45 protein-coding genes and 1 tRNA gene (1 of these 46 running past the window's edge) are annotated in these 57,671 nt (G+C 41.9%); 13 read left to right on the forward strand and 33 right to left on the reverse strand.

The features are described from left to right. The 13 genes from H5162_RS14815 to H5162_RS14875 all read right to left on the reverse strand — a co-directional run. The coding region (locus H5162_RS14815; RefSeq protein WP_246175643.1) for a GTP-binding protein at positions 1–161 on the reverse strand (161 nt) is incomplete at its 3' end. A 63-nt stretch (positions 162–224) separates the two neighbouring features. Beyond that, complete coding sequence (gene fusA / locus H5162_RS14820) at positions 225–2,339, reverse strand: elongation factor G (protein ID WP_145238305.1); 2,115 nt, start codon at positions 2,337–2,339, stop codon at positions 225–227. A gap of 27 nt (positions 2,340–2,366) precedes the next feature. Beyond that, on the reverse strand, positions 2,367–2,837 hold the full coding sequence (gene rpsG / locus H5162_RS14825) for a 30S ribosomal protein S7 (RefSeq protein WP_054206871.1): 471 nt from the start codon (positions 2,835–2,837) through the stop codon (positions 2,367–2,369). Positions 2,838–2,934: 97 nt separating this feature from the next. Next, on the reverse strand, positions 2,935–3,309 hold the full coding sequence (gene rpsL, locus H5162_RS14830) for a 30S ribosomal protein S12 (protein WP_002958885.1): 375 nt from the start codon (positions 3,307–3,309) through the stop codon (positions 2,935–2,937). 194 nt (positions 3,310–3,503) lie between these two features. Then, positions 3,504–7,679: a DNA-directed RNA polymerase subunit beta' gene (gene rpoC, locus H5162_RS14835; RefSeq protein WP_145238302.1), complete on the reverse strand. Its 4,176-nt coding sequence runs from the start codon at positions 7,677–7,679 to the stop codon at positions 3,504–3,506. A gap of 103 nt (positions 7,680–7,782) precedes the next feature. Then, entirely contained in the window at positions 7,783–11,808 is a 4,026-nt protein-coding gene (rpoB, locus tag H5162_RS14840) for a DNA-directed RNA polymerase subunit beta (protein WP_145238299.1), read from the reverse strand. Between the two features lie 271 nt (positions 11,809–12,079). Then, a complete protein-coding gene (gene rplL / locus H5162_RS14845) occupies positions 12,080–12,442 on the reverse strand; it encodes a 50S ribosomal protein L7/L12 (RefSeq protein ID WP_064668694.1) in 363 nt (120 codons plus the stop codon). A 76-nt stretch (positions 12,443–12,518) separates the two neighbouring features. Next, positions 12,519–13,013 carry a 50S ribosomal protein L10 gene (rplJ, locus tag H5162_RS14850; RefSeq protein WP_145238296.1) on the reverse strand — a complete coding sequence of 165 codons (495 nt, stop codon included), beginning with the start codon at positions 13,011–13,013 and terminating at the stop codon, positions 12,519–12,521. Positions 13,014–13,335: 322 nt separating this feature from the next. After that, complete coding sequence (rplA, locus tag H5162_RS14855) at positions 13,336–14,040, reverse strand: 50S ribosomal protein L1 (protein WP_145238292.1); 705 nt, start codon at positions 14,038–14,040, stop codon at positions 13,336–13,338. A gap of 4 nt (positions 14,041–14,044) precedes the next feature. Beyond that, a complete protein-coding gene (rplK, locus tag H5162_RS14860; RefSeq protein ID WP_008108462.1) occupies positions 14,045–14,473 on the reverse strand; it encodes a 50S ribosomal protein L11 in 429 nt (142 codons plus the stop codon). Positions 14,474–14,689: 216 nt separating this feature from the next. Continuing rightward, on the reverse strand, positions 14,690–15,247 hold the full coding sequence (nusG, locus tag H5162_RS14865) for a transcription termination/antitermination protein NusG (protein ID WP_145238289.1): 558 nt from the start codon (positions 15,245–15,247) through the stop codon (positions 14,690–14,692). Positions 15,248–15,251: 4 nt separating this feature from the next. After that, the gene (gene secE, locus H5162_RS14870; RefSeq protein ID WP_182732022.1) at positions 15,252–15,629 is read right to left on the reverse strand and encodes a preprotein translocase subunit SecE; all 378 of its coding nucleotides are present in this window, start codon (positions 15,627–15,629) and stop codon (positions 15,252–15,254) included. 132 nt (positions 15,630–15,761) lie between these two features. Next, positions 15,762–15,838 (reverse strand) — tRNA-Trp (locus H5162_RS14875). A 165-nt stretch (positions 15,839–16,003) separates the two neighbouring features. On the opposite strand from H5162_RS14875, the gene H5162_RS14880 reads away from it, so the two are divergent. Beyond that, a complete protein-coding gene (locus tag H5162_RS14880) occupies positions 16,004–19,993 on the forward strand; it encodes a two-component regulator propeller domain-containing protein (RefSeq protein WP_310736434.1) in 3,990 nt (1,329 codons plus the stop codon). Positions 19,994–20,113: 120 nt separating this feature from the next. After that, on the forward strand, positions 20,114–21,250 hold the full coding sequence (locus H5162_RS14885; protein ID WP_182778878.1) for a CsgG/HfaB family protein: 1,137 nt from the start codon (positions 20,114–20,116) through the stop codon (positions 21,248–21,250). 57 nt (positions 21,251–21,307) lie between these two features. On the opposite strand, the gene H5162_RS14890 is transcribed toward H5162_RS14885, so the two are convergent. Beyond that, positions 21,308–21,808, reverse strand: a complete 501-nt coding sequence (locus tag H5162_RS14890; protein ID WP_145238280.1) for a hypothetical protein — start codon at positions 21,806–21,808, stop codon at positions 21,308–21,310. After that, on the reverse strand, positions 21,795–22,544 hold the full coding sequence (gene deoC / locus H5162_RS14895) for a deoxyribose-phosphate aldolase (protein ID WP_182778880.1): 750 nt from the start codon (positions 22,542–22,544) through the stop codon (positions 21,795–21,797). The genes H5162_RS14890 and deoC overlap by 14 nt, the downstream gene beginning before the upstream one ends. Positions 22,545–22,820: 276 nt before the next feature. Between deoC and cysG the strand changes: the two genes are divergently transcribed. The 6 genes from cysG to cysQ are packed head-to-tail and all read left to right on the forward strand — an operon-like array spanning position 22,821 to position 29,792. Further along, the gene (gene cysG, locus H5162_RS14900) at positions 22,821–24,242 is read left to right on the forward strand and encodes a siroheme synthase CysG (protein WP_182732018.1); all 1,422 of its coding nucleotides are present in this window, start codon (positions 22,821–22,823) and stop codon (positions 24,240–24,242) included. A gap of 52 nt (positions 24,243–24,294) precedes the next feature. Continuing rightward, on the forward strand, positions 24,295–25,194 hold the full coding sequence (gene cysD / locus H5162_RS14905; RefSeq protein WP_145238271.1) for a sulfate adenylyltransferase subunit CysD: 900 nt from the start codon (positions 24,295–24,297) through the stop codon (positions 25,192–25,194). Further along, positions 25,194–26,621: a sulfate adenylyltransferase subunit CysN gene (gene cysN, locus H5162_RS14910; RefSeq protein WP_182732017.1), complete on the forward strand. Its 1,428-nt coding sequence runs from the start codon at positions 25,194–25,196 to the stop codon at positions 26,619–26,621. Before cysD ends, cysN begins: the two co-directional genes overlap by 1 nt. A 30-nt stretch (positions 26,622–26,651) precedes the next feature. Next, positions 26,652–28,376: an SLC13 family permease gene (locus tag H5162_RS14915; protein ID WP_182719264.1), complete on the forward strand. Its 1,725-nt coding sequence runs from the start codon at positions 26,652–26,654 to the stop codon at positions 28,374–28,376. A gap of 30 nt (positions 28,377–28,406) precedes the next feature. Next, entirely contained in the window at positions 28,407–29,006 is a 600-nt protein-coding gene (gene cysC, locus H5162_RS14920; protein ID WP_145238262.1) for an adenylyl-sulfate kinase, read from the forward strand. 3 nt (positions 29,007–29,009) lie between these two features. Further along, a complete protein-coding gene (gene cysQ / locus H5162_RS14925) occupies positions 29,010–29,792 on the forward strand; it encodes a 3'(2'),5'-bisphosphate nucleotidase CysQ (protein WP_182778882.1) in 783 nt (260 codons plus the stop codon). A gap of 1,647 nt (positions 29,793–31,439) precedes the next feature. On the opposite strand, the gene secF is transcribed toward cysQ, so the two are convergent. The 5 genes from secF to queA form a co-directional block, all read right to left on the reverse strand. Next, the gene (secF, locus tag H5162_RS14930; RefSeq protein WP_145238256.1) at positions 31,440–32,387 is read right to left on the reverse strand and encodes a protein translocase subunit SecF; all 948 of its coding nucleotides are present in this window, start codon (positions 32,385–32,387) and stop codon (positions 31,440–31,442) included. Positions 32,388–32,396: 9 nt separating this feature from the next. Next, on the reverse strand, positions 32,397–34,256 hold the full coding sequence (gene secD / locus H5162_RS14935; protein ID WP_145238253.1) for a protein translocase subunit SecD: 1,860 nt from the start codon (positions 34,254–34,256) through the stop codon (positions 32,397–32,399). 19 nt (positions 34,257–34,275) lie between these two features. Next, the gene (gene yajC / locus H5162_RS14940; RefSeq protein WP_182732013.1) at positions 34,276–34,614 is read right to left on the reverse strand and encodes a preprotein translocase subunit YajC; all 339 of its coding nucleotides are present in this window, start codon (positions 34,612–34,614) and stop codon (positions 34,276–34,278) included. Between the two features lie 25 nt (positions 34,615–34,639). Beyond that, positions 34,640–35,767 (reverse strand): tRNA guanosine(34) transglycosylase Tgt, encoded by a 1,128-nt coding sequence (gene tgt / locus H5162_RS14945; RefSeq protein ID WP_182778884.1) that lies wholly within the window; start codon positions 35,765–35,767, stop codon positions 34,640–34,642. 174 nt (positions 35,768–35,941) lie between these two features. Beyond that, positions 35,942–36,973 (reverse strand): tRNA preQ1(34) S-adenosylmethionine ribosyltransferase-isomerase QueA, encoded by a 1,032-nt coding sequence (gene queA / locus H5162_RS14950; protein ID WP_145238247.1) that lies wholly within the window; start codon positions 36,971–36,973, stop codon positions 35,942–35,944. A 168-nt stretch (positions 36,974–37,141) separates the two neighbouring features. On the opposite strand from queA, the gene H5162_RS14955 reads away from it, so the two are divergent. Next, positions 37,142–39,667 (forward strand): EAL domain-containing protein, encoded by a 2,526-nt coding sequence (locus H5162_RS14955; protein WP_145238244.1) that lies wholly within the window; start codon positions 37,142–37,144, stop codon positions 39,665–39,667. Positions 39,668–39,870: 203 nt separating this feature from the next. Beyond that, positions 39,871–40,095, forward strand: a complete 225-nt coding sequence (locus tag H5162_RS14960; RefSeq protein WP_145238241.1) for a hypothetical protein — start codon at positions 39,871–39,873, stop codon at positions 40,093–40,095. A gap of 63 nt (positions 40,096–40,158) precedes the next feature. Here H5162_RS14960 and H5162_RS14965 read toward each other — a convergent pair whose 3' ends face one another. From H5162_RS14965 to H5162_RS15010, 10 genes are all read right to left on the reverse strand, one after another. Further along, positions 40,159–41,070, reverse strand: coding sequence for a hypothetical protein (locus tag H5162_RS14965; protein WP_182732011.1), 912 nt, complete (start codon positions 41,068–41,070; stop codon positions 40,159–40,161). An 11-nt stretch (positions 41,071–41,081) separates the two neighbouring features. Next, positions 41,082–41,672 (reverse strand): hypothetical protein, encoded by a 591-nt coding sequence (locus tag H5162_RS14970; RefSeq protein ID WP_145238235.1) that lies wholly within the window; start codon positions 41,670–41,672, stop codon positions 41,082–41,084. Further along, the gene (locus tag H5162_RS14975; protein ID WP_182719203.1) at positions 41,665–42,207 is read right to left on the reverse strand and encodes an RNA polymerase sigma factor; all 543 of its coding nucleotides are present in this window, start codon (positions 42,205–42,207) and stop codon (positions 41,665–41,667) included. Before H5162_RS14975 ends, H5162_RS14970 begins: the two co-directional genes overlap by 8 nt. Before the next feature lie 265 nt (positions 42,208–42,472). Beyond that, positions 42,473–43,402: a hydrogen peroxide-inducible genes activator gene (locus H5162_RS14980; RefSeq protein WP_145238228.1), complete on the reverse strand. Its 930-nt coding sequence runs from the start codon at positions 43,400–43,402 to the stop codon at positions 42,473–42,475. Positions 43,403–43,494: 92 nt separating this feature from the next. Further along, positions 43,495–44,763, reverse strand: coding sequence for an inorganic phosphate transporter (locus tag H5162_RS14985; protein ID WP_145238225.1), 1,269 nt, complete (start codon positions 44,761–44,763; stop codon positions 43,495–43,497). 39 nt (positions 44,764–44,802) lie between these two features. Further along, positions 44,803–45,480, reverse strand: a complete 678-nt coding sequence (locus H5162_RS14990) for a TIGR00153 family protein (protein ID WP_145238222.1) — start codon at positions 45,478–45,480, stop codon at positions 44,803–44,805. A gap of 171 nt (positions 45,481–45,651) precedes the next feature. Then, positions 45,652–46,353, reverse strand: a complete 702-nt coding sequence (phoU, locus tag H5162_RS14995; RefSeq protein ID WP_064668157.1) for a phosphate signaling complex protein PhoU — start codon at positions 46,351–46,353, stop codon at positions 45,652–45,654. 54 nt (positions 46,354–46,407) lie between these two features. Next, positions 46,408–47,235 (reverse strand): phosphate ABC transporter ATP-binding protein PstB, encoded by an 828-nt coding sequence (gene pstB / locus H5162_RS15000; protein WP_145238219.1) that lies wholly within the window; start codon positions 47,233–47,235, stop codon positions 46,408–46,410. 27 nt (positions 47,236–47,262) lie between these two features. Beyond that, complete coding sequence (pstA, locus tag H5162_RS15005; RefSeq protein ID WP_145238216.1) at positions 47,263–48,912, reverse strand: phosphate ABC transporter permease PstA; 1,650 nt, start codon at positions 48,910–48,912, stop codon at positions 47,263–47,265. Positions 48,913–48,926: 14 nt separating this feature from the next. Then, entirely contained in the window at positions 48,927–51,161 is a 2,235-nt protein-coding gene (locus H5162_RS15010; protein ID WP_145238213.1) for an ABC transporter permease subunit, read from the reverse strand. A gap of 359 nt (positions 51,162–51,520) precedes the next feature. Between H5162_RS15010 and H5162_RS15015 the strand changes: the two genes are divergently transcribed. From H5162_RS15015 to H5162_RS15025, 3 genes are all read left to right on the forward strand, one after another. Next, positions 51,521–52,027, forward strand: coding sequence for a glycine cleavage system protein R (locus tag H5162_RS15015; RefSeq protein WP_145238210.1), 507 nt, complete (start codon positions 51,521–51,523; stop codon positions 52,025–52,027). A gap of 120 nt (positions 52,028–52,147) precedes the next feature. Then, entirely contained in the window at positions 52,148–54,235 is a 2,088-nt protein-coding gene (gene ppk1 / locus H5162_RS15020) for a polyphosphate kinase 1 (RefSeq protein ID WP_145238207.1), read from the forward strand. After that, positions 54,228–55,715, forward strand: a complete 1,488-nt coding sequence (locus tag H5162_RS15025) for an exopolyphosphatase (protein WP_182778885.1) — start codon at positions 54,228–54,230, stop codon at positions 55,713–55,715. The genes ppk1 and H5162_RS15025 overlap by 8 nt, the downstream gene beginning before the upstream one ends. 54 nt (positions 55,716–55,769) lie before the next feature. Here the strand turns inward: H5162_RS15025 and H5162_RS15030 are convergent, their stop codons facing one another. The 3 genes from H5162_RS15030 to H5162_RS15040 all read right to left on the reverse strand — a co-directional run. Then, positions 55,770–56,225 carry a hypothetical protein gene (locus tag H5162_RS15030; RefSeq protein WP_145238201.1) on the reverse strand — a complete coding sequence of 152 codons (456 nt, stop codon included), beginning with the start codon at positions 56,223–56,225 and terminating at the stop codon, positions 55,770–55,772. Positions 56,226–56,579: 354 nt separating this feature from the next. Next, positions 56,580–57,437, reverse strand: coding sequence for an immunity 49 family protein (locus H5162_RS15035; RefSeq protein ID WP_182760305.1), 858 nt, complete (start codon positions 57,435–57,437; stop codon positions 56,580–56,582). Then, positions 57,434–57,671 carry the 3' portion of a hypothetical protein gene (locus H5162_RS15040; RefSeq protein WP_182778887.1) on the reverse strand. The gene runs 74 nt beyond the window's last position, so 238 of the gene's 312 nt are visible here — the last part of the coding sequence; its start codon lies off the right edge, out of view; the stop codon is at positions 57,434–57,436. Before H5162_RS15040 ends, H5162_RS15035 begins: the two co-directional genes overlap by 4 nt.

A 57,671-nucleotide genomic window follows, 5' to 3' on the forward strand; every position in this document is an offset into this window, starting at 1 on the left:
GGAGCGTTATCGATTGATGCGAAATCTTTAGCAACACCGCCGTATACTTTTGCAAGTACGTTAGTGATTGCTGCAGTTAGGGTAGTTTTACCGTGGTCAACGTGGCCGATTGTACCTACGTTTACATGCGGTTTTACGCGTTCAAACTTTGCTTTTGCCATCTTAAAAAATTCCTATAAAGAAATTAAAGGTTCAGTCCACTGTGGACCAAACCGAGCTAAAAATTACTTAACAGCGCGAGCTGTAATTATTGTGTCCGCAACATGTTTCGAGGCTTCTGCGTACTTCAAAAACTCCATAGAGTATGAGGCACGGCCTTGTGTTGCAGATCGTAGATCAGTAGCATAACCAAACATTTCAGAAAGCGGAACCTGGGCGTTAATTAATTTAAGTCCACCTAGCGCATCTTCCATGCCTTCGATCATGCCGCGGCGACGGTTTAAGTCACCAACTACATCACCCATGTTTGCTTCAGGAGTGAGTACTTCAACCTTCATCATTGGCTCTAATAGTACAGGGTCTGCTTGTAGCGCACCTTGTTTCATTGCCAGTGAACCCGCTATTTTAAATGCCATTTCATTCGAATCTACATCATGGAATGAACCATCATATAAAGTCGCTTTCACACCAAGTAATGGGTAGCCTGCCAGCACACCTTGAGACATTTGCTCTTGGATGCCTTTGTCTACCGCAGGGATGTATTCTTTTGGAACGGAGCCACCTACGGTTTCGTTAACGAACTCGTAAATTGGGGCTTCATCATCCGAAATATCCATCGGTTCAAGTTTAAGCCAGACATGACCATATTGACCACGTCCACCTGATTGACGTATGAATTTACCCTCAACTTTAACAGTTGAACGAATAGCTTCACGGTAAGAAACCTGCGGCTTACCAACGTTACATTCAACACTGAATTCACGTTTCATACGGTCGACAATGATATCAAGGTGAAGTTCACCCATACCAGAAATAATAGTCTGGCCTGATTCTTCGTCAGTTTGTACGCGAAAAGACGGATCTTCTGCCGCTAGTTTACCTAGCGCGATACCCATCTTATCTTGGTCAGCGATTGTGCGAGGCTCAACCGCAACAGAGATAACTGGTTCAGGGAATTCCATACGCTCAAGCGTAATAATAGAATTCGGATCACACAGTGTTTCACCTGTTGTTACGTCTTTGAGACCAATAGCCGCCGCAATATCACCTGCGTAGACTTCTTTGATCTCTTCACGTGAGTTTGAATGCATCTGAACGATACGGCCAAGACGCTCACGCTTACATTTTACTGGGTTGTATACCGCGTCACCCTGTTTAACAGTACCAGAGTAAACACGGAAGAAAGTTAAAGTACCAACGAACGGGTCTGTTGCAATTTTAAAAGCAAGTGCAGCAAACGGTGCGTTGTCATTAGCTGGACGTTCTTCCTCAGTACCATCTTCAAGGATACCTTGAATTTGTTTCACTTGTGTTGGTGCAGGCATATATTCAATAACGCCATCAAGCACAGCTTGAACGCCTTTATTTTTAAATGCACTACCACATGTAACTGGGACGATTTCGTTAGCCAATGTACGCTGACGCAAAGCATTTTTAATTTCTGCTTCGCTCAGGTCTTCACCTTCCAAATACTTATCCATTAGTTCTTCAGATGCTTCAGCGGCGCTTTCAACTAAGTTCGAGCGCCATTCTTCAGCTAAATCTTGAAGTTCTGCCGGTATTGCCTCATAGGTGAAAGTCATTCCCTGGTCTTCATCATTCCAGTTAATCATTTTCATTTTTATGAGGTCAATAACACCTTTAAAGTCGTCTTCAGCGCCTACTGGTAGCTGAATTGGAACAGGCGTTGCTCCAAGACGAGATTTCACCTGGCCAACAACCGTTAAGAAGTCAGCGCCCGTGCGATCCATTTTATTTACGAAGATCATTCTCGGAACTTCGTATTTGTTCGCTTGACGCCAAACTGTCTCAGTTTGCGGCTGTACACCAGATGAAGCACAAAGCACAACTACCGCACCATCAAGTACACGTAAAGAACGTTCTACTTCAATAGTGAAATCCACGTGCCCTGGAGTATCAATTATATTGATACGATGAGCGTCAAATTGCGCGTCCATCCCTTTCCAGAAACACGTTGTTGCAGCAGAAGTGATTGTGATACCACGCTCTTGTTCCTGCTCCATCCAGTCCATAGTTGCGGCGCCATCATGTACTTCACCGATCTTATGAGAAAGACCTGTGTAGAACAGAACACGTTCTGTTGTGGTGGTTTTGCCTGCATCTACGTGAGCAACAATACCGATATTGCGGTAGCGCTCAAGTGGAGTTGTACGTGCCATAAAATCCTCTTAAAGGTTAAGGACAGATTACCAACGGTAATGTGCGAATGCTTTATTCGCTTCAGCCATACGGTGAACGTCTTCACGTTTCTTAACCGCAGTGCCTTTGTTGTCAGAAGCGTCAACAAGTTCTTGAGCTAAACGTAAGCCCATAGATTTCTCGCCACGCTTACGTGCAGCGTCTACTAACCAACGCATACCTAATGCGTTGCGACGTACTGGACGTACTTCTACTGGTACTTGATACGTTGAACCACCAACACGGCGAGATTTAACCTCAACCTGTGGACGGATGTTTTCAAGTGCAGTTTCAAAGATTTCAAGGTGCGATTTGCCTGATTTCTCAGCAGCCACATCTAGCGCACCGTAAACGATTTTTTCAGCAGTAGATTTCTTGCCGTCTAACATTACGATGTTAACGAATTTTGCAAGAAGTTCCGATCCGAACTTAGGATCTGGAAGAATTTTACGTTGACCTATTACGCGTCTTCTAGGCATTTTGTATCTCCGGTTTATTCAGGTTTGCTCTTTCGAGTCAATCACCCAAAACAATAATTAAAAATATTTAGTGCTTGGCCTTACTAACGGAATACAATTAGCCTTTAGGGCGTTTTGCACCGTATTTAGAACGAGCTTGACGACGGTCGCTAACGCCTGCACAGTCAAGTGCACCACGAACAGTGTGAAAACGCACACCTGGTAAATCTTTAACACGACCACCACGGATTAGGATTACACTATGCTCTTGAAGGTTATGACCTTCACCACCAATGTATGAAGTTACTTCGAAACCGTTAGTTAAACGTACACGAGCTACTTTACGTAACGCCGAGTTTGGTTTCTTAGGTGTAGTTGTATATACGCGAGTACATACACCGCGCTTTTGCGGACACGCTTTAAGCGCAGCTGAGTTACTTTTCGTAACCTTGCTACGACGTGGCTTACGCACTAGCTGGTTAATAGTTGCCATTTAAATAGCTCCTGAAATTAAAATTACTACTGAAAAAATAAAAAAATCCGCCCTTTATTTACAAGCTCGTACCAAACGTGCAGGTAAATGGGTGGCGGAATTTTAATGAGCAAAGATTGAGCTGTCAACCTAAACCGTTAGCAAGGCAGTAGATAACTGCCTTGCAAAAACCTAATCTATTGATTAAGTTAGATTTATTGATTTCCAGATAAATCCGCGTTTAAAGCATCAGTTAGCGCTTGAGTTGCCTCTTCTGCACTTACTGTTTGCTCTTCAACTACAACTTTGCTCTGCTTACGACGAGCCATACGTTCTTGATGATACGCAAAACCGGTACCGGCTGGGATCAAACGACCCACAATTACGTTTTCTTTCAGACCGCGAAGTTCATCGCTCTTACCATTTACAGCGGCTTCAGTTAGGACACGAGTTGTCTCCTGGAATGAGGCTGCCGAGATGAAAGATTCTGTGGCTAGTGATGCTTTAGTGATACCCATTAATTGGATTTCATATTTAGCAGGTAACTTGCCTTGAGCTTCTAAGTCGCGGTTTGCGATATTGACGCGTGCCACTTCAATTTGCTCACCGGCTAAGAATTCACTATGGCCGCCGTCAAGGATCGTACACTTACGGATCATTTGACGGATAATTGTTTCAATGTGCTTGTCATTGATCTTAACGCCTTGCAAACGGTAAACCTCTTGCACTTCGTTAACGATATAGTTAGCAACATGAGTCACACCACGTAGGCGTAAGATGTCATGTGGTGATTCAGGACCATCGGCGATAACTTCACCTTTAGACACTTGCTCACCCTCAAACACGTTAAGTTGACGCCACTTAGGGATCATTTCTTCGTAATGATCGCCTTCAGCTGGAGTAATAACTAAACGCTTCTTACCTTTAGTCTCTTTACCGAAGCTAATCGTACCGGTGATCTCAGCTAAGATAGCTGGCTCTTTCGGTTTACGCGCTTCAAATAAGTCGGCTACGCGTGGTAGACCACCCGTGATATCACGAGTTTTCGAACCTTCCTGCGGAATACGTGCTAACACGTCACCTGGGTTTGCCGTTACACCGTCTGTTACTTCAATCGTAGTGTATGAAGGAAGACGAGTTTCTTGCAGACCGCGCTCTTCACTTTCGATGATAAGCTTCGGCTCTTTCGCATTTATCTTAGCAAGATCTTTAACAACTACACGGGTTAAACCAGTTAGTTCATCTGTCTGTGCTTCAGTGTTTGAGTCATCGATATCGCTGAACGATACTTTTGACTTATGCTCAAGAACGATTGGGTGACTATGCGGGTCCCAAGTAGCAACGATGTCGTTACCTTGAACTTCCGTATTGTCTTGTACTGTTAATACCGCACCGTAAGGTACTTTATAACGCTCTTTCTCACGACCATGGCTATCGATGATAGTGATTTCAGTAGAACGAGAGGTAATAACAATCTTACCGTCAGTGTTTAATACATATTTTGCGTTATGAAGCTTCAATGTACCGTTAGTTTTAACTTGTACATTGTTTTCAGCAGACGCTCTTGATGCTGCACCACCGATGTGGAAAGTACGCATCGTAAGCTGTGTACCCGGCTCACCGATTGATTGCGCCGCGATAACACCTACTGATTCACCCGCGTTGATGATATGACCACGTGCAAGGTCACGACCGTAACACTTAGCACATACACCAAAGTCGTTATCACAGGTGATAACTGAACGTACGCGAACTTCATCTACTGAGTGCTCTTCTAAAAGATCACACAGTTTTTCGTCAAGCATGATATTACGCTCTACTAGTACTGTATTAGTACCAGGGATCACAATATCTTCAGCAACAACACGACCAAGTACACGTTCGCGAAGTGCTTCTACAACGTCACCACCTTCAATAAGCGGTTTCATTGTTAAGCCATCTTCTGTGCCACAATCGTCTTCGTTGATTACCAAATCTTGTGCAACGTCTACTAGACGACGCGTTAGGTAACCCGAGTTCGCTGTTTTCAGTGCTGTATCGGCAAGACCTTTACGCGCACCATGCGTTGAGATGAAGTACTGAAGTACGTTTAGACCTTCACGGAAGTTAGCGGTGATTGGCGTCTCGATGATTGAACCATCTGGACGTGCCATTAGACCACGCATACCTGCTAGCTGACGGATCTGAGCGGCACTACCACGAGCACCAGAGTCGGCCATCATAAACACTGAGTTAAATGACGGTTGCTCTTCTTCTTCACCTTGGGCATTGATAACCGTGTCTTTTGACAAGTTGGCCATCATTTCACGTGATAAGTTTTCATTTACACGTGACCAGATATCGATAACTTTATTGTACTTTTCACCAGCCGTTACAAGACCTGATTGGAATTGTTGGTTGATTTCAGTTACTTCAGCTTCAGCTGCTTCGATAATTGATGCTTTGATCGGTGGGATAACTAAGTCATCGATACCGATTGAAACACCTGACTTCATTGCGTAGTGGAAACCGGTATACATAACTTGGTCAGCAAAGATAACTGTATCTTTAAGACCAAGACGACGGTAACACTCGTTTAATAAGCCAGAAATTTGTTTCTTACCTAGGGCCTGATTGATTGACGAAAACGGCATGCCTTTTGGTAAAATAAGAGACAAAATTGCACGACCAACAGTTGTATCGATAACAGTTACAGTGTCTTCTACTACACCATTTTCGTTTTTAACTGATTCGCTAATACGTACTTTCACGCGAGCGTGAAGGTCTGCATTACCGCTGCGGTATGCTTTTTCTGCTTCTTTTGGATCTTTTAAGATCGCGCCTTCGCCTTTCGCGTTGATGCGGTCACGGGTCATATAATATAGACCCAATACAACGTCCTGTGATGGAACGATGATTGGCTCACCATTCGCAGGAGATAGGATGTTGTTTGTTGACATCATCAATGCACGAGCTTCAAGCTGCGCTTCAATCGTTAGCGGTACGTGTACCGCCATTTGGTCACCATCGAAGTCGGCGTTGTAGGCCGCACATACTAATGGATGCAAATGGATTGCTTTACCTTCGATAAGCACAGGTTCAAACGCTTGGATACCCAAACGGTGAAGTGTTGGTGCACGGTTAAGTAATACTGGATGTTCACGAATTACTTCGTCTAATACATCCCATACTTCCGGAACTTCACGCTCTACCATTTTCTTAGCAGCTTTGATTGTCGTAGCCATGCCGCGACGCTCTAGTTTGCCATAGATAAATGGTTTGAATAGCTCAAGTGCCATCTTCTTAGGAAGACCACATTGGTGAAGCTTAAGTGTAGGACCAACTGTGATTACAGAACGGCCTGAATAATCTACACGCTTACCAAGTAAGTTCTGACGGAAACGACCTTGCTTACCCTTGATCATATCAGCAAGAGATTTAAGCGGACGCTTGTTAGAACCTGTAATTGCACGACCACGACGACCGTTATCAAGTAGCGCATCAACCGCTTCTTGTAACATACGTTTTTCGTTGCGTACGATAATATCCGGTGCAGCTAAATCTAGTAGACGTTTAAGACGGTTATTACGGTTAATAACACGACGGTAAAGGTCATTTAGATCAGAAGTCGCAAAACGGCCACCATCAAGTGGTACTAATGGACGTAGATCAGGTGGCAATACTGGAAGTACTGTCATGATCATCCACTCAGGGTTATTACCTGACTGGTGGAACGATTCCATTAATTTAAGACGTTTAGTGATCTTCTTACGCTTAGTTTCAGAGTTAATTGTTGGTAACTCTTCACGCATTTCAGCAATTAATTGCGCAAGATCGAGTTCACGAAGCAAGTCTAATACTGCTTCAGCACCCATCTTCGCTTCAAACTCATCACCGTGCTCTTCTAGTGCATCTAGGTATTCTTCTTCACCTAATAGCTGACTACGCTCAAGCGTCGTCATGCCAGGCTCAGTTACTACGAATGATTCGAAGTAAAGAACACGTTCAATATCACGAAGAGTCATATCAAGCATTAAGCCGATACGTGACGGTAATGATTTTAAAAACCATATATGTGCAACTGGGCTCGCAAGGTCGATGTGACCCATACGATCGCGACGCACTTTAGTGAGTGTTACTTCAACGCCACACTTTTCACAGATCACACCACGGTGTTTAAGACGCTTATATTTACCACATAAGCATTCATAATCTTTCACTGGACCGAAAATACGGGCACAGAATAAGCCATCGCGCTCAGGCTTGAAAGTACGGTAGTTAATAGTCTCAGGTTTCTTTACTTCACCGTATGACCATGAACGAACCATGTCTGGTGAAGCAAGACCAATGCGAATTGCATCGAATTCTTCGGTCTTATTTTGTTGCTTCAGAAACTTAAGTAAGTCTTTCACCTTAGCTCTCCTGTCGGAGTTAATCTTGAGGACGGATGATTTCGTCCCTACATTCTATTCGGCCGTAACAGATGCTGCAGGCTAGCTGCAGCATCTAATTGGCTTAATTTTCTTCCAACTCGATGTTGATACCCAGTGAGCGGATTTCTTTCAACAATACGTTGAACGATTCTGGCATACCTGGTTCCATTTTATGGTTACCATCAACGATGTTTTTATACATCTTAGTACGACCGTTCACGTCATCCGATTTCACTGTTAACATTTCTTGTAGAGTGTAAGCGGCACCGTATGCTTCTAGTGCCCATACTTCCATCTCACCGAAACGCTGGCCACCGAACTGTGCTTTACCACCCAGCGGCTGCTGAGTAACAAGGCTATAAGAACCAGTAGAACGCGCATGCATTTTGTCATCAACTAAGTGATTAAGTTTCAGCATGTACATGTAACCAACAGTTACTTGACGTTCAAACTGATCGCCAGTACGGCCATCATAAAGTGTAACCTGACCACTACGAGGGTAGCCAGCTAGCTCAAGCATGTCTTTGATTTCGCTTTCTTTCGCGCCATCAAATGCAGGAGTAGCGATTGGTAAACCACCTTTTAAGTTTTCAGCCAAACGACGAATTTCGTCATCTGTGAAGCTAGCAATGTCTACGAACTGGCGAGATTCACCAATTTCGTATGCTTGCTTGATGAAGTCACGTAGCTCATGAAGCTCACGTTGTTCTTTCATCATTTCTTCAATACGCTCACCAATACCACGAGCAGCTAGACCCATATGTGTTTCAAGGATCTGACCGATGTTCATACGTGATGGTACACCCAGCGGGTTAAGTACGATATCAACAGTACGACCTTTATCATCGTATGGCATATCTTCTACTGGTACGATAGTCGAGATAACACCTTTGTTACCGTGACGACCCGCCATTTTATCACCTGGTTGGATACGACGTTTAACAGCTAGGTATACTTTAACAATCTTAAGTACGCCTGGTGCTAAGTCATCACCTTGGGTAATTTTACGACGTTTGTTTTCAAACTTTTTATCGTATTCAGCTTTTAGCTCATCGTACTGGGCTGCTAGTTGCTCAAGTTCAGCTTGCTTATCTTCTTCAGCAAGACTTTGAGTTAGTAGCTTCTCAGCATTCAATGACGCTAATCTATCTTCATCTTGACCGGCTGCGATAAGTAACTTACGAGCACGATCTAACACGCCTGCTTCAAGAATACGGAATTCTTCGTTAAAGTCTTTTTTCGCGTCACGAAGTTGCATTTCTTCAACTTCTAGCGCGCGCTTGTCTTTTTCAACACCATCACGGGTGAAGACTTGCACGTCAATTACAGTACCTGTTACAGAGTTTGGTACACGTAATGAGCTGTCTTTAACGTCAGACGCTTTCTCACCAAAGATAGCTCGTAGTAGCTTCTCTTCAGGAGTTAATTGCGTTTCGCCTTTCGGAGTCACTTTACCTACTAGGATATCGCCGCCTTTAACTTCAGCACCGATATATACAACACCTGATTCATCAAGCTTGCCTAGTGCAGATTCACCCACATTCGGGATATCTGCAGTGATCTCTTCAGGACCTAACTTAGTATCACGGGCAACACACTGTAGTTCTTGAATATGGATAGTCGTTAGACGATCTTCTTCAACTACGCGCTCTGATAGTAAGATTGAATCCTCGAAGTTATAACCGTTCCATGGCATGAATGCCACGCGCAAGTTTTGACCAAGGGCTAAGTCACCTAAGTCAGTCGAAGGACCATCTGCTAACACGTCACCACGAGTAACCGGTTCGCCAACCATACAAGTTGGTTTTTGGTTAATACATGTGTTTTGGTTAGAACGTGTGTATTTGGTTAAGTTGTAGATGTCGATGCCCGCTTCACCAGGGATGCGTTCTTCTTCATGTACATTAACAACGATGCGACTTGCGTCAGCATACATTACTTCACCACCACGTTTAGCAACAATCGTTACACCAGAATCTTTCGCTAGTGTTAACTCAATACCAGTACCTACTAACGGTTTGTCCGCTTTCAATGTTGGTACTGCTTGACGTTGCATGTTTGAACCCATCAATGCACGGTTAGCATCATCGTGTTCTAGGAACGGGATAAGTGCTGCCGCTACAGAGATCACCTGTTGTGGTGATACATCCATATATTGCTGGTCCATGCGACCCATAAAGGTAGATTCACCTTTGTGACGACATGGGATTAATTCATCAACAAACTCATTGGTTTCAGTTAAGTTTGAGTTCGCCTGTGCGATAACAAACTGACCTTCTTCAATGGCTGATAAGTAATCAACTTCATCAGTTACTACACCGTCTACCACTTTGCGGTAAGGTGTTTCTAAGAAACCATAGTCATTGGTACGTGCGTACGTAGACAATGAGTTAATTAGACCGATGTTTGGACCCTCAGGAGTCTCGATTGGACATACGCGACCATAGTGAGTTACGTGAACGTCACGTACTTCAAAGCCAGCGCGTTCACGTGTAAGACCGCCCGGCCCTAATGCAGAAATACGACGTTTGTGCGTCACTTCTGATAGCGGGTTATTTTGGTCCATAAACTGTGATAACTGAGACGAACCAAAGAACTCTTTAACTGCTGCCGAAATAGGCTTAGCGTTAATAAGATCTTGTGGCATGATCGCATCTAGGTCACCTAAGCTTAAACGCTCACGTACCGCACGCTCTACACGTACTAAACCTACACGGAACTGATTCTCAGCCATTTCGCCAACACTACGAATACGACGGTTGCCTAAGTGGTCGATATCATCAACATCGCCTTGACCGTTACGAATAGAAATTAATACTTTCATAACAGACACGATGTCTTCTTTGCTTAATGTGCCTGGGCCTGTGTCAGTGTCATAACCAACACGGCTATTGAACTTCATACGACCTACAGTAGATAAGTCATAACGTTCTTCAGAGAAGAACAAGTTCTCAAATAAGGCTTCAGCCGCGTCTTTCGTCGGTGGCTCGCCTGGGCGCATCATGCGATAAATTTCTACTAGTGCTTCTAAGCGGTTAGTGCTTGAATCAATACGTAACGTATCAGAAATATATGCACCGCTGTCCACTTCATTGATATATAGAGTATCAATTTTAGTGTGACCTGCTTTAACCAATTCAGCCATTAACTCTAAAGTTAATTCATCATTCGCGTTTGCAATCACTTCACCCGTTGACTCATCAACGTAGTTTCTAGCAATTACACGGCCAATGATATACTCATGGGGTACTTCTAAATGGCTAATGCCTTTTTTCTCAATGCTCTTGATATGACGCGCTGTTACACGACGGCCAGACTCAACGAACACTTCACCGTCTTCACTTTTTATATCAAAGGCAGCGGTTTCACCACGTAAACGTGATGGCACAAGTTCCATAAGAACTTTACCGTCAGTTACTTCAAACGCAGTGGTTTCGAAGAAGATGTTTAAGATCTCTTCTGTCGTGTACTCAAGTGCACGCAACATGATTGACGCCGGTAATTTACGACGACGGTCAATACGTACATATAAGTTATCTTTTGCATCAAACTCAAAATCTAACCATGAACCACGGTATGGGATAACACGTGCGTTATAAAGCACTTTACCTGATGAGTGAGTTTTACCGCGGTCGTTATCAAAGAATACACCAGGGCTACGGTGTAGCTGAGAAACGATAACACGCTCTGTACCATTGATTACAAAAGTACCGGTATCGGTCATGAGCGGAATTTCGCCCATGTAAACTTCTTGCTCTTTAATGTCTTTAACTGTGCCTGGCGCTTCTTTATCCATCACCACAAGGCGTAGTTTTACGCGAAGTGGAGCAGAATAAGTCACACCGCGAATTTGACATTCTTTTACATCGAAAACTGGCTCACCAATACGATAACTTACGTATTGAAGCTCAGAATTTCCCGAGTAGCTTTTGATTGGGAACACAGAACGGAAGGCAGCTTCCAAACCATGATCGCCATCAGCGTCCGGCACTAAGAATTTTTTAAACGATTCTAACTGCGTTGACAGTAAGAAAGGTATATCCAAAACTTGTGGACGTTTACCAAAATCCTTACGGATACGTTTCTTTTCAGAATAAGAGTAAGCCATGGGGTTCCTCAGCTTGCTGATCTTTGACCCGACCTGTTCTTGTAAGAACAGACTTAACTGGCATCTAAGCCAAGATTGTACAACATTTAATTGTTGTTCCAATTAGCTCCCACTTTAACACTAGCAAACTATAAAGCGTTGAAAGTAAAGAGAAAATTAGATTTTATTTGAGCTATAGGAATACATCGCTCTATAGCGCAAAAAGGCCGGTGATTAAATAATCACCAGCCCTTGCCTGATTTCTCAGACAGCGAACTTAGCAAAAGCTAAATTACTTAACCTCAACTTCAGCACCAGCTTCAGTAAGGTCTTTAGCAAGAGCTTCAGCTTCTTCTTTAGATACACCTTCTTTAACAGGTGTAGGAGCAGCTTCAACAAGAGCTTTCGCTTCTTTAAGGCCTAGGCCAGTTGCGCTACGAACAGCTTTGATTGCCGCAACTTTATTAGCGCCAGCGCCAGTAAGGATTACGTCAAATTCTGTTTTCTCTTCAGCAGCTTCAGCAGCAGGACCTGCTACCATAGCAGCTGCAGCAGTTACGCCGAATTTTTCTTCCATTGCTTCAACAAGAGCAACAACGTCCATTACTGACATTTCAGCAATTGCGTCAAGGATTTGGTCTTTAGTTACAGACATTACAAATTTCCTAATAATTAACGGACTCTAGGTCCAAAAAAATTTTACACCGAAAGATTGATTAAACAGCTTAAAATTAAGCAGCTTGCTCTTCTTTCTGTACACGTACTGCTTCAATTGTTTTACACAATTTGCCAGCAGACGCTTCTTTCATAGCGCTCATTAAGCGTGCAACAGCTTCGTCGTATGTAGGTAATGTAGCAAGCATTGCTGCATCAACAACATTTCCTTCAAAAGCGGCCGTTTTAAGCTCAAATTTCTCGTTCTTCTTTGCAAAAGCAGAAAAGATACGCGCAGCAGCACCTGGGTGCTCTGATGAGAAAGCGATTAAGCTTGGACCAACAAATGAATCAGAAAGGCACTCAAACTGTGTTCCTTCAAGAGCACGTTTTGCTAAAGTGTTACGGACAACTTTCATCCAAACACCATTTGCACGAGCTTCTTTACGAAGGGCAGTGATTGCGCCAACTGTTACACCACGAGAATCTGCAACAACTGCAGATAGAGCACCATTGGCTGCTTCGTTGACTTCAGCAACAATTGCTTTTTTGCCTTGAAGATTTAAAGCCATGGGTGTTACTCCTGGTTTAATGGGTTACCGTACATCGGCTTCCCTGTTCTACTCTTCCCTACCAAACAAGATAGAGATGCTTTTTACGGCGAGAGCCAGAAGATTAGGAAAAATCTATCTGGGGATTCACACCGTCTACGTAGGTGAATATTAAGGCCGAAGCCACCTACGGTCTTGGACGGAAGCCCAATTTATCGTTTTGCCCGAAGGCGCACCGAAATTATGGACTTCAACCCGAATTCTTTACTTGTTGAGAAAACAAAATTTCTCAACAAAATGGCGCAAAATTATAGTATAAATTTCACGCCATGTAAACACTCAATTAAACAACAGTTGTTGTTAAAGTGCTTTGGTCAACAGAAACACCTGCGCCCATTGTTGTAGAGATGGTTACTTTCTTAACGTAAACACCTTTTGCTTGTGAAGGCTTAGCCTTCTTAAGCGCAACAATTAGCGACTCAAGGTTTTGTTGAAGTTGCTCAACTGTGAAATCAACCTTACCAATAGTAGTATGGATGATACCATTTTTGTCATTGCGGTAACGCACTTGACCAGCTTTAGCATTTTTAACTGCTTCTGCAACGTTAGGTGTTACAGTACCAGTTTTAGGGTTTGGCATTAGACCACGTGGGCCTAAGATTTGACCTAGTTGACCAACAACACGCATAGCGTCTGGTGATGCAACAACAACGTCAAAGTTCATCTCGCCTTTCTTAACTAGCTCAGCAAGATCTTCCATACCTACTAGTTCAGCACCAGCTTCTTTCGCAGCTTCTGCGTTAGCGCCTTGTGTGAACACTGCAACGCGAACGTCACGACCAGTACCGTTAGGTAGTACAGTTGCACCACGAACGTTTTGGTCAGATTTACGAGCATCGATACCAAGGTTAACAGCAACGTCAACACTTTCTACGAATTTAGCTGTCGCTAACTCTTTTAAAAGAGCAACTGCTTCGGTGATTTCGTAATCTTTAGTCGCTTCCACTTTTTCGCGGATAGTACGCATACGTTTAGTTAATTTAGCCATTATCTTAGTCCTCTACGTTCAAGCCCATCGCACGCGCAGAACCTGCGATAGTGCGAACCGCAGCTTCTAAATCAGAAGCTGTAAGGTCAGGTTTCTTTGTCTCAACGATTTCTTCAAGTTGAGCACGAGTTACTGTGCCTACTTTTTCAGTGTTAGGACGGCCTGAACCAGATTTGATACCTGCAGCTTTCTTAAGTAAGTAAGCAGCCGGTGGCGTTTTCATGTCGAACGTAAATGAACGGTCGCCGTAAACAGAGATCACTACAGGAACTGGAGCGCCTTTTTCGATAGATTCTGTACGTGCGTTGAACGCTTTACAGAATTCCATGATGTTTACACCGTGTTGACCTAGTGCTGGACCTACTGGAGGACTAGGGTTAGCCATACCAGCAGCAACTTGTAGCTTGATTAGAGCTTCAACTTTCTTAGCCATTATAAATACCTCATTAGGTGGGTCTTAGCCTTGTGCGCGCGAGGACGCGTACTCTAGCGGCTTCCCAGTTTAAAAATTGGTTTCTCACTTTTCTGTATACAAACCAAGAAATGCTTACTTTGAATACAAAAAGGCCGCTGATTATAAGTTAATCAGCGGCCTTTTTCAAGCTTTATACCAAACAATATATTTTTTGGTATAAATCAGTTAATTTGTTTATCTATCTTGCTCAACTTGACCAAATTCAAGTTCAACAGGAGTAGAACGACCAAAGATAAGTACCGATACTTTTACGCGGCTCTTTTCATAGTCAACAGCTTCAACCACACCACTGAAATCAGCAAATGGGCCGTCAACAACACGTACCACTTCACCTGGTTCAAATAACGTTGCAGGCTTAGGCGCTTCAGCGTTTTCTTGTAAGCGGTTAAGAATGCGATCAGCTTCTTTAGCGCTAATTGGTGCTGGACGATCAGACGTACCACCGATAAAGCCCATAACACGCGCGGTGCTATTTACTAAATGCCAGCTTTTATCGTTCATATCCATTTGGATAAGTACATAACCTGGGAAGAATTTGCGCTCAGATTTACGCTTTTGACCAGCGCGCATCTCAACCACTTCTTCAGTAGGTACTAATACTTCACCAAAGCTATCTTCCAAACCTTCGATCTTGATATGCTCAAGAATAGTTTGTGCAACACGCTTCTCATAACCTGAGAAAGCCTGTACTACGTACCAACGTAGTTTCTTTTCGTTGTTCTCATCCGACATGGGATCAGATCTCCAATCCAGTTAAAAAGCCTACTGCGCGGAATAAAATGCCATCTAATCCCCAAAGGATAAGTGCCATAATCGCAGTTGCAACCATTACAATAAATGTCGTATGGGTAGTTTCTTGGCGCGTAGGCCACACTACTTTACGTACTTCGATGCGTGCTTCTTTTGCAAAAGCAAGGAAGGTACGCCCTTTTTCAGTTTGTGATGCAATCCCCAAACCAGCGGCAACAGCAACAACAACACTAATAGCACGTAATAACACAGACTGATCTGCGTACATATAATTACCAACTACTGCGCCTGCAAGTAGCGCAATTGCCACAAGCCACTTTACTGAATCCATCGCACTTGATGGAGTTTCTACATTCGTGCTCATAATATTATTACCTTAACTACAGACACAACAACCCTACACTATGGCAGGGTTAATCCATTAAAATCCAAACTTAAAAACAGACTTATTTAAACCGATTTTTAACCTCAGACTTTACCCACAAACAGGATAAAATGGCAGGGGCGGAGAGACTCGAACTCCCAACCATCGGTTTTGGAGACCGCTGTTCTACCAATTGGAACTACGCCCCTGCAAAGTGGATGCCTATTATACTTACGCAATTCATTAACACAAGTGTAAAAGATGCCCATAAGTCAAAATCTCATCACTAGATTGAAAAATCCATCTTAACATTGATTAAAAAGCAGTTTATGATTGTTTCAATTCAAGGGATATTACTACGCACGAGGAAGCACGTGCTAACAATAAAAACAACTATCTATACGGCCATTATTGGTTTTTTATGGCTATTTCATAACGGCGCGCTGGCACTGTCTTTACATTTAGACTCCTTCTCTAATGAACAGGGTTTAACGCAAAACTCTGTCACTTGCAGCATAACTGATCGCCGTGGTTTTCATTGGTTCGCCACCCAAGGTGGGCTCAACCGTTTTGATGGTTATGAATTTAAACGCTTTAAGTCTCATCCAACCCAGCCAAGTCTATCGAGTAATTGGATCACCGACTGTGTTACCACTGACAATAATCTGCTGTGGTTTTCTACAGCTACACAAGGGCTAAACGCCCTAAATACAGACACCGGTACATTCACTCATTTTAACCGTAGCAGTCCATTAGCGATTAAAGATAACCGCATTTGGTCAATGCTTACTGATCAACACAATAATTTATGGTTAGGCCATGAAGATGGTAACTTAACTCGCCTAAATGTAGCCGAGCATGAAACTGCCTACTTTACCTACTCGCCAAACACCCAAGGTAGTATTATTTTTCAGGATATGGTGATTGATGCTAAGCAAAATTTATGGCTGGCCAGTAATGAAGGATTAATAAAATTTGATACAAAGACAGCTAAATTTAGCCACTTTTCAGCAAGTAAAAAGCAACTATGGCGCCTAAAACTCACGCCACAAGGGCAGCTACTGATTGCCAGTAAAACAGGGCTTAGTGTCTTTGATTTAGAAAGTGAACAGTTTAATGATATAAAACAACTAGATGGTATATGGATAAGCGATATTTTAATCGATAATAACGAGCATCTTTGGCTTAGCAGCTACGGCCAAGGCTTATATTATAATCCCAACTATCAAACAACTCTGACAAGCTTTAGCCAATTTAAACACCTTCCACAGCAACGTCATGGGCTTGTTAATGATTACTTACTGTCTTTGTATCAAGACCAGCAAGGTATTCTGTGGATAGGCACTGATGGTTATGGGTTACAACGCTACGATATGCGCCAAAATCAATTTAATCATCAACAACACAGCGATGACCCTAACAGTATTAGCCATGATTTTATCCGGGCCTTACTTAAAGATTCGCAAGGGCAATTATGGGTCGGTACCCGCAACGGGTTAAATAGACAAACAAAAGACGGCTTTGTGCGCTATCACGTCGATACCAGCAACCTTACCAACAACAATATATTCAGCCTTCATGAAGATAGCCAACAGCGTATTTGGATTGGCACCTATGGTGGCGGTTTATTGCGTTATAACCGCGAAAGCGATGACTTTACATCATTCACAGTGCAAAGCCATCAGCTCAGCAGCAATAACATTTATGCGATCACCAGTGATCGGAACGGCAACTTATGGTTGGGAAGCAATCAAGGTTTAAGTCTGTTTAACCCAGATAACTTGACCATTGAGCATTTTAAGCACTCGGAACAACACAATAGTATATCGAACAACACCGTATTTAGCCTCGTTTACGATAACGTTGCTAATGCAATTTGGGCTGGTACTCGAGTTGGCTTAAATAAACTCACCCTCAACAACAATGAATTTAGCCATTATCAAGCCGATCAAACAAACCCAAATAGCTTAAGTCATAACATGGTTACCGCCCTTCATCTGCAAGATGACAATACACTGTGGGTGGGTACTTTTGGAGGCTTAAATAAACTGAATAAAACAACGGCAGAGATAACCCGAATCACCGAGCATGATGGCCTGCTAAACGATAATATTTTTGCCATTAAACAGGATGCCAAAGGTTACCTGTGGCTGGCAAGCAACCAAGGTTTAACACGTTATCAGCCCAGCTCTGAAAATATGCAGCATTTTTTACCCCGTGATGGCGTGCAACATAATTCATTTATTCTCGGCGCGGCTTATCAAGCGCAGAACGGTGAACTATTTTTTGGCGGGATCAACGGCTTTAATCAATTTGATCCGCTTAAGCTAAAGCTGGCAGCTACAACTCCAGAGCCTGTGTTAACCGAATTACTAATTAACAATCAAGCGATAGCCACTGCCCCATACACTAAGCACGAGACTCAAGCTGCGAAATTAATTAGCTATATACAAACACTCTCCTTTAACAAAGGTGTCGGCGTGATCGGCTTTAAGTTCTCAGCATTAAATAGCCCGTCGGCACCTCAACAATATCAATATGCATACAAACTCGCTGGTTTTGATAAGCAATTTCTATATACCAACGCACAACAACGACAAATAAACTACCCGCAACTGCCCGCAGGCGACTATCAGCTGCAACTAAAAGTAAAAGATCAGTATGGCCAGTGGAGTAATGCTAAAGCTATGCTCGATTTCACGGTGGTGCCGCCGTGGTGGCAAAGTCGCCTTGCCTATGCCGGTTATGTTCTTCTCACTGGGGTTATTATTTGGCTTGTTGCGGCCTCGCTATACCGCGCTAAGCTGGCCGAACAAACAAGTAATCAAGCCCGTGAACTGAATCGCTTAAAAAGTCAATTTTTAGATAATATTAGCCATGAATTAAAAACGCCTCTGAGTTTAATACTCGCGCCACTTGAAAGCTTGCAGCTAAACCATAAAGATCAAGCTAGCCAAAAACAATTATCGATGATCAAACGCAATAGCCTACGTTTGCTGACCTTAATAAATCAACTATTACAGCTAAGCCAACGCCCCAGCTGCGCTATACATTACGTTTCGCCCTATCCTTTAGCACCATTTATAAAGCAGCTGGTTGCTGACTTCACGGTGCTGTTTGAACAAAAAGGTATTCACGTAACAATGACAGATCTCAGCCAAGGCTCTTGCTGCATAGCCCTTGAGCCAGAACATGCAACGTCAATTATTACCAACTTAGTTAGTAATGCCCTCAAATATACCCACTCAGGCGGTCAAGTTGAGATTAGCTTATCAGTGCATAATAACATGGCTCATATCGCGATTGTTGACACCGGTATTGGCATCGAAAAACACCAACAAGGCATTATTTTTGAACGCTTTACGCGTGTTGCAGCACAAAATCAAAACGGCAGTGGAATTGGCCTTGCTTTAGTTAAACAATTGCTAGAGCAATACGGCGGGCAGATTTCACTAACAAGTGAAGTAGGTAAAGGCAGTTGTTTTACTGTATCTCTGCCTTTGACTGAAGCAGAGCATGGCGCAACTTCGCTAGCAGCACCAGTAAATGAAGCAACCCGCCTCAGCAATTCGCAAAAGCTACTGATTGTTGAAGATAACGACGAAATGCGCGAACTACTGCTGACTTTGTTTGCTACTGAGTACCACTGCTTAAGTGCTATTAACGGCGAACAAGGCTTAGCCATCTGCCAAACAGAAATGCCAGATCTAGTGATCAGCGATGTGATGATGCCTTGCATGGACGGTTATCAATTACTTAATGCGCTACGCACAAATAACATTACCAGCCATATACCAGTGTTATTATTGTCAGCAAAAGCCGATACACAAAGCAGACTAAAAGGCCTTGATTTACTAGCAGATGATTTTTTAAGTAAACCATTTGAGCCGCAATTACTGCTCAGTAGAGTACAAGGGTTACTGAGTATTCGTGCAGTCCTTAATCGGCACTTAGCAAAGCAGCTTGCGGCTCATGCTCCGCCGCTGGTACTCGATCAGCAGCTTACACAAAGTAAAGATTACCAATTTACCGAGCGCCTGAAAAACATCATCCGTGATAACTATCACAACGAAGCGTTTAGTATTGAAGAATTCGCTGCAGGATTATATTTAAGCCCACGTGCCTTACAACTGAAAATGAAAGCACTCTACAATTTAACTCCCAGTGATTATATTCGTAATACTCGTTTAGAGTATGCTGAAAAGTTACTTAGCGACAGCGATCTGAGCATAGGTTTAATTGCTGAAAAAGTCGGCTTTAGCTCACAAAGTTACTTTGCTCGCTGCTTTAAGGCAAAGCATAACGTTTCGCCCAAGCAGTTTAGGGAAAATACCAACCTGAATACAAAAACTTCGTCTGTGTGACCAAAGTGTTCGCCTCAGTACTATTTTTAACCTTATGATTTCTTTAAATTAACTTTAAAACAATTTGTAGAATAAAAACCTTCACTGTTTCTATTTGGCACATTAATTAAGGAAAATCATATGCTCACAACAACTAAAAAAGTACTGTTGGCAACCCTCGTTGCTAGCAGTCTTAGCGCTTGCCAAAGTACCTCGACCAAGGTCACTTCAAACCAAGATTCACCAAACATTAATGAAGTCGCCCAACAACAATATAATGGTCCAAAAGCGCGTATTGCCGTGGCACGCTTTACCGATAAATCGAATGACTCTCATTGGTGGCGAAAAGAAATAGGTGAAGGCATGGCCGACCAACTCACCACAGCTTTGGTAGGCACCAATCGCTTTATCGTACTTGAACGCCAAGCGTTAGATGCAGTGTTATCTGAGCAAGATCTAGCGGCTTCAGGTCGTGTTAGCGCAGCATCAGGGGCAGCTTACGGTGAAATTGAAGGAGCCGAAATAGTTGTGGTAGCAGCAGTAACTGAATTTGATGACGACAGCTCAGGTGCCAGTGTTGGTACTGGCGGTTTTATAGGTGATGTGTTTAGCTCAGTATCGGCAGGTTTTTCAGGCTCGCATATGGCGATTGATTTACGCCTTATCGATACTCGCACCTCACGTATTTTAGCAGCCACCAGCGTCGAAGGAGGTAGCAAAGATTTTGATTTTACCAGTGCGGCAACTAATTTTGGCGGTGCATTAGTCGGTGGTAATTTAAGTGGCTGGTCAAACACCCCTAAAGAAAAAGCGCTCCGCGAAGTGATAATCAAAGCCGTTGAGTTTTTACAAACTAAAGTCCCAGCCACTTACTATCGCTATAACAGCAATAATACCTTAGCATCAGGATACACAGCACCACCACCACTTACTACCACGGCAGCCAAGTCAAAAGCCGTTGCTCCAGTAGCAAAAGTCGATGTTCCTACGCATAGAATGCCGCATTATGAAAAGATGGATTTAGCCATGTCTCGCATGAATCTAGTCTGTTTAGGTTATTTAAAAAACCAACCCGATTATGAAGAATTTGAAACTGAAGATGTTAAGTACGATCGCCAAACAGTTATCGCACTGCGCGAATACCAACAAGAGAAACAATTAAAAGTGTCGGGACTTGCAGACGAAGCAACCAAAAAGTCACTCGATGAAAGTCAATGTATTGCCAAAACCAATAAGTCAGGGCTTGAGAGCTTAGGTAGTATGTTTAAAATTAACTAACCAAAGATCAGGTTATTTAGCAGCCAGTTTATTCTGGCTGCTATACCATCTATATACTTAGAACAGCTGTAACAGCTCGCCCTGATAAAAATCACAAAGCAACCAAATTTGTTGAAAAGGATGGGTAAGCGGTATCGTTATATTCTGTAACTCAGCGTCAAAATCCGCTTTATGCCAAATGGTGCTGGCGTTACGAATAAGCAGCCAAGTTTGCTCTGATTGATAGTGCTTTTTTCCTTTTTGTTCTAATAACCGCTGCAGTGCACAGTGCAGCCGCTGCTCACTTGGTTGCATTGCCATATCAGCAAGATCTCGTTGCATGCTTATAGATAAAGGCCTGCCGAGTACTGCCATGGCTTCGGTTTCGCTGGCATATAAATGTGCTATTTCAATATCAAGCTTCTGTTCATTACGATAGCAACTGATATCTGGTTTACTCGGCTGATTATGCCAAATATGGCGCATTGGAATACCAAAGCGATGTTCATAGCAACGCAAGAACAACTTGCCTGCATCATGCTCAAGTTGTAATTTTTCTTGCTCACTATGACGCGTCATTAAGTACCGCATATACATCAGCTAACAGGCTTGATGCACCAAATCTAAATGTTGACGGATTCAAATAACTTTCTCCCATAATATCAGTCGCTAGCTGTAAGTAATTACTTGCATCCATAACCGTTTTCACGCCACCTGCAGCTTTAAAACCGACTACACGCGACGACTTTTTAATCGTACTTAACATCACATCGGTTGCTTCAAGAGTGGCATTTGTAGCTACTTTGCCGGTGCTGGTTTTAACAAAGTCAGCACCACCGGCAATTGCTATTTCTGTCGCCAGTGTTATCAACTGCGCTGTTTTTAGTGCGCCGGATTCTATAATTACTTTTAATTGTACGTGTTCAGGACAGCACTCTTTACTGGCACGCACATATTCTAGCGCTGTGGCTTCGTCCCCCGCGATTAAGGCTTGATACGGTAACACCAAATCAATTTCATCTGCGCCACGCTCTATTGCGATTAATGTTTCATTAATTACTTCACTTAGCTCACTGTTGCCTGAGGGAAAGTTAGTTACTGTGGCGACTTTTACATAACTAAGCTCGCGCTCAGCTAAAGCAAGCTTGGCGTCATCAACAAACTCACTATAAACACACACTGCAGCCGGAATACCTAGGTTGGGCTTAATACTAGCCACCAAGGCCTCTATTGTTGCCGCGCTATCATTACTATTTAAACTGGTTAAATCCATTAATTGCACGGCCAATGCCGCATCAGTTAGTTGCGTTGTCATAAATCCACCAAGTAAGTTCATGTATTAGCAATAGTACCAAATTTAACTATTCTCGCTATAGCTAATAACCAAACACTATAAGCTAGATATACACTCACTATTGCCCTTGCAACTCGGCGCAATCCCCTGTTAACTAAGGCTTAAGCCAAATCGAACAACCCTATATAACTTTTAGTTATATTAACTGGGTTTTAATTATTTTTTACTTAGCTTACGCCACTATATTCTGAGTTCCTGAAAAGCATCTTTGCTGTAATTTTTTCCAAGGGTCTACACATGCAATATTTACCTATCTTTACCAAGCTCGACAATAAACCAGTATTGGTTGTTGGCGGTGGAGAGGTTGCGTTACGTAAGTGCCGTGCATTTTTGAAAGCTCGCGCTGATGTCACTTTAGTAGCACCTTGGTTTTGTGATGAATTAAAAGAGCATGCACAAAATAATGATGTCACTCTAATTGATGCTTTTTTTGATGAATCACACCTTGATGGCAAAATGCTGGTCATTGCCGCAACTGACAATGACGGCGTAAATAACAGCGTATTTGAACTCGCAAATGCACGAAATGTATTCGTTAACGTAGTGGATGACCAACCTAAATGCACCTTTATTTTTCCTTCAATTGTTGATCGTGACCCGATCACTATTGCAATTTCAAGTGCTGGAACAGCGCCGGTATTAGCACGGCGCTTACGCGAGAAGTTAGAAACGCTTATTCCACAACACATCGGCCCGCTTGCAAGTTTAGTTGGCAGCTTTCGCGACAAAGTAAAACAGCGCTTTACGAGTTTTGCTGATCGTCGCCAATTTTGGGAAGGCGTATTTGATTCATCTGTCGTCAGCAAAGTACAAACGGGTGATACAGCTGCCGCAAGCGTACAGCTTGAACAATTACTCGATAGCAAACTGGATCCTGAAGGTGAAGTATACGTAATTGGCGCAGGTCCAGGAGATCCAGAGCTATTAACACTGAAAGCACTGCAACTAATGCAACAAGCTGATGTGGTGGTGTATGACTTTCTAGTCTCTGACGAAATTATGGAGCTAGTACGCCGCGATGCTGATTTAATTTGTGTGGGTAAACGCTTAGGCGATCACAGTGTCGTGCAAGAAGATACTAACCAAATGCTAGTTGACCTTGCCAAGCAAGGTAAAAAAGTGTGCCGCATTAAAGGTGGCGACCCGTTTATTTATGGCCGTGGTGGTGAAGAAGTTCAAGTACTGGCAGCTAATAACGTAAATTACCAAATCGTCCCTGGCATAACTGCTGCCGCAGGTTGTAGCGCTTATGCGGGTATTCCGCTAACGCACCGTGACCATGCACAAGCCATACAGTTTGTAACTGGTCACTGTAAAAAAGACGGTCAAGAACTAGATTGGCAATCACTGGCAAAACCAAACCAAACTCTGGCTATTTATATGGGTGTAATTAAGTCTCCCCATATTCAAGCACAATTATTAAAACATGGTCGCGGTGCAGATACACCCGTGGCAATTATTGAAAACGGTACTCGCAAAAATCAACGCGTTGTAACCGGTAAATTAGGTGAGCTGGCCGATTTAATCGAGCGTCACAGCATTATTTCACCGGCATTATTAATTATTGGTGAAGTTGCTTCATTACATGAAGAACTTCATTGGTTTGGCACAAAAGCCCAAACCAGTAGCTTTGCACAACCGCTTACAGACGTGGCATAGCTTTAAACTATTTAGATTTTAACTTTTAATCATTTTAGTAGGACGACTAACAATGGCTTTAACTCACCTTCAGCAATTAGAAGCTGAAAGTATCAAAATCATGCGCGAAGTTGCTGCTGAGTTTGAGAACCCAGTTATGCTTTACTCTATCGGTAAAGATTCATCGGTACTTTTACATTTAGCGCGTAAAGCGTTTTACCCAGGTAAAATTCCGTTTCCACTGCTTCACGTTGATACCAACTGGAAGTTTAAAGAAATGATCGAATTTCGTGATCGCTTAGCAAAAGAGTACGGTTTTGACTTACTCGTCCACAAAAATCCTGAAGGCTTAGCGATTGATATCAGCCCATTTACTCATGGCTCTGGTAAGCATACCGATATCATGAAAACCCAAGGCTTAAAACAGGCGCTTGATAAATATGGCTTTGATGCCGCGTTTGGTGGTGCACGTCGCGACGAAGAAAAATCTCGCGCTAAAGAGCGTGTTTATTCATTCCGTGATAAACACCACAGATGGGATCCAAAAAACCAACGTCCAGAGCTTTGGAATACCTATAACAGTCAAGTTAACCCTGGCGAAAGCATCCGTGTATTTCCACTTTCTAACTGGACTGAACTTGATATTTGGCAATATATCTATCAAGAAAACATCGATATGGTTCCGCTTTACTTAGCCAAAGAGCGCCCTGTTGTAGAGCGTGATGGTACTTTGATCATGGTTGATGATGAGCGTATGCCGCTTAAAGAAGGCGAAGTACCCATGATGAAATCTGTTCGTTTTCGTACTTTAGGTTGTTACCCACTTACCGGTGCAGTGGAATCAACAGCCAGTACACTGACTGAGATTATCGAAGAAATGCTGCTATCTACGTCATCTGAACGTGAAGGTCGGGTAATTGACCACGATTCAGCAGGTTCAATGGAGAAGAAAAAACGTGAGGGCTATTTCTAATGTCTATTAATACTAGCGATACAATTAACGAAGTAAAAGCAATTGGCATCGACGCCTATCTTGCTCGCCAACAAGACAAAAGCCTATTGCGTATGCTGACCTGTGGTAGTGTGGATGACGGTAAATCAACCCTAATTGGCCGCCTACTGCACGACAGCCACCAAATTTATGAAGATCAGTTAGCAGCACTGCATAAAGATAACGAAAAAGTCGGTAATGCCGGTGAAGAGCTCGATTTAGCACTACTGGTTGACGGCTTACAAGCTGAGCGTGAGCAAGGCATAACTATTGATGTAGCGTACCGTTATTTTTCAACGGCTAAACGTAAATTCATTATTGCTGATACTCCAGGGCATGAGCAATACACCCGCAACATGGTAACCGGTGCATCAACCAGTGATGTAGCGATTATTCTTGTTGATGCGCGCTACGGTGTGCAAGTACAAACTAAGCGTCACAGCTTTATCTGTGATTCATTGGGTATTAAACAGTTTGTTGTTGCCGTGAATAAAATGGATATTGTTGATTTTGACGAAACCGTTTATGAGCGCATTAAAGCCGATTATTTAAAATTTGCCGAGCAACTTAACGTATCTAACATCAAGTTTGTGCCTATGTCGGCGCTTAAAGGCGATAACGTAGTAACACGCTCAGAGCACACACCATATTACACAGATAAACCACTGCTTGAGTTATTAGAAGACTCACCAGCAGCTGAAACAGACACTGGCTTTGAAGCGCGTTTCCCTGTGCAGTATGTAGTACGCCCTAACCTAAACTTCCGTGGTTTCCAAGGTACTTTGACCTCAGGAAAATTACGCGTTGGTGATGCTATTAAAGTATTGCCATCAGGTAAAACCTCAAGCATTAAAGAGATTGTCACCTTTGACGGCAACTTAGACACAGCCGAAGCTGGTCAAGCAATTACTTTAACGCTTAACACTGAAATTGATATTAGCCGAGGGGACGTGATCGTTCCTGCTGATTCAACAGCGACTGTAACTAACCAAGTACAAGCAAAGCTTGTGTGGATGCACGAAGCGCCGCTGGTACTGGGTAAAAGCTATAACTTTAAGCTAGGCAGTAAAAATACTTCGGCTATCGTGAAAAAGATTGATCACACCATTGATGTGAACACCCTTGAACACGGCAGCGCAGACAGCCTGCAGTTAAACGAAATCGCGATTGTTACCCTAGAATTGACCGAAACCATTTTGGCCGATGCTTATCACAACAATCACGAAACCGGTGCGTTTATTTTAATCGATCGTTTATCTAACTTAACTGTTGCGGCGGGTATGATTGAAAACGTGCTTGCAAAGCAAGAACAAACGGGTAACTTTAGTGAGTTTGAAGTTGAATTTAATGCGTTAGTACGCAAGCACTTCCCACATTGGCAAGCGCTTGATATATCAAAGCTTAAATAACCAACTTTGCCTGTTAAGGACATATAAAGCATGTATCAACAGCTAGTATTAACAGGCATTATGCTAACTTTAGTCGGGTGCCTGTTTGGCACGCGGCTAAAGCCAGCATGGCTTTTTGTTGGCGCCATTGGCACCGCATATCTAGGCGGGTTAATCGACCTTGAAGATATGCTGATCAACTACGCCAATCCATCACTGATCACCTTAGTGTTATTAGTACTGGTTTCGATTGCGGTTGAAAAAACTACACTCGTACAAAAGCTTGCCCAGTCATTATCAAAAGGAAGTTTAACCAGCTCAGTCACTAAGCTCGGACTTTCTACAGCGTTTTTATCCTCATTTACCAATAATACAGCGGTTGTCGCATCGCTCATTACTGCCATAAAAGACAATCCAAACCATTCACCTTCAAAGCTACTATTACCGCTGTCGTATACTGCTATTTTAGGTGGCACAATTACCTTAATTGGTACTTCAACAAATTTAATCGTCAATGGTTTTGCCGTTGATGCAGGCATGGCACCGCTAGGCTTTTTCGACTTTACCATAGTCGGGCTAGGCGCATTAAGTGTGGGCCTGATCACTATTTTAGTGATGCTAAAATATTTGCCAGACAACGGCAAAAACGATCAAGAAGTGGTGCCTTTTTATCTCGAAGGTAAAATAGAAGAAGGCTCAAAACTAATTGGTAAAAGCGTAGAAGAAAATGGCCTGCGCGAACTTAAAGACTTATTCCTAGCGGAAATTATTCGCGGCGATAAACGCATTTGTGCAGTGACCCCGCAACAAGTGATTAAAGCGGGCGATGTATTGCTGTTTGTCGGTGACATCAAATCAGTGCCATTGCTAACACGCTTTGACGGGCTAAAAATAGTTCACGATAAACATCAAAAAGATGTTGAGCACCTCGTTGAAGTTGTTGTCAGCCAATCATCTAAATTTATAGGAAAAACAGTTAAAGAAGCGCGTTTTCGTGAACAGTTTCATGCCGCTGTTATCGCTATTCGTCGCGGCCATGACCGCTTGCAAGGTGGCCTTGGTAAAGTGCAGCTGCAAGCGGGAGACTCACTGATCCTCGCACCAGGTAAAGACTTTTATAGTCTGCCTAATTTAAAACGCGAATTTGTGTATATTTCCGGGCTTGATTTACAAACTCACTTAGCGCCCAAGCAATCTAACTTAGTATTAGCGAGCTTTGCAACGGTACTTGGGCTGAGTATTATTGGCTATGTACCACTGGTAAAAGGCTTATTAGTATTGCTGATTGGCTTAATGCTCACGGGAACGATAAAGCTGAGTGAAGTAAAACGCCGTTTTCCTATTGAGTTACTCGCTGTAGTTGGTAGCGCCATTGGCCTTGCTAAACTGATGATAGGCACCGGCCTAGCTGGACAAATATCTGCAGCATTGTTTTATGTACTCGGTGATTTTGGCCCCTATGGCGCGTTTATCGCGATTTTTGTAATGACAGTAATGTTCACCGAACTTATCACCAATAACGCCGCAGCGGCACTATCATTCCCTGTCGCTTATGCATTAGCAATGGGCTTTAATGTTGACCCGCTGCCGTTTATTATGGCGGTCGCCTTTGGTGCATCTGCAAGCTTTATATCACCATTTGGTTATCAAACTAACCTGATGGTTTATAGCGCCGGCAATTATCGTTTAAAAGACTATGTATTAATGGGCTTACCGCTTTCTATTATTTATTCAATAACGGTATTAACCCTGATCCCGCTGGTATTTCCATTTTAAGCCAGCGCTTACTCATAAGAGAGTTTTATAATGGATGAGAACATTGTTTGGCATAACTATGCCATTACTAAAGCACAACGTAGCGAACACAAAAGCCATAAACCGGCTATTTTATGGTTCACTGGTTTTTCCGGCTCAGGTAAAAGCACCGTAGCAAACGCCCTTGAAAGCGCACTCAATCAACAAGGTATTCACACCTACCTGCTTGATGGCGACAACGTACGCCACGGCTTGTGTAAAGATTTAGGCTTTAGCGACGAAGACCGTATCGAAAATATTCGCCGCGTTGGTGAAACCGCTAAACTAATGGTCGATGCTGGATTATTGGTACTCACCGCATTTATTTCCCCATTTCGCGCTGAACGCGATATGGTAAGAAACTTAGTCGATGACGGTGAATTTATCGAAGTGTTTTTAGACACACCTCTGGACGTATGCGAGAGCCGCGATCCAAAAGGCTTATACAAAAAAGCCCGCGCAGGTGAAATAAAACACTTCACAGGTATAGATTCAGACTACCAAATACCCCATTCACCGGAAATAATCTTAGATACCAGTAAAAACACCCTAGACCAATCGGTGCAAGAGCTGATAGCGTATCTAAAACAACAGCAAATTATTAAAGGTTAAGTCATGAACCAAACGGAACTGCTCGAAGAAATACTGATCCTTGCCCGCCAAGCTGGCAGCGCTATTATGGGGATTTACGAAAAGGATTTTAACGTTGAGTACAAAGCTGATGAAAGCCCTGTAACCGACGCCGATCTTGCAGCTCACAAAGTGATTGCCAATGGCCTAGCCCACTTAACCCCAGAGATCCCAGTATTAAGTGAAGAAAGTGCCGATATCAGCTGGGATATTCGCCAAACGTGGACCCGCTATTGGCTGGTTGACCCAATCGACGGCACTAAAGAGTTTATTAAAAAGAACGGTGAGTTTACCGTTAACATCGCCTTGATTGAAAACGGCAAGCCTATCTTAGCGGTAGTAGATGCGCCTGCGCTAGGCGTGTCTTATCTGGCAGCAGAGGCAATCGGCGCATTTAAGGACCGCGGTGATGAGCGCATTGAGCTTAAAGTCACCACCAAAGCAAACAAAGGCCTTATCCGCGTAGTCGGCAGCCGCTCGCATCCATCACCGGATTTAGCCGAGTTTGTAAAACGCTTTGATGAGGTTGAAATGGTCTCAAAAGGCAGTTCACTAAAACTGTGCTTAGTCGCCGAAGGCAGCGCCGACATTTACCCACGCCTAGGCCCAACCTGCGAATGGGACACCGGCGCAGGTCACGCTATAGCCGAAATAGCCGGCGCAAAAGTTACTCAGCTCGACGGCAGCCCGCTTTTATACAACACAAAAGATGAGTATTTGAATCCGTATTTTGTGGTGAGTGTGATAGAAGAAGAAACCAAGCTATAAGCTGTCGAGCTTTAAGCGGTAAGTTTAAGGCCGACTCTTCACTCGTAGGAGTTGGCTTCAGCCACGAAAAATCCTGCTCTGCATTCTATTTGAAAAAACAATTTCACCACAGAGAACACCGAGGCGCTAGGCTACACAGAGGGCTTTAGCCATAAGCTTTAAGCGGTAAGTTTAAGACCGACTCTTCACTCGTAGGAGTTGGCTTCAGCCACGAAAAAACTGCCTGCATTCTATTTGAAAAAACAATTTCACCACAGAGAACACCGAGGCGCTTCGCGCTACACAGAGGGCTTTAGCCATAATCTTTAAGCGGTAAGTTTAAGCCCAACTCTTCACTCGTAGGAGTTGACTTCAGTCAAGAAGAAACTCGCTCTGTGTTTAATTTAAAAACAATCTCACCACTGAGAGCACCGAGGCGCTTCGCGCTACACAGAGGGCTTTAGCCATAAGCTTTAAGCGATAAGTTTAAGACCGACTCTTCACTCGTAGGAGTTGGCTTCAGCCACGAAAAATCTGCTCTGCATTCTATTTGAAAAAACAATTTCACCACAGAGAACACCGAGTCGCTTCGCTACACAGAGGTTGAATCATAAGCTGTAGAACTTTAAGCGATAAGTTTAAGCCCGACTCTTCACTCGTAGGAGTTGGCTTCAGCCACGAAAAATCTGCCTGCATTCTATTTGAAAAAACAATTTCACCACAGAGAACACCGAGTCGCTTCGCGCTACACAGAGGGTTTTAGCCATAGGCTTTAGGCTTTAAGCGGTAAGTTTAAGACCGACTCTTCACTCGTAGGAGTTGGCTTCAGCCACGAAAAATCTGCTCTGCATTCTATTTGAAAAAACAATTTCACCACAGAGAACACCGAGTCGCTTCGGTACACAGAGGTTGAATCATAAGCTGTAGAACTTTAAGCGATAAGTTTAAGCCCGACTCTTCACTCGTAGGAGTTGGCTTCAGCCACGAAAAATCCTGCTCTGCATTCTATTTGAAAAAACAATTTCACCACAGAGAACACCGAGGCGCTTCGCTACACAGAGGTTGAATCATAAGCTGTAGAACTTTAAGCGGTAAGTTTAAGCCCGACTCTTCACTCGTAGGAGTTGGCTTCAGCCACGAAAAATCCTGCTCTGCATTCTATTTGAAAAAACAATTTCACCACAGAGAACACCGAGTCGCTTCGCTACACGGAGGTTGAGTTATAAGCTTTAACTCGTAGGAGTTGGCTTCAGCCACGAAAAATCTGCTCTGTATTCTATCTTAAAAATAAATTTCACCACAGAGAACACCGAGTCGCTAGGCTACACAAAGAAGTGAAAGGCATTAGGTTAAAGACTGAGACTAGCTCCACCTGAAATCTAACCCCTCAATACAACTTACTAGGCATAAAGTCGCGCCTACGCATATTAAAACACCGATGCCAACCCGTAGGCTAGAGTTTACCTCGCGCAATTTTATGCTCACGAGCGCACAGAGGCGCTTCGCTACACACAAAAGTGAAATGCAAGAGATTGAAGGCTGGAGACTAGCTCTACCTGAAATCTGACACCTATAATCTGATCCCTAATACAGCTTGCGCGGCATCAATACCTAAAAGCAAAAAACCGCTCAATGAGCGGTTTTTTAAACGTAAAATTAGAATCATACCTATGGCATAGCGTCTAAATCTGCGCCTTCTTTTTCGATAACTTCTGGTATTAAGTCTTCTTTACTTACGCCCATTGCAAGCGCAACGGCACTAGCAACATAAATCGAAGAGTAAGTACCAATAAACACACCAAATAACAGCGCTGTAGCAAAACCATGAATAGTTTGACCACCCCAAGCAAACAAGGCGATTAATACTAAAATAGTGGTAATTGAAGTTACTAGAGTACGGTTAAGTGTTTGCGTTAATGAAATATCAATTATCTCAACAGTATCGTCGATACGCACTTTGCGGAAGTTCTCACGAATACGGTCAGATACAACGATAGTATCATTAAGAGAGTAACCTATTACCGCCAGTATTGCCGCCAATATGGTTAAGTCGAACTCTAACCCTAATACTGAAAACAAACCTAAAGTAATGATTACATCGTGTAAAAGTGCCGACACTGCGCCTACCGCAAAACGCCACTCAAAGCGAAATGCTACATAGATCAAGATACAAATAAGCGCAGTTAACATGGCAAGGCCACCCTGCTCTTTTAAGTCTTCACCTACACTTGGGCCAACAAACTCAATTCGACGCATTACTACGCTATCATCGGCTTTTTTAAGTGCATCAATTACTTGGTTACCAATTACTTCGGCTTTAACATCATCACCACGCGGTGCTAAGCGAACCAAAATCTCTTGGCTTGAACCAAATAATTGTACTGATGCATCTGCAAAACCATTTTCAGCTAACACTGAACGTACTTTCTTTAAGTCTGCTGGTTGTGCAAAACCTACTTCTACAGCAGTACCGCCCGTAAAATCTAAGCCAAAGTTTAAACCTTTAACGAAGAACGATGCGAACGATGCCAAAATAAGTAGCGTTGAGATGCTCATAGCAACTTTGCGCAGCGACATAAACCCTAAAGTTCTGCCGCCTAATTTTAAAATTTGCATATCTGCTCCTTAAATTGACAGCTTATCAATGCGCTTACCACCAATACATAAGTTGATTACCGCACGGGTACCAACAATGGCTGTAAACATTGAGGTGATAATACCTATCGCAAGTGTCACTGCGAAACCAGCAATTGGGCCTGTACCCACTGCGAACAAGATAATCGCAGCAATTAAGGTGGTAATATTGGCATCAAAAATCGTACTAAAAGCACTATCATAGCCATGATGAACAGCCTGTTGCGGACTACGTCCATCGGCCAGCTCTTCGCGAATACGCTCAAATATTAGTACGTTGGCATCAACTGCCATACCTACCGTTAGTACGATACCAGCAATACCTGGCAGTGTTAGTGCAGCGCCTGGGATCAACGACATAACACCCACAATCAATACTAAGTTAGCTGCTAAGGCAATATTAGCGACTAAGCCAAAACCTTTGTAATAAACTAACATAAAGATCAGTACAAACAGGAAGCCTAAAGCAACCGCCGTCATACCTGCTTCGATATTTTCTTGACCTAAGCTTGGCCCTACCGTGCGCTCTTCAACAATTTGAATTGGCGCAACAAGTGCTCCCGCACGTAGTAATAAGCTTAAGTTATGTGCTTCTGCAGGGTTATCAATGCCGGTGATGCGAAACGAACGATCAAGACGCGCTTGTATAGTTGCAACGTTGATCACTTCTTCCACCTTAATTGGTGGTAGCGCTTTACCGTTTTCGTCTGTTTTACCAGAGGGCTTATATTCTATAAATACCGTCGCCATACGCTTGCCAATAGCACGCTTAGTGAAAGCATTCATTTTCGCGCCGCCTTTGCTATCAAGGCTAATACTTACTTGCGGACGTTGGTATTCATCGGCACCCGATTGCGCACCAGTAATGTGACTACCTTCGAGAATAATGCGTTTTTTAAGTACCACTGGGTAGCCGTCACGGCTCATGATCATTTCAGTACCAGGCGGAATACGCCCTTGCGCTGCTGCCGTTGGATCGGCATTTTCGTCTACTTCACGAAACTCAAGGGTTGCTGTAGCACCCAAAATCTCTTTCGCACGCGCAGTATCTTGAACACCTGGTAGCTGCACAATAATACGCTCTGCACCTTGACGTTGTACGTTAGGCTCAGCAACACCGATTTGGTTAATACGGTTACGGATAATGGTTTCGTTTTGCTTGATAGCATAGTCACGAATTTCTTTGAGTTTTTGCTCGCTGATGGTGGCATAAAACGCGTTATCGTTAGAGCTATCATCAATGTAGTTGTGTAATGGGTAGCGTGACTGTAAAAAACGCTCTGCCGCATCTTTATCTTCTGCGCTGCGCATCTCCACACGAATACGTTCAGTACCAGCTACACGACGTACCGTGCGATAGCGTAGTTTTTCTTCACGTAAATCACTTTTATAGTCTTGATCCATTTGTTCCAGCGCGTTATCAACCGCTGTCACCATGTCAATTTCCATCGTAAAGTGAACACCGCCACTTAAATCCAAGCCCAATTTCATTGGATTGCCGCCAAGGGCTTTTAACCAATGAGGTTGCGCCGGGGCCATGTTAATGGCTGAGATGTAATCGTCGCTCAATGAATCACGCAATAAATCTTGCGCTTTAAGCTGCTCTTCAACATTTTTAAAGCGGATCAACACTTGACCGTTTTCGAACTTAACTGATTTTACGGTAACATTGTGCTCTTTGAGGGTCGCATTTACTTTGTCTACTACAGCTAGATCTGCATCAGTTCCTTTAGTACCTGAAATTTGTATGGCCGGATCACGACCATACAAATTAGGAGAGGCATATAAAAGACCTACCGCAATCACAGCTAGAACAAGTAAATACTTCCATAATGGAAACTTGTTTAACACGTGGGCGTCCTTATTATTATTATAGCGACTTCATTGTGCCTTTAGGCAATACTGCTGACACTGCTGATTTTTGTACAGTTACTTCAGCTTGATCGTTAAGTGAAATAACAATGAAATCTTTATCGTCAGAGATTTTAGCGATTTTACCCACTAAACCACCTTGAGTAAGAACTTCATCGCCTTTTGCCATCGCATTCATCAGCGCTTTATGTTCTTTTACACGCTTAGCTTGTGGACGGTAAATCAAGAAGTAAAATACTAAGCCAAAGATAGCTAGCATGATCAACATCTCATAACCACCACCGGCTGGCGCTGCACCTGCCGCACTTGCGTGGGCGTTTGAAATAAATAAACTCATAACACTTCCTCTTTAATTTTTAAATTTAATTTGTGGTATCTGCAAGCTCTGGCACTTCTTGGCCGCGGCGTGCATAAAAATCATTTACGAATTCATCTAACTTACCGTCACCGATCGCATTACGTAAACCTTCCATAACGCGCTGATAGTAACGTAAGTTATGAATTGTGTTTAGTCGTGCACCTAAAATTTCGTTACATTTATCAAGATGATGTAGGTACGCGCGCGAATAATTCTTACAAGTATGGCAATCACACTCAGGATCAAGTGGGCCGGTATCTGTTTTGTGCACAGCATTACGAATTTTCACAATGCCACCGGTTATAAATAAATGACCATTACGCGCATTACGAGTTGGCATTACACAGTCAAACATATCGATACCGCGACGAACGGCTTCAACTAAGTCTTCAGGTTTACCTACACCCATAAGGTAACGGGGTTTGTTCTCTGGCATTTTATAAGCACAGTGATCAAGAATGTTAATCATCTCATTTTTTGGCTCACCGACCGATAAACCACCGAGTGCGTAGCCATCAAAACCAATTTCTTCAAGACCTTGTTGTGACTGAGCACGCAACTCCGGATACATACCACCTTGGATAATACCAAATAAAGCTGATGGATTGTCACCGTGACCTTCTTTTGAACGCTTAGCCCAACGAAGTGATAACTCCATTGAATCTTTAGCTTCTTTTTCGGTGGCAGGATAAGGCGTACATTCGTCAAAAATCATTACGATGTCTGAACCTAAATCACTCTGCACTTGCATAGCTTTTTCTGGTGAAAGCATAATTTTTTCACCGTTAACAGGCGAGCTAAACAATACACCTTCTTCGGTAATTTTACGCATTGCGCCTAAGCTAAACACTTGAAAACCGCCTGAGTCGGTTAAAATTGGTTTATCCCAATTCATAAAACCATGTAATCCACCATGCTGCTTGATGATTTCAGTACCAGGGCGAAGCATTAAATGGAAGGTGTTACCTAGGCAAATATGCGCACCAGTGTCTTTGACTTCATCTGGGGTCATACCTTTGACAGTACCGTAAGTACCTACTGGCATAAATGCTGGCGTTTCGACTACGCCTCTATCAAAAATCAAGCGGCCGCGGCGGGCTTTACCGTCTGTACGGTCTAATTCAAACTTCATATCATCCTCAAATGTCAGAAAAACAGTCCAACAAGCTATAATTTAACCGCTCGATTCTACCCTTTTTGTAAAACCATTACTATTAATTGGGCCCAAAGCTGAAATTAAAAGTGCAAAAATCAAAACTAAAAAGCCCAACGCAAGGCTGGGCTTTAAGTGCTTTTATAGAAAAAACTATTTACGGGTTAAAAACATCGCATCGCCGTAGCTAAAAAAGCGGTATTTTTGTGCAATTGCAGTTTGGTATGCACTCATAATATTATCTTGCCCAGCAAATGCACTAACCAACATGATCAATGTCGATTCTGACAAGTGAAAATTAGTGACCATGGCATCAACTACGTTAAATTGATAACCTGGGTAAATAAAAATATCGGTGTCACCAAAGTAACTGGCTAATTGGCCGCCATGTATCTTAGCTGCTGATTCCAATGAACGTACCGAAGTTGTGCCTACCGCAATCACTCTGCCGCCGTTAGCTTTGGTTGCAGCGACTGCTGCAACAACATCATCAGGCACTTCAATGTATTCGGAGTGCATTATATGATCATCAACCGAGTCTACGCGTACCGGCTGAAATGTGCCCGCGCCAACATGCAGAGTAACAAATGCCATGTTTACGCCCTTAGCTTTTATTGCTGCCATGAGCGTATCGTCAAAATGTAGGCCAGCAGTTGGCGCTGCAACCGCGCCAGGTTTTTCACCGTAAACTGTTTGATAGCGTTTGCGGTCTTCGTCAGTATCTGGACGGTCAATATAAGGTGGCAGTGGCATATGGCCAATATCGTTTAAAATTTCCAGTACATTTTGACTATCGCTAAACTCTAGTTCAAACAATTCGCCATGACGACCCACCATAGTCGCCTGCGCTTTACCTTCGAGAATAAGTTCTGTACCTGGTTTTGGTGATTTACTGGCGCGTACATGAGCCAGCACGCGGTGCTCATCAAGCACTCGCTCTACTAAGACTTCAACTTTGCCACCTGACGCTTTTTGGCCATACATACGAGCAGGGATCACTTTGGTATTGTTAAATACCAACAAGTCATTTTCATTTACTAAATCAATAATATCGCTAAATATTTTATGTTCTACAGCGCCACTTGGGCCATCTAAGGTTAATAAGCGACTGCTGGTTCGATCCTGTTTAGGAAAACGAGCAATTAATTCATCAGGTAAGTCAAAGCTAAAATCAGCCACGCGCATAGGATATATCCAGATCAAAAAAGTCGCGCCAAGTTTAACTGCATCGCGCTATTAGCTCAACCAACGGCTTTAATTAAAATACAATGGAATGTTCTCTTGTGGTTCGAGACAAATGGCATTATTCTACTCAACTTAATTAGATCTAGGTTTATAAGAGGTGTGACATAAATGGCTAAGCAGCTAACTTTGCTGATCTTAAACGCCAGTGTCGCTGAGCGTCAGGCTGTTAAGTCAACCTTAAATCGGCTCAATGTATTTACTTTCCTTGAAGTAGCCGATAGCCAGCAAGCCCTCGAAATTCTTAAATCTCAAGCGGTCGATGTCATTATTACCGGTCTTAATGTTGGTAAAATAGATGGTTGGCGATTTTCTCGGATGATCCGTTCAGGGTTATTAAAAACCCCAAAAAATACACCAATTGTACTAACTCCGCCTATCTATTGTGAGCGAATAGCCGAAACGACAGCACGCAGTTATGGCATAGATGCAGTATTGCCATTTGAACGCCAAGATATGCTGCCACAGGTACTGGCAAATGTGTTATCAACGCATTTAGAAAAAAGTAGTCGTTTAGACTTGTTGCTGCTCGAAACCGACAGTGACAAAGCAGCTGAAATAGCGCAACAATTACAGCTAAACTTTGCCTGCACCCATGTTTCTAGTAATAAACAAGCATTATCAATCTATTTGCAGCAAAAGTTTGCCATTGTGTTACTTGATGCAACCGCAGCACACGCAGGAGCTGCCAGTCAATTAGTTGAAGAGATTTTACAACACAACCCAAAACAAGCCATTGTAACCATTATAGACACGAAAGATGCCGATCATGCTGAACAACTATTGCTTTCAGGGGTCACTGATTTTATTCGTGCACCATATGAACAAACCTTGTTAAGTAAAGTATGCGACCATGCTGCGCGCCGTGAAGATTTTATGGTCAGTTATGCAGAGTTTGCACAAAAAGTAGAACAGCTAAGTCAAAGTCAAAGCCGCTATAAGGAGCTATTTTCAGCCCATCAGCGGATACTATTACATCTTAATACTGTGGTGCTTGAATTTGATGAACAAGGCCGCATTCGTTTTATCAACCCTGCGTGGGAAGCACTCAGTGGGTTTGGCATAAAACAAACCTTGAGCAAAGCACTCTCTGACTTTTGTATCAATGATTGCAAAGATAAACTACTGCAAACAATTAGCAGTATTTTGCATGGCGGTGCCTTGCAACAGCAGGTTGAAGTGCAAATTATTCATAAAGATGGTCAAGCTATTTGGGTTGAGTGCCGCTTACAACTAATCAAAAACAGCAGTAATGCTGCCACGATCACCGCCACAATAGATAATATTCATGAGCGCAAACAAGCTGAATTACAGCTGCGCCATTTAGCACTACATGACACCTTAACCGGCTTACATAACCGCTATTATTTTGATCAACAACTCAATCGAATTTGCCAGCCGCAACGCACTAATGGCGACATAGAGCACGCTTTAATTTATATTGACCTCGATCATTTTAAAATAATTAATGACAGTAAAGGCCATCAACAAGGCGATATAGTTCTTAAAGAAGTTGCGCAACTATTTAACGCCAATATCAGTGATGAACACTTAGTGTGTCGCATTGGTGGTGATGAATTTGCGGTGATCTTAAATAATATGAATCTGCTTGATGCACACTTGATAGCTGAAAGTATTTGCATGGCTATTGAAGGTCATCAGTTTAAATCTGAAGAACAAGTTTATTCAATTAGCTGCTCAATTGGCTTAACGCAAATAACAGCAGCGAACCATGATCCGAGTGAATGCTTAAAACAAGCTGATATTGCCTTGTACGTTGCTAAAAGCTTAGGCCGTAATTTGGTTCATTGTTACTCTAAAGAAGATGCCAGCCATAACACCTTGCAAGCTGGATTAGAGTGGGGACACAGCATTCGCCAAGCATTGCAACAAAACCAAATTGAATTACATTACCAGCCTATTTGGGACTTTAAACATGGTGGTGTCGCTTATTTTGAAGCACTGTTACGCTTAAAACTCGACGGTGAACTGGTTTATCCAAACCAATTTATTCCGTCACTTGAATTATTGAACGACACTTACTTAATGGATCAATGTGTGATCAGCAATGCAATTTCTGCCATTGCCGCTAACCCTGAGCTAAATCAAGTTGCAATAAACCTATCTGCGCAATCGTTTTTAGATGAACGCCTATTACCGCATATCGAATCGACCCTTGAAAAGTGCGATATCAGCCCTACCCGGGTTATTTTTGAGATCACCGAATCCGCCAGTATCAATAATTTAACTGCCACTCGTGCGATGATCGAAAAGCTCAATCGCTTGGGCTGTCATTTCTCAATTGATGACTTTGGCACTGGCTTTAGCACCTTTAATTATCTTAAGCAACTGCCAGCTCAACACGTAAAAATAGACGGTTCGTTTGTTCGCGATATGCTTAATGATCCAATCGACTTGGCGTTAGTTAAAGCAATAAACGATATTAGTCGCTCGCTCAATAAGCGTTCAGTTGCTGAATATGTTGAAAATGAAGAGATCTTTTTAGCACTAAAAGAAATAGGTGTTGATTATGGCCAAGGCTACTTTATTTCACGCCCGGTGCCCGTAGAAAAAATCAAACATCAGTTACAAAAAATTTATCAAAACAAAACTTTTTACGAACAACCACCTAGCTAAAATAGCGAACTTTTCATACAAATCTACGCATTTTTTTACTTCCATCTTGTGATAACTCATCTATACTTTGCTCATCGGGCGATAAATGTCTTGTGATTATGATGATAATCGAAATTTCACATGACATCGTTAAATCATAGCAACATGCCACTTACAAACTAACATGTTGTTATTAGTATCATTGTCAATTTATGGAGTGAATTATGATGCAATTAATAGTGTTACTATTAGCGGTAAACTTAGGGATAACTTACCAATGCTATCGATATGCCAGTATCAAAGGTTACCCGGTTGTAACTTTTACCTGCTTAGGTTTGATCCCCTACTTTAACTTAGTGGTGTGGGTTTATTTGTTATTTTTACCAGATATTACGCCATTCAATAAACAGTTTGAATATGAAGGGCATAACGAAAAGCAGCCTTTATAATACGGCTGCTTGTTGGTCAGGGATAAGTTATTAATTGAGCTGAGTTAATATCAGCTCGGCTAATTAAAATTGGTAGCTAATAGCTTTTTTAGTCAGTTCGCTGGCTTTGATATCGCCGGCGACACACTTTTTAATATCTGATTTATTAAATACTTTTATTAAACTCGTATTTTTATCGCCGAGCCCTTTAAGAACAAAACTCACATGCTCGTCGTTTGGCAAACTACGTAAACCACTACCGTAATCACATAACGTAAGACTGATACTTGTACTTACTTGCTCCAGTAACTGTTGTTGCTCTGCGGCTTGTTGTTGCTCACGCTCTGCATGCTTTGCATTGATATTTTGGCGTAGCTGTTGCTGCTGTTTAGTGAGTGTAGTTTGTTGTTTTTCCAGCTTCGCGATATCTTTTTCTAACGCTTTTTTGCGTTGTTCAAGCTGTTTTTCTTCGGCGCTATTATCATGGCGGCTGGCAAACTCTAAATCGCGCTTTTCACGCTCTAAATCCCGCAACTTTCGGCCCACATCACGCTCTTGCTCTGCAATTTCGCGCACTTGTTCTGCGCCTTCACGCATTAGTTCCATCGCTTGTTGATAAGCTTCTCGTGATGATTCAACAACATCTTCGGTAATAAACTCTACTTGATCACTGATAATTTCAATATCCATATTAGCAAAATCAATTTCAGGCAGCGGTGGTAACGGCGCATTAGGTGCGTTACTAAAAATAGTCTGCCAGCGGCTAGAGCCTCTTACGTCCAGCTCAAATACCACTCCCTGCTTAACAAAATAGTTGGCTTGAATCGCACGGATCCTTTTATTGGTATCTTGCTTTAACGCGCTGCTTAAAATGTTTTCCATTATTGCTACTTCACGCTGTATTGATGCCAACTCCGCAGGGTCTTGCGCAGATACATTAGCACTTAAGCACCCAAGTATGGCCATTATGGCGCTGCTGATAAGTTTTTTATTCATGCTCTATACTCCTAATTTTTCGCAATCGCGGCTGTTGGCTGCTCTTGTACTTGTTCGGCTAAATCATTTAATTGCATCCGTAGATACGCTTGATCTTGAGCTCGCTGGGTTTTGATGTAAGTGATTAAACTGGCAATATCTTCTTGGCGTTCAACTCGTCCTGTTGCAATGGCCTCTTTTGCTAATTGATACATCTGCTGTTGTTGCAATTGATTTTGCGCAGTAATAATTCTTTGCATTTGGTCAATTTGCTTTTGTTGAGACTGCAATAAATGTGTTTGTTTCGTTACTTGTGCAAGTAACCCCTGCGCATCTGATTGCGGTATAACTAAAAAGATTAACGAACAAACCAATACTGATGCTGCAACAGCCCACGCTCCAGCGACGCTAAACACACGCACAGCGGAGAACTGCGATATTGTTGATTGGCGATCCCAGATTGGTACAGGTACAGCCTTATAGTCACGGCTATGCTGTTGCCATACTTGCGCTTGGCTCATCAACGCTGCATATTCGGGATCATTTTCGAGCTGCTGCAATTGTTTATCGCTCAAAACTTTACCATCTAACCATTGCTCAAAAAGCGACTCTAAACTAGCCATCTACGGCCTCCAAATGAACTTTTAATTTTCCTAATGCACTGTATAACCGCGACTTAGCAGTATTAGTTGAAATATCTAATTGCTCAGCAATCTCTTCAAAGGTGCAATGCTGGAAAAATTTCAACTCCACCACTAAACGCTGCTCCCACGGTAACTTATTCAACATACTTTTTAATTGCTGATGCTGGGCCTGAGCTACACTATTGCCTTCTAATTCACTGTGTTCACAGGCCTGTTCTGGCACATCATCTAAGCTCTGATAATGCTTGCGACGGCGGTAGTATTCAACGCTACGCCGATGCACAATTTGAAATACCCAAGTATTAAAACTCGACTCACCACGAAAGTTCGGCAGACTTTTATACACCGAAATAAACACCTCTTGCATTAAGTCCATGGCATCATCTGGGTTACTTAGCATCCGCAAACAATAGTTATAAACTTGGCTTTCATGCTGCTTAACCAGCTTAAGCCAGGCGCGCTTATTTCCTTGTTGTGCTTTGGCGATTAATGTTTCTATTGATTGAAAAAACACGATTCTCGATGCTTAGTTATTTTACTTATGAGGTTAGTCGATAGAGTGAAGCAGATAGTTTGGAAAAGATAAAAATAAATGAAAATAAATAAAAAAGCTCACCTAAATGAGCTATTCCTGTGTCGTTATACCAATCGTGTTAAGTTACTGACCATTTATAGCGACAGATAAATGGAGTGATAACAAGGCATAAATTTTGACATATAGTTGTTCTACATGAAAAATTTATAACGCAGTTAGCGCTTTATTTAGCTCGCTAGAATGGTTAAATATTTAAGTCGATTGGCATTAAGCGACATTGCTGCTTTAAAAAGCTTTCTAGCATTTGGCTAAATAAACGAAAATCTCGAATACGACCAGTTGTTTTGCGCCATAAAATGCCAATATCGCGGTATGCGTCACTTTGTGAGGGAGTGGCAAGCATGTTTTTGTTCGCTAAAATACCCGCGTTAATCGCCATTTGCGGTAAAAAAGTCACACCGAACTGGTGCTCAACCATGCTAAGTAAGGTGTGTAAGCTCGCCGCTTCAAACGGATTGATACAGCTTGAACGATTTAAATGACAAGCACTTAATGCGTGCCCTGTCATACAATGCTCTCGCTCTAATAAGAACACGCTGGCTTCCGGTAACAAGTTAAAATCTTCTATATTCTTAGCAGGTAAATAGTCTTTATGATGTACTAAGCAAAAGTGATCTTGCGCGAGTACTTGAGTATGAAATTTATCAGTATCGTAAGGTAGTGCCAATAGCGCCATATCGATATGGCCATGCTCGAGTTTATCTAACAAGCTATCACTGGTGTCTTCAACCAGTACCAACTCTAAATCAGCAAACTGTTGCTGACAAAGGTGATATAGAGGTGCCGCAATAAAACTAGCAATCGTTGGAATAACTCCGAGGGTGAGCGTACCGCTTAGCGGTGTTAAATGGCTTTTAGTCAGCTCTCTAACACTTAGCGTATCGTCAATAATTTTGCGTGCCCGCTCTACCACTTCTTCGCCGATGGCTGTGAACATCAAACTACGATTTTCACGCTCTATGAGTTGGCAACCGAGTGTTTCTTCAAGGGTTTGAATTGCACTGCTGAGTGTTGATTGACCAATAAAACACGCACTTGCGGCGCGGCCAAAATGTTGATGCTGATGAACTGCCAATAAATACTGCAGCTGTTTAATACTTGGTAAGTTCGTCATACTTTTTGTACCCACAAATAAAAAGACCCCAACACCAAGGGCGTTGAGATCTTTTCAAGCTAAAAGTCTGTAATACTTAAAGACTGCTGGATTTAAACTCCAAAGGCAGTTCTCAGTATGTAGAAAATAACAATAGCAAGGGCAGCGCCAACTGGCAATGTAATTACCCAAGAAACTACAATGTTTCTGATCACACCCATATTAAGTGCAGCAATTCCACGTGCCATACCTACCCCTAATACCGCGCCAACTAAGGTTTGTGTAGTAGAAATTGGTAAGCCTGTTCCCGATGCAATTACAACTGTAGAAGCAGCAGCTAATTCAGCAGCAAAACCACGACTTGGTGTTAAATGCGTAATGCCTTCACCAATCGTTTTAATTACTTTTTTGCCTAAAATTGCAAGGCCTGCAACAATACCGAAACCACCTAGTGGTAAAATCCACCATGCGATTGTCGCTTGCTTAGCTATCTCACCGTTATTTTCAACAATGTTTACAACTGCAGCCAACGGACCAATCGCGTTAGCCACGTCATTAGAACCATGAGCAAATGCCATACAACATGCGGTTAATACCATTAAGATAGCAAATACTTTCTCAACGTTATTAAATTGCATTTTCTTATCGGCTTTTGGATCAATCTTTAACCGAGAAATAACGATTTTACCAATAATACCAACAATAACAGCAATACCGATTGCTAATGCATAACCTTCAACAGCACCTAAATTAATACCAATGTGCTTTAAACCTTTCTTGATGGTTACTAAAGACATGATAAAACCGGCTAAACCCATGTAAATAGGCACATAGCGTTTGGCATTATTAAGTGGCGCATCGGTGTCAAAAATTAACTTTTGCGCACTCATAAATATTAAGTAGGCAATAAACCCTGAAATCGCCGGGGTAACAATCCAACTCCCCACAATACCTGCAACTTTGTCCCATTGAATCGCTTCGCTGCCAACTGCAACTAAGGCAAATCCGATGATAGCGCCAATAATTGAATGCGTGGTTGATACCGGCCAACCTAAGAATGAAGCTATTAGCAACCAACTACCCGCTGCAAATAATGCCGAGATCATCCCTAATACCATAAGTTCTGGCAGGTCTAAAAACGGCGTAGAATCGATAATGCCTTTACGAATTGTCGATGTTACTTCGCCGCCAGCTAAGTAGGCGCCTGCAAATTCAAAAATCATCGCTATAAAAATAGCTTGTTTAATAGTTAATGCTTTTGAACCTACCGATGTGCCCATCGCATTAGCAACGTCATTCGCGCCAATACCATAAGCCATAAAAAAACCGACTGCTGCGGCAATTAAAATTAATACCGTGCCATAAGATGCAATGATATCCATTGTGTAACCCTAATCTTTCGTTATTGAACTGAGTGTAAATTACCGAGCTAACATCAGCTCAAGACGCGAACCAACGCGTTCTGCGATATCCGCAAGCTCGCCGACCCATTCGATGATTTTATATAAAAACATTACATCTACAGGATTGAGTTCATCTTCGACGTCGCGTAATTGGCGACGTATTATGATTTGCATATCATCCGTGTCTTGTTCAATTGCATCCAATTCAACGAGCATTTTTTCTACTAAGGTCACTTCACGACCTTTAAAACCAGTTTCTAGTAACTCATCTAACTCATTGATTGCGTTTGATGCTTGTTTAGTTGCATCAACACAGCGAGTTACATAGGCTAAAAAGTTAACTTGAATTTCTTTTGGAATGGTCATCTCACGACCAATTACACGACCAGCAATGTCTTTTGCTTTATTAGCAATTTTATCTTGCTGGGTGACGAGTTCGAGCAAATCTGTACGCTCTACCGGCATAAATAAACCGCGCGGTAATTGTAAACGTATATTTCTTTTCATGTCGTCGGCTTCACGTTCTAAAGTACGAATGTTCAAGCGAATCTCTTCTGCTTGTTGCCACTCTTCTTTAAATACATGATTGAAAAAAGGGATCAAAGCTTTACTTGCTTGATGTACCTTCTTGATGTGATCTTCCATTGGCTTTATAGGAGATTTTGCGAATACCCCTAAAAATGCGTTTGTAGGCATAACTGACCCTTAAATCAAATTAGTATGCTTTGCGGCGTGAATTTTACAGCATTCACCGCGATTGTGAATGCTTTTATTACATCACAGCTGCCGCTACAGCATTATAATTATAACGAAAACATGAAAAGCGACCATTGGCCGCTTTAATAAAACAAGACGGTATCAAAAAATCTATAACGATTTTTCTATATCCTCTTGAGATGTATGACGAATATCTTTGCCATTAACAAAGTAAATAATATATTCAGAGATGTTTTGACAACGGTCGCCAATACGTTCCAATGAACGTACCGACCAAACTAAATCCATAATTTTTGGAATTGAACGTGGATCTTCCATCATATAGGTCATAATTTGACGAGTAATTGCTTCATACTCACGGTCAACCTTGGCATCTTCTTTGTGTACTTCAAATGCTTTTTGTACATCCATACGTGCAAAAGCATCGAGTACATCATGCAGCATTTTTGAAACTTGGCGACCCATATTTTCGATGTTAACTAATAAATCTTGCTGATCTTTAGTAAATGAATCTAGCGCAACTTTAGCAATACGCTCAGCCTCATCGCCAATACGCTCTAAATCGGCAATGGTTTTAGCAATCGCGACCACTAAGCGTAAATCACTTGCAGCTGGCTGACGACGAGCAATGATACGGGTACATTCCTCATCAATATTTACTTCCATGGCGTTTACTTTATAGTCGTTTTCACGCACTTTACGCGCTAACTCAGCATCGCCATTACTTACCGCATCAAGCGCGCTATTAAGTTGCTGCTCAACTAAGCCACCCATGCTTAATACATGGTTACGAACGTTTTCTAGCTCTTGGTTAAAGCGGCCAGAAATATGCTTATTAATATTGTGTTCCATTGTTTACCTTCTTATCAAAATCGCTAACGTAACCCAAAAACAGTTTGACTCAGCCTAGCCGTAACGACCGGTGATATAATCTTCCGTTTTCTTTTTCGTTGGGGTAGTAAATAACGTATTGGTATCTGAGTACTCTATTAATTCACCCATGTACATAAAGGCCGTTTGATCAGAAACCCGCGCTGCTTGTTGCATGTTGTGGGTTACGATAACAACGGTAAACTTATTTTTTAAATCGTTGATAAGCTCTTCAATTACCAGTGTTGAAATAGGATCCAATGCTGATGTTGGCTCATCGAGTAATAATACTTCAGGCTCAATGGCGATAGAGCGTGCAATCACTAAACGTTGCTGCTGACCACCTGACAAACCAAATGCGCTATCGTGAAGCCGATCTTTTACTTCATCCCACAGTGCCGCGCCTCGCAGTGACTGTTCAACCACCTCGTCTAATTTACGTTTTTCTTTGATACCTTGTAAGCGTAGGCCATAAACCACATTTTCGTAGATTGATTTAGGAAACGGGTTCGGACGCTGAAATACCATACCAACATTGCGACGCAGCGCTGCAACATCTACCTTTTTGTCATAGATGTTTTGTCCGTGTAGTAAAATTTCACCTTCAATACGGCAAATATCAACCAGATCATTCATACGGTTAATACAGCGCAATAACGTAGATTTACCACACCCTGATGGTCCGATAAATGCGGTTACTTGGCCTTTTGGAATATTCATATTCACTGAGCTAAGCGCTTGTTTTTCACCATAGTAAAGATCTAAGTTTTTGATCTCGAGTGCCGTTTGCTCGGTGCTTAAATTATCTAAGTCCAATTTCAAACTCGTGCTTGATTGGTTTACTTGTGGAGCGACTGTAATCATGTTTGTTACCTATAGAATCTTTACTAATTATTGATCAAGCGATCTAAATTTTTCACGTAAATGGTTACGTATGCCTATCGCGGTGATATTCAGTGTAATAATTACTGATACCAATAAGAATGCGGTGGCATACACTAGCGGACGCGCCGCTTCAACATTTGGGCTTTGGAAGCCAACATCGTATATATGAAAACCTAAATGCATGAACTTTCGATCTAGATGAAAATACGGGAAGTTACCATCGAGCGGTAATGTCGGTGCCATTTTCACCACACCCACTAGCATCAATGGTGCAACTTCGCCGGCAGCACGCGCTACCGCTAATATTAAACCGGTCATAATCGCAGGACTGGCCATTGGCACGATAATACGCCATAACGTTTCAGCTTGCGTTGCGCCCAGTGCTAAAGAGCCATGACGAACCGTACTTGGGATACGTGATAAGCCTTCTTCGGTTGATACAATCACCACAGGCAGCGTTAAAATAGCAAGCGTTAAAGCAGACCAAAGTACCCCTGGAGTACCAAATACTGGACTAGGTGCGGCTTCTGGATAAAACAATTGATCCAAACTGCCACCTAATACATAAACAAAGAATCCTAAGCCGAATACACCGTAAACAATTGAAGGAACACCAGCCAAGTTAATGACCGCGATACGGATCATCTTGGTAACCGCATTTTTAGCCGCATATTCATGTAAGTATATAGCTGCTACAACCCCAAACGGCGTTACGATTACAGCCATCAACATTACCATAAAAACAGTACCAAAGATTGCCGGGAATACACCACCTTCGGTATTAGCTTCACGCGGATCATCTGAAACAAATTTACCTAGTTGAACAAAATAGTGACCTAGCTTTGCAACAAAGCTCATGTCATTAGGAAACCAAAAATCCAAAACCTGATATAAAGGCAAAGTAACAATTTCACCGCGCATATCTTTTACGGTTACCTGATCACGCTTAGCTTGTTTGCGCAGTGCAAATAATTGCTTTTCAAGTACGCCATACTCGGCTCTTAGATCAGCACGCTGTTGCGCAAGCTCAGCCACTCGTTCATCGGTCAATGCATCATCAAGTAAATACGATTTCTCTTGTAAACGTAAACGCTCTAATTGATAGTTAATATGCCCAATGTCACCGTTTTGCAAATCAAGAGCTTGCTCATTAAGCTCAACGGCACGTTCAACTAATTCTTCTAATACTTCAGTTTTATTATCGGTAATCACTTGGCCGTCTTTTATTACCTGTTCAACGTAGCCATAAAAGTTACCGTTTTTACTGCGCTCAAATACAGCTAGGGTCGCAGGCATGGTATTTGATTTTATGTCGGTTTCTAACACCCAACGAAAATCTAAATCAACGTATTCACGGTTACCGGTTTTAATTAAATAACGCTCTAGTTGCTCTTTATCATAACCAGATAAATCAACACCGGTTGCCTCAAGACGAGACTTAGGCACCATTTCACGGTCGTATATTTCACCAATTACGGTTTGCTGCGCAACCGAGCCTTGTAGCTCTAATTGCACTACTTGTGATGGCCAGAAAAAGCTTAACCCTTTCCAAGCAATCATTGCTAATAACCCTAAGACAGAAATCAAACTGATACTTACTGCACCACCTGTCATCCATATCCAAGGAGAACCTGACTTAAACCACTGCTTTAACATGTCGTGTCTCCCACTTACATCGAGCTGTATTTATCACGCAACTGCTGACGCACAAACTCAGCAATTGTGTTGAAAATAAAGGTGAATATGAACAATACAAAAGCGGCTAAGAATAAGATCCGATAGTGTGAACTTCCCACTTCCGATTCTGGCATTTCTACTGCAATATTCGCGGCCAAAGTACGCATACCTTGGAAAATACTCCAATCCATTATTGGCGTATTACCCGTTGCCATTAGTACAATCATCGTTTCACCTACTGCGCGGCCTAAGCCCATCATGACCGCAGAGAAAATACCAGGGCTGGCGGTTAATAACACCACACTAACCAAGGTTTGCCATTGTGTTGCGCCTAGCGCCAATGAACCGTTTGATAAATGCTTAGGCACACTAAATACAGCATCTTCTGCGATAGAGAAAATAGTCGGAATAACCGCAAAACCCATCGCAATACCGACTACCAGTGAATTACGTTGATCGAAAGTCAGACCCAATTCGTTAGTCAAATACTGGCGAACATTACCGTCAAACATCCACAACTCAACCACCCCGCTCATCGCAAAGGCTAACCAACCAATCAGTAACAATACTGGTATTAGTAAGATTGAGTGAGCCCCTTCAGGAACACGGTGACGAAAGCTTTCTGGTAATTTAGTCCACGCAAATGCGGTCGCTAAAATCCCCAGCGGCAGCATAAATAACAGACCAACAATCGCAGGTAAATGCTCTTCTATCAACGGCGCAAGCCATAAGCCTGCTAAAAAACCTAAAATTACGGTTGGTAATGCTTCCATTATTTCAACCGTTGGTTTGACTACTTTACGCAATGGACCTGACATAAAATAAGCGGTATAAATTGCTGCCGAGAGCGCAATCGGCACTGCGAATAGCATCGCATATAAAGCAGCTTTTATAGTACCAAATGAAATTGGCACTAAAGAAAACTTAGCTTCAAAGTCATCACCGGCAGACGTTGATTGCCAAATATAACCCGGCTCTGGATAACCCTCATACCACACTTCTTGCCACAAGGCTGACCAAGTCACCTCAGGGTGTTCATTGTGAATTTCAACCACGGTTAATTTGTCATCAGCTAGAATAAGTGCCGCATTTGAGCGTGGTGCAATAGCAAAGTTTTCAATCGGACCTTCACTGATTTTACCTTGCCATAGTTTTGCTTCGCTGGTGGTGTAATACACGCCTAACTCACCATTAGAACTGGTGGTAAAGAACGTACGGCGATAAAACTCAGTGAATATATCTAGCTTAGGCTGCTTTGAGGTTTCAAACGCGCGTATTTTTTGATATTCACGGCCATCGTCAGTATTAATTTCAAACCACTGCGAAACTTCACCATTGTCATTCGCTAGCATCAGCGAGTTAGCTCCGGCTAATAATTGCGCCGAAACCAAGTTGGCATTTTCTTCATTCGCCGCAAGCATTTGGATCAGCTCAACCTCGCTTGGATTGCGAGTATCGTAAACATAAATTTGATTTGCTGAGCGAACAAAAGTACGGGTGGTATCTGGCGACATTAGGAGTTGGTCTACGCGCCCTTCAACATCAAGTTCAGTGCGTTCTACAACCCATTCAACTTCACCGCTGAACATGTTTTCTTCAGCAACAAAGCTGCTAAAAATCACACGTTTGTCAGCCGTTTGTGCCACAACAGCGGTTTTATCTTCATAATGACTAAATGCAAATTGTTTAATGGCAGCACCATTGTCGTCAACCTGCAATGTTTTTTCACCAAGTGGATAACCCAAACGTGGGGTTAATTTACGTTCGTTATTAGGAAAGGTAACTAAGAATTTAGGTGACACTATCATCACCGAACCATTTTCTAGTCCGTATGCGTAATGCCCTTGAAATGGCGCGCTGGTTGCAAAACTACTCACTTCGCTGTCAAGTGGCACAACTAAGCTAGCAAGCTTTTTACCAAAGCCCTTTTTCTCAACACTGTAATAATCAACCTTACCTTGTTTGCTCAGTAAAAAAGCAATTTCTGTTTGCTCTTCAACACCTAAGCCAACAATTTGTTCAGCATCGCTAAGCGCAAAACTATCGCGCGTTTCTACCTTCGCTGATTCAAAAATAGGTTGCACAACATACAATAAATAGAAGAATATCAATAGCAAAGCTATTAATACCATAATACCGCCAGCGGTAATGCTAAATTTGGCAAACCGATCTTTAAATAGACGGCTTCTATCCGTATTAAAAGACGGTTTATTCGGATTGGAAGTCATCAAAACACCTATAAATCTTAACGTTGGATAGATTATATTTCACCAAGATGACAGTATTGTTACAAACGTCATAATTGCTAAGACTTTGTTGTGGTATTCATCATAAAAAAACAAACAATGTTTATATTCAATAACTTGAAAAACTTTCAACTTAGTGCTTTATTATTGATAAACAAAAGTTTAGATAATTCAGACTGTAAACTCACACTATTTTACTGTTTTTAAATTGAACTATTGGCAAAAAAATTGGACAAATTTGGGGACTGAGTCAATACTCAATCCGGTTCTTTTTAATATAACAATAATTTCATGCCTGGGCATTTATTATTTAATTACGGCACTCTTTAGGAATTATCTATATGAAGCAATTGGTTATAACTATTTTGGGACAAGATCGTCCGGGACTTGTAGAAGACATCTCATCTGCAATTTTAAATCATAATGGTAACTGGTTAACCAGTAACTTAAGCCATTTAGCCGGTCACTTTGCTGGCATCATTGAAGTAGCTGTGCCAGCAGAGCATCTGCAAGAATTACAAGACGCATTGCATGGCTTACCACAATTAGAAGTACGGATTGAAACAGGCGCGCATGAACTACCAGACACACCTGCTGAACAGCTTAATTTTGTGATAACTGGTAATGACCGACCAGGTATTATTCAAGAACTTGCAGGAGTATTGCGTCACAAAGGGGCTAATATCACTCACTTAAACTCTAAGCAGCAAAGCGCACCAAACTGGGGACTACCAATTTTCAGCGCCGTAGCAACTGTTGCCTTGCCTTCAGGCATGAATAAAGACGAAGTTGTTGCTGCACTCGAAGCAATTACATCCGACTTAATTGTTGATATTGAAGACGCTTAAGCCACAGCTAAAATTCATCTCTTATAGCTAGATAAACATGTCATAAAAGTGACATGTTTGTCATTTTTATGTCATCTAATTACTTTATATTTTGTTCAGTTGCTATCCAAGGAATAGAATATGAACGCCTGCGCTGATGCGTCTCAAACGATTAATTATTTTGCCCCAGAGTTAAGTTGGCTGTCTTTTAACGATCGCGTTTTACAAGAAGCTAAAGATAAAAATAACCCAATTATTGAACGTATTCGTTTTTTGGGGATCTTCTCAAACAATTTAGATGAATTTTTCAGAGTCCGTGTTGCCGATGTAAAACGACGTATTCTATTAAATAAACTACCAGATACTAATTTTGATGAAGATGAAATTTTACTGACCCAAATTCAGCAAAAGGTTTTGCAGCTTGGTAAAAAATTTAACGTTATTCATCAGCAAATTCTCGATGATTTAAATACCCACAACATTCATGTTGACCGTCCCGAGCAGCTTAGTGAATTTCATATTAACTGGCTAAAAATATTTTTTCATGACAATGTATTACAGCATATATCGCCTATAATGCTAGATGAAAATAAAGACTTCTCAGATCATATTAACGATACAATGACGTACTTGTTTGTCGAAATGTTTAACGACAAAAGTCATTATGCGATGTTAGAAGTCCCTACCGATCGCGTACCACGCTTTGTAATTTTACCACCCGAAAAAACCCGTCGTCATAAAACTATTGTGATGTTAGATGACATTATTTTGTTTTTTTTAAGTGACGTATTTAGCAGTTTTTTTAGTTTTACTGAGATCCAAGGCTACGCAATCAAGCTGACCCGTGATGCAGAATACAACCTAGATGACGAACTAGAAGAAGGCATTTTAGATAAGATGTCTAAGGGCCTAAAACAGCGTATTTATGCCGAGCCGGTGCGCTTAGTATACGACCAAGCGATGCCCGAGCCAATGCTCAAAGTAATGAAAAAACGCTTAGGTGTTACTCATCACGATGCGTTGATCCCCGGTGGTCGCTATCGTAACTTTAGAGACTTTATTGGTTTTCCCAATGTTGGTCGGCAATATTTAGAAAACAAATCATTACCGGCTTTGCAAAGCACAGCATTTAATAATCATGCCAGTGTGTTTGCTGCAATTAGTCAGCAAGATATTCTACTTTATTATCCATATCATACATTTAATCATCTACTGGAATATGTTCGCCAAGCGGCATTTGACCCTCGAGTGACACAAATTAAAGTAAACATTTATCGTGTTGCGAGTAAATCTCGATTAATTTCATCACTGATCAACGCGGCAAAAAATGGCAAAAAAGTCACCGTTATGGTGGAGCTAAAAGCACGCTTTGATGAACAAAATAATATTGAGTGGGCAAAAGTACTCAGTGGCGCAGGTATTAAAGTTATTTTTGGTATACCAGCTCTCAAAGTACACAGTAAGTTATGTATTATTCATCGTCGTGAAAAAGGTCAAATAGTAAAGTACGCGCACATTGGCACTGGTAATTTTCACGAAAAAACCGCCAAAATTTATACAGACTTTAGTTTATTTACTAAACATCAAGGTATTTGTGACGAAAGTGATAGCGTATTTAAGTTTATTGAAAGCAGTTATAAACCGTTTATGTTCGAACATTTGATGATTTCGCCAGTGAACGCTCGACAGCTGTTGCTTGGTTTAATTCACCAAGAAATAACCCATGTTGAAAATGGCCACACCGGTAAAATAACATTAAAAATAAATAACTTAGTAGATAAAGAACTGGTTGATTGTTTGTACTTGGCCGCTCGTAGCGGTGTTAAAATTCGCATTATTGTCCGTGGTATGTGTTCCTTAGTGCCAGGACTCAATAATTTTAGCGACAACATTCGGGTAATTAGTATCGTCGATCGCTTTTTAGAGCACCCGCGAGTTATGATCTTTGGTAATAATGGGGATGAAAAAGTCTATATTTCATCTGCAGATTGGATGACACGTAATCTTGATCATCGAGTTGAAGTTGGCGTGCCTATTTATGATGAAAAACTAAAACAACTCATTGTTGACGTACTTGAACTGCAATTTAAAGATCGTACCAAAGCGAGAATCATTGATAGCGAACAGAAAAATCATTATGTTAGACGCGGTAATCGTAAAAAAATACGTTCGCAAATAGCTATTTATGATCACTTAAAAAAATGGGAAGGCAATTACAATAATGAATGATTATCCCTCAATAGCTGCGGTTGACTTAGGCTCAAACAGCTTTCATTTAGTGGTCGCAAGAGAAGTGGATGGCTCTTTGCAAATTCTCCACAAAGAAAAGCAACGCGTTTACTTAGCCGATGGCTTAGATGAAAAAAACCAATTAAGTCAAATGGCTATCGATAGAGCATTAACGATATTAAAGCAGTTTGCTACTACGCTACAAGACTTCCCTGCGAGCAATGTAAAAATTGCTGCAACTTATACATTACGACGAGCTAAAAATATTAATTCATTTTTAACTCAGGCAAATAGAGTTTTTCCTTATCATATTGATGTGATCTCAGGTCAAGAAGAAGCCCGCTTAATCTATCAAGGTGTTGCTCATTATGTTCATCACGATGAAAACCGTTTAGTTATTGATATTGGCGGCGGTAGCACTGAGCTAATTATTGGCAAGCATTTTAAACATAAGCTGCTCTCTAGCCGTAATATGGGCTGCGTAAGCTATACCAAGCAATTTTTTGCCGATGGTATTATTAATGATAAACGCTTTAGCAAAGCACAAATAAAAGCAGAGCAAGAACTTGAGGTTATTTTTGCCAATTACGTCAGCGCAGGCTGGCAATCGGTAGTGGGGACGTCAGGCACCATCAAATCAATATTAGCCATGATCAACGCTAATGACCCTGAACAAAAAAATATCACACAGGAGCGATTGCTCGAACTTAAAACTCAGTTTATAGCCGCTAAAACTATCGATAACTTACTTATTGAAGGTTTAAGCCCGGAGCGTCAAGTAAGTATTTGCGGTGGCTTAGCTATTTTACTCGCGATTTTTCAGCTGTTTAATATTACCGAAATGGATTACAGCGACTTTTCACTACGTGAAGGTTTACTGCATGAAATGCAGCAAAAGTTAGCGCTTAAAGATATACGCACCAATACCATAGCTAATTTAAGCGAAAGAAACACAATAGATAAAGTACATGCACAACGTGTTGCAAATACTGCCGATTGGTTATTCCTACAAGTACAAAAAGAATGGCAGCTCGACTCATTAGATAATCATCAATTATTAGTGTGGGCAGCGCAATTACACGAAGTGGGTTTAGGTATTAACTCATCAGGCTTACACAAACATAGTGCTTATGTTGTTGAAAATAGTCAGCTGCCAGGATTTACTCAACAACAGCAAACATTATTAAGCTGTATGATACGGTTTTACCGTAAAAAAATTCGTTTAGAAGAATTTCCAACTTTACTCTCGGTGCCGCACTTTCAAATATTACAATTAATTGTATTACTCAGACTAGCTATATTATTAAATCAAAAACGCCTTAACGATCAACATCAAGAGTTAGTAGTGTCAGTAAAAGGCAATAGTATGCTATTGCAGTTCCCAGCTGATTGGCTCAATGAACAAACCTTGCTTCATGCTGATTTACAACAAGAGCAAAAATATTTGAAGAAAGTAGGCTTTTTAATCGACTTTGTGTGATTTACAGACATAGCTAAATTTGGATAGCATGCGCTATCCAAATTAGATCTTCTATTACATGTCCATATGGCGATTAGCACTTTGCATCATTTGCTTTAATCCTTGATGTTCAAGCTCCAGCAATTGAGATAGTTTCTCTTTACCTGTTGGCGTTTCTGCACGACTAAGTAAGTATTGATAAAGATTGATCACCTTTTGATGCTGATCTGATATATAACCTTGCATGGCTTGCTCATCAACACGCGTATCACGGTTTAAATCTGTAAAATTAATCAGTTCAGAGTTTTCAGCAAAGTACTCGTAACAATAAGTATCTAAGGTATTGATCTCCGTGATGGCTTTAAAACCAACTAAATCCTCAGCCAACTTTTTTTCGTACTTAACAAAGTAGTCTGCCAGCATTTGGTTATGCTCTGCTAAATCGTCTCTGAGACTAAAAAAATTTGCCGCCATTTGGGTATGAAATAGTACAGTCCAGTCGTACACTTCTTGTATTGTTTTAACTTGCATGTGCGTTCCTTAATTAACCCTAGTAACCATACTCCTGCGTAAAACGTGCCAATAAAAAGTTAAATTAAAACAGAGAGATATTAAAAAACCATCACCCAAACTCGTATAAGTTACAAGTAATAGGGTAATTTTTATAGGGTGGCGGTAAAAAGCGGTGGCTCCTATTTTATTTAAACTATGGCTAAGTGAAATACCGAGTCAATAACAGGCATTATTCAGATAAATCAATATATGTTCATTACAGCCTTTTCATATCCTAGCCGTAGATAAAATACGCGCTGCTAAATATGAAAAGGCAATAACAAAGAGCTGAGCTATTCTTGCTATTTATACTGATGTTGAAGTGAGGCTGGTTTACCCCTCTTCAAACTCTTTATAAATAAGCCACTTTGGAAGGTAGGGGGTGTCGGGTACCTGCCAGCCATGCTTATCATAGGCAAGGCTTGCCACCGCGCTTATCAGCAAGGCTACATCACCTTTCCACGTGACCGCCCCCTCCGGTGGGTCGTTATAGAATGTGTAATGTAATTCAATAGCTTTATGGATTGCCCGTTGGTAATGAGCGGCATCGTTTGATAACAGCGCTACCCACACATCCAAATAAGGTAAGAATAGCTGGTTCACGTAAGGCGCTCTAAATTCATCAACATGCTCAGGGCCTGACTTTTCCATTACCTCCCGTAATAACACTGTTTGGTCTGCGTCTTGTACAAATATATTTCGCACAAACTTGAGGAGTGCGAAGTCAAAGGCATCAGGGTACTCAAGCCAATCTTCTTCGCACCGGCAGATTAGCTCAACCGCATCAGCCTCTCTTAAGCAAAGCGCTAAACTCAATTGCAATAACCAATTATCAACCATGACTTCGCGATGTTCAGAATGACCCTCTAAGCGAAACACGTGCTCTTTTAAGGTAAAAATATGGCGCAGCCCTGGGTTCGACACTAAATTATAGTGCGCATGTAATAAATCTAGGCCAAAGCGCATAATAGGCACGCCATCAAGCCCTTTTTCTGCATTTTGTGCATGAAAGCTTAGACTTATACAATCCATTGCGTCAGAGTTTAACCGTGCCTGCGGCTCCTCATAAATCGCGGGCTCTAGCTCGAGATAACGCTGCCACCTATTGTTATAAGTATCTAAATGAATTTGATAGGCATTTTGCAAATTCACTAATTTATAGTGGTCATTGTGGTACTTTAAATGGCTCATAACTTGATACTTCCAATAGTGTAATTTGTCACGTCAAACGTTGGCTTTAAGCTACTGCCGGTTTGAAAACCCTGCTGTACTTTACGAAATTCAATCTTACCAGAGTAATTCTTAAATGCTTCTAAGGTATTACCTAGCGCTTTTATTTCAGCGCTATTGTTGCCCGCACCAATCGCCTTATTGTACTCGCGCTGCATGTTTTCAACTACTGACTGTACATAAGAGGTACTACCT

This window comes from Pseudoalteromonas sp. SR41-8, assembly GCF_014163915.1.
Taxonomy (GTDB): domain Bacteria; phylum Pseudomonadota; class Gammaproteobacteria; order Enterobacterales; family Alteromonadaceae; genus Pseudoalteromonas; species Pseudoalteromonas rhizosphaerae.

Bases quoted from the DNA above. Each gene is read 5' to 3' on its own strand.
- fusA (WP_145238305.1), bottom strand. From the start codon at position 2,339: ATGGCACGTACAACTCCACTTGAGCGCTACCGCAATATCGGTATTGTT.
- rpsG (WP_054206871.1), bottom strand. From the start codon at position 2,837: ATGCCTAGAAGACGCGTAATAGGTCAACGTAAAATTCTTCCAGATCCT.
- rpsL (WP_002958885.1), bottom strand. From the start codon at position 3,309: ATGGCAACTATTAACCAGCTAGTGCGTAAGCCACGTCGTAGCAAGGTT.
- rpoB (WP_145238299.1), bottom strand. From the start codon at position 11,808: ATGGCTTACTCTTATTCTGAAAAGAAACGTATCCGTAAGGATTTTGGT.
- rplL (WP_064668694.1), bottom strand. From the start codon at position 12,442: ATGTCTGTAACTAAAGACCAAATCCTTGACGCAATTGCTGAAATGTCA.
- rplJ (WP_145238296.1), bottom strand. From the start codon at position 13,013: ATGGCTTTAAATCTTCAAGGCAAAAAAGCAATTGTTGCTGAAGTCAAC.
- rplA (WP_145238292.1), bottom strand. From the start codon at position 14,040: ATGGCTAAATTAACTAAACGTATGCGTACTATCCGCGAAAAAGTGGAA.
- rplK (WP_008108462.1), bottom strand. From the start codon at position 14,473: ATGGCTAAGAAAGTTGAAGCTCTAATCAAGCTACAAGTTGCTGCTGGT.
- nusG (WP_145238289.1), bottom strand. From the start codon at position 15,247: ATGTCGGATGAGAACAACGAAAAGAAACTACGTTGGTACGTAGTACAG.
- secE (WP_182732022.1), bottom strand. From the start codon at position 15,629: ATGAGCACGAATGTAGAAACTCCATCAAGTGCGATGGATTCAGTAAAG.
- H5162_RS14885 (WP_182778878.1), top strand. From the start codon at position 20,114: ATGCTCACAACAACTAAAAAAGTACTGTTGGCAACCCTCGTTGCTAGC.
- H5162_RS14890 (WP_145238280.1), bottom strand. From the start codon at position 21,808: ATGACGCGTCATAGTGAGCAAGAAAAATTACAACTTGAGCATGATGCA.
- deoC (WP_182778880.1), bottom strand. From the start codon at position 22,544: ATGACAACGCAACTAACTGATGCGGCATTGGCCGTGCAATTAATGGAT.
- cysG (WP_182732018.1), top strand. From the start codon at position 22,821: ATGCAATATTTACCTATCTTTACCAAGCTCGACAATAAACCAGTATTG.
- cysD (WP_145238271.1), top strand. From the start codon at position 24,295: ATGGCTTTAACTCACCTTCAGCAATTAGAAGCTGAAAGTATCAAAATC.
- cysN (WP_182732017.1), top strand. From the start codon at position 25,194: ATGTCTATTAATACTAGCGATACAATTAACGAAGTAAAAGCAATTGGC.
- H5162_RS14915 (WP_182719264.1), top strand. From the start codon at position 26,652: ATGTATCAACAGCTAGTATTAACAGGCATTATGCTAACTTTAGTCGGG.
- cysC (WP_145238262.1), top strand. From the start codon at position 28,407: ATGGATGAGAACATTGTTTGGCATAACTATGCCATTACTAAAGCACAA.
- cysQ (WP_182778882.1), top strand. From the start codon at position 29,010: ATGAACCAAACGGAACTGCTCGAAGAAATACTGATCCTTGCCCGCCAA.
- secF (WP_145238256.1), bottom strand. From the start codon at position 32,387: ATGCAAATTTTAAAATTAGGCGGCAGAACTTTAGGGTTTATGTCGCTG.
- yajC (WP_182732013.1), bottom strand. From the start codon at position 34,614: ATGAGTTTATTTATTTCAAACGCCCACGCAAGTGCGGCAGGTGCAGCG.
- tgt (WP_182778884.1), bottom strand. From the start codon at position 35,767: ATGAAGTTTGAATTAGACCGTACAGACGGTAAAGCCCGCCGCGGCCGC.
- queA (WP_145238247.1), bottom strand. From the start codon at position 36,973: ATGCGCGTGGCTGATTTTAGCTTTGACTTACCTGATGAATTAATTGCT.
- H5162_RS14955 (WP_145238244.1), top strand. From the start codon at position 37,142: ATGGCTAAGCAGCTAACTTTGCTGATCTTAAACGCCAGTGTCGCTGAG.
- H5162_RS14960 (WP_145238241.1), top strand. From the start codon at position 39,871: ATGATGCAATTAATAGTGTTACTATTAGCGGTAAACTTAGGGATAACT.
- H5162_RS14965 (WP_182732011.1), bottom strand. From the start codon at position 41,070: ATGAATAAAAAACTTATCAGCAGCGCCATAATGGCCATACTTGGGTGC.
- H5162_RS14970 (WP_145238235.1), bottom strand. From the start codon at position 41,672: ATGGCTAGTTTAGAGTCGCTTTTTGAGCAATGGTTAGATGGTAAAGTT.
- H5162_RS14980 (WP_145238228.1), bottom strand. From the start codon at position 43,402: ATGACGAACTTACCAAGTATTAAACAGCTGCAGTATTTATTGGCAGTT.
- H5162_RS14985 (WP_145238225.1), bottom strand. From the start codon at position 44,763: ATGGATATCATTGCATCTTATGGCACGGTATTAATTTTAATTGCCGCA.
- H5162_RS14990 (WP_145238222.1), bottom strand. From the start codon at position 45,480: ATGCCTACAAACGCATTTTTAGGGGTATTCGCAAAATCTCCTATAAAG.
- phoU (WP_064668157.1), bottom strand. From the start codon at position 46,353: ATGGAACACAATATTAATAAGCATATTTCTGGCCGCTTTAACCAAGAG.
- pstB (WP_145238219.1), bottom strand. From the start codon at position 47,235: ATGATTACAGTCGCTCCACAAGTAAACCAATCAAGCACGAGTTTGAAA.
- pstA (WP_145238216.1), bottom strand. From the start codon at position 48,912: ATGTTAAAGCAGTGGTTTAAGTCAGGTTCTCCTTGGATATGGATGACA.
- H5162_RS15010 (WP_145238213.1), bottom strand. From the start codon at position 51,161: ATGACTTCCAATCCGAATAAACCGTCTTTTAATACGGATAGAAGCCGT.
- H5162_RS15015 (WP_145238210.1), top strand. From the start codon at position 51,521: ATGAAGCAATTGGTTATAACTATTTTGGGACAAGATCGTCCGGGACTT.
- ppk1 (WP_145238207.1), top strand. From the start codon at position 52,148: ATGAACGCCTGCGCTGATGCGTCTCAAACGATTAATTATTTTGCCCCA.
- H5162_RS15025 (WP_182778885.1), top strand. From the start codon at position 54,228: ATGAATGATTATCCCTCAATAGCTGCGGTTGACTTAGGCTCAAACAGC.
- H5162_RS15030 (WP_145238201.1), bottom strand. From the start codon at position 56,225: ATGCAAGTTAAAACAATACAAGAAGTGTACGACTGGACTGTACTATTT.
- H5162_RS15035 (WP_182760305.1), bottom strand. From the start codon at position 57,437: ATGAGCCATTTAAAGTACCACAATGACCACTATAAATTAGTGAATTTG.